Origin of the sequence: Dethiosulfovibrio faecalis, assembly GCF_021568795.1 — a bacterium.
Lineage (GTDB): Bacteria > Synergistota > Synergistia > Synergistales > Dethiosulfovibrionaceae > Dethiosulfovibrio > Dethiosulfovibrio faecalis.
Genome location: NZ_JAKGUE010000014.1, coordinates 1 through 57,671 on the forward strand (window position 1 = coordinate 1; position 57,671 = coordinate 57,671).

Here is a 57,671-nt window from a genome sequence, read left to right on the forward strand (position 1 = left end):
CCAGCCGAAGCCTTCAAATATATACCTTCGTCCCACTTGCATGTGTTAAGCACGCCGCCAGCGTTCGTCCTGAGCCAGGATCAAACTCTCCATAAAATTTTTCGAGTTACGCTAGTTCGTCTCATGCGCTGTATTCTCTTTTCAAGTTTCGTGCCGCCCTGCGGCGACCGAAGTACTATAACATCTCACTCGATATCCTGCAACCCCTCGACGAGTTTTTTCGTGTTTCCCCCTTTTCGAACGGATTTCCTATGAAGACATGAGAAGGTAGGTGTTATAATCCAATGGTATCGATAATCTCGACGAAAAAACCACTCAAGGAGTGTGATCCATGTTACGCAAAAAAACTAAAAATCGGAAGGCCCCCTCTTCTATTTGGCGAATTCTGGGGACCTTTTTCTTTTTGTCTTTGACGGTAATAGTCGCGTTAAGTGCTATCGGAACTGCTGTCATCGTGTCGAAGCTGGCCCAGGGTTTGCCCTCCGACGACGAGATACTTTCCTATAAAGCCAACGAGGCCAGCGTCGTGTACGATAGAAACGGCAAGGTGATAACGAAACTATTTCTGGAAAACAGGCGACCGGTCGAGTTGAAGGACATCTCCAGATGGATGGTGATGTCCACTTTAGCGGCGGAAGACTCCTCCTTTTATTCCCACCACGGGATAAGACCTCTGGCGATTCTGCGATCGATCTTTTCAGGCGAAGGCGGACACGGCGCAAGTACGATAACACAGCAGCTGGCCAGGAATTTATTCCTCACATTGGATCAGACGATGCAGAGAAAGGGAAGAGAGGCGATTCTATCGCTTCGCATAGAACAACTGTACAGCAAAGATAAGATACTTGAGACCTATCTAAACGCCATCTACTTCGGACACGGAGCTTGGGGAGTTGGGGCCGCAGCTCAGGCATACTTCGGAAAAACGCCGTCGAATCTTACCTTGGCTGAGGCATCTGTTCTCTCAGGTCTTATAGCGGCACCGGAGAGATATTCTCCGATAAAGAATCTAAAAAAGTCAAAAGTCCGTCAAAGATACGTCCTTCAAAGACTGACTACTTTGGGGTGGATAACGGAAGAACAGAAAGAAAGAGCCTTATCGGAAAAATTGACTTTTAACAACACCACCGTAAAAAACGTTCTTAACGTCAACAAAGCTCCTTATTTCGTGAGTCATATACTCTTCAAGAGACTTTTGCCTAAATATGGAAGAGATAGGGTCTACTCTTCAGGTCTAAAGATATATACCACCATCGACCTGGATCTACAGATAGCGGCGGAAGAGGCCATCCAAGAGCTTAAGTCCGAGGGAGCCATAGTAGCAATAGATCCTGAGACAGGAGAGATATTGGCTCTGGTCGGGGGGAAGGATTTCGAGATCAGCAAATTCAACAGGGCCACTCAGGCCTATCGCCAGCCCGGCTCGGCCTTTAAACCGATTCTCTACACCGCGGCGCTGGAAAGCGGCTATATGCCCACGGATCATATATTGGACAAACCCATCTCCTATGAAATAAAGGAGAGCGTCGACAAGATTTGGACTCCCGGCAACTACAGCAAAAAATTCGCAGGGGAAGAACCGTTGTTCGAGGCCCTTACCCATTCTCACAACACACCCGCAGTTAGGCTTACCGATCTTACCGGTGTAGACGCGGTGATGTCCATGTCCAGAAGGATGGGTATAACATCGCCACACCTATCTCCCGCTTTATCGATCGGACTAGGTACTGCCAGCGTGACCCCTCTGGAGATGGCATCGGTTTACTGCGTCTACGCAAATAACGGCAAAAGAGTCACCCCCTACTCTATAAGAGAGATACGGGATAACAACGATAAAACACTCGAAAACCACACTCCGAGACTCGAAAAGGCCATAGAGTCCTCCACCGCCATAGTGATGAGATCTATGCTGATAGACGTAGTCAAGGCCGGAACGGGACGCAGAGCGGCCCTACCGGGATACGAGGTCTTCGGAAAAACGGGAACGACGAACGAGTATAGCGATGCGTGGTTCGCTGGCGGTCTCCCCGGATTGGTCTCCGTCGTGTATGCAGGCAACGACGATCATAGACCTCTAGGAAGGGCCGCCACGGGAGGGAGAATAGCTCTCCCCGTTTGGAAAAATTTCATGGAAAAAGCCGTTACCATGAGGACCTATCCGAGCACTTTCGACGTGCCAGAAGATTCTCCGGTGGTCAAGGTCAGGATTTGCCGCAAATCCGGCTACATAGCTTCAGAGGGATGCTCTTCCGCAGAGCTGTACTTGCCGGAAGACAGAGCACCGAAGGCGATTTGCCCTTTACATGGCGGATCTCCCATGATGGCGATGGAGGATCCCAACGCTCCCAGATTACTTCTGCTTCCTCAGGATCGCTCCTTCCAGTTGGGAGAGATGACCGTTCCGTCGGAAGTCGCTCCGTCTACGATACCGCCATCCATTCCCGCTCATGTTCCTCAGGGAATTGCGCCTGCCACCGATCCATATGCCGATGAACGCGAAACTCCTGCAACGGTCGAGGATAAGTATCAGCAACTTCTCAAACAGTACGGTCTTTCAGACTGACAACTAAAAAATTGCCCCGACGGCTTAAGCCGTCGGGGCAATTTTTTAGTTCTATCCTCTAGTTTGCTTGGGTCAGCCTCATGTCCTCCAGGAGATTTTGAGAGATCTCCTCAATCGATCGATCGGTAGTATCGTAAACACGACAGCCTACCTTTATCATTATCTCTTTTGCGTAATTAAGCTCTTGGAGTATTCTCTTTTCCTGAGCATAAGCGGATATATCGGGATCCAATCCCATTATCCTCAGCCTATCCTTTCTTATTTTCATCAGCTTATCGGGACTGATCAACAATCCGACACATCTTTGAGGCATGACCTGCCAGAGAGTATCTTGAGGCGCAACCTCTGGAACCAGGGGTAAATTAGCGACTTTATATCCCTTGTTGGCCAGAAACATGGACAATGGGGTTTTCCCCGATCTAGAGACTCCCAGTACAACTATGTCCGCCGAGGGCAACAGATTTTGGCTCTTTCCATCGTCGCACTTGATGGAAAACTCAATAGCCTTTATTCTTTGAAAATACTTGTCGTCCATTCGACGAAGCAACCCCGGCTTTTGAAGTGCGTTAAACCCACTCCAAAGGGAGACGGCCCCCTGCAGAGGTCCCAAAAGATCTATCGCCATCACACCGTTTCTCTCAGCTTGGCCCATCAACTCTCTTCTGACCTCATCTGACACCAAAGTGGAGACGACCAAAGCCTCTCTTTCTTTAGCTTGCTCGATGAGAGGTTCTATTTTTTCCGGCAGATCCACGAACCTAAATCGGATGAACTCCACGTCGAGATCCTTGAACTGGGTCAATACCGCCTGAACTATATATTCAGCGGTCTCTCCGGTCGAATCGGAAACCAGGGCTATAGTTGGAGACATCTTAGACTCTCCTTATTCCGCAAGCTGTTACCTCTTAAGTCGAGAGAGATTGCCTACCTCTCGGAAAAGATCCTCACATTTTCCGAGAAGGGCCAGTCTGTTCGATCTGATCGCAGAATCTTCGTCCATAACCATAACGTCGTCGAAAAACGACGTTATGGAGGGGGAGAGCCTTGAAAGAGATTCCATCAGAAGATCCCAGTTATCCTCCTCTACCGCCCTAGAGACCGTTCGGGAACAGTCTTCAACCGCTTCGGCGAGATCCTTTTCGGCAGGCATAAGGAGTTTTGCGACCTCTACGGAACTTCCTCTCTCCTCTCCGTTCTTGGCCAGGATGTTCTGTACTCTCACGGCAGCTGTGACCAGATTGATAAACCACTGTTCTTCCTGAACGGCCTTCAACGATTCGAGGAACCTCAGCGCCTGTAGCGGGCGTCCTCCCGTGACCGAAACCGACAGCTCCGCAAGATCATGAGAGAAGTCCTTTTCCTTAAGCTGGATAAGAAGTCTTTGCCTTATGAACGAGATGAGTTCTTCCATGGGTTCTTCCTCCAGCTGGAGGGATCGGGCCGCCTCTTTTAAGAACTCGTCCAGATTTACGTCGAGGGGCAAACTCCATATTATCTCGTTTACGCAACGAACAGCCCTTCTCAGTCCGTAGGGATCCTGAGATCCCGATGGCCTAAATCCCATTTTAAAAGCCCCTACCATGTTGAAGACCCTTTCGCTCAATCCCAACACCGCTCCTATAACGTCGCTCGGCGTTTCGTCTCCTGCGCTCTTGGGAAGATACTGCTCATATACAGCCATGGCAACCCTGGGATCCTCGCCGTCTTTTAAAGCGTACTCCCTTCCCATGATTCCCTGAAGTTCCGGAAACTCATATACCATGTTGGTGACGAGATCGGATTTGGAAAGCATGGCCGCTCTCTCTATCAGTTTTATATGTTCCTCCAATCCAAGCATGGAGGTTAAACTGCGGACCAGATCAACAGTTAGCATTACTTTATCGTAAACCGATCCGAGCTTTTCCTGATATACAACGGTCTTAAGCTGATCCAGTTTAGACGCCAAAGGCTCTCGGCTGTCCTCGTTCCAGAAAAACGATGCATCCTCCAGCCTGGCCCTAAGGACCCTCTGATTCCCCTCCACTATGACGTTCATGTTAACGGCTCTGTTGTTGCTTACACCTACGAAATAAGGCATCAGTTTCCCCGAATGATCCCGGACGGGGAAATACTTCTGATGATGTTTCATAGTGGTGATAAGGACTTCTTCCGGCAACTCCAGGTATTTTTTGTCAAATTTGCCGTAAAAAGGAACAGGATATTCTACAAGAAACAGGTTTTCCTCTATCAGATCAGGATCTCTGTCTATAGTCCCGTCAATCTCTTTTTCAAGAATCGCTATAGCGGAAAGCATTTTTTCTTTCCTCTTTTTTTGATCCACTATGACGTAGTTATCGTAAAGTTTTTCCATGTAGGACGACTCCTTGGATACCGAAACGGAAGGAGCCCCCATGAATCTGTGCCCTCTCGAGATCTGGCCGGATTTTATCCCGTTTAATTCGAATGATACAACTTTATCGTCGAGGAGACAGAGGATCCACCTTATAGGCCTGGCGAACCGGACGGATGTTTTCTTCCAATACATGTTCTTCGGAAAAACAAGTCTGTTGACGATTCTACAGAGCATATCTGGCAGCAGTTCCAGGGTCTGACCGCCCCTTTGGTTCACCACGGCAAATACATAGGGGACTCCGTTGACGTCCCTTTTTTCAAGGTCCTCCACCTCTATGTTCTTGCTCTTGGCGAATCCTACGGCGGCCCTGGTGGGTGTCCCGTTCCCGTCGAACGCGCTTTTCCAGGCAGGACCTTTAAACTCTTCCGATAGATCGTCCTGACAGGAATTGAGCTTCTTTATCGAGAGCACCAGCCTCCTGGGAGTTCCGTAGGTCTCTATATTGCCACAGCTTATACGGGCCTCGGAGAACTCGGTCGAGGCTATGTCGGCCAGTTCCCTCAGGGCATGAGGCATGAAACGAGAGGGGATTTCCTCCGTACCTATCTCTAAAATCAGGTTGTTCGTCTCCATTGCGGCACCCCTCCTAAACTAACTTTCCCTTTAGCGGATAGTCCATGGCTTTACGTTGAGCGCTGTAGCTCTCGCAGCATTTTATTGCCAGAGCGCGAATTCTGGATATATACCCGGTCCTCTGAGTTACGCTTATGGCGTTTCGTGCGTCCAACATGTTGAACGTATGAGAGCATTTCAGTGTATAGTCCCACGCCGGAAGGACCAGCCCTTTATCGATTATATTGTGGGATTCTCTCTCGTACATATCGAAAAGCTTAAACAACATGTCTGTGTCGGCGATCTCGAAATTGTAGGTGGAGTGCTCTACCTCGCCTTTATGATGGACATCCCCGTAGGTCAACTCATCGTTCCAATTGAGATCATAGACATTGTCGACCTTCTGGACGAACATGGCGATTCTCTCTATTCCATAGGTCAACTCCGCCGGGACCAATGTCATGTCCACCCCGCCGACCTGCTGAAAATAGGTAAACTGAGTTATCTCCATGCCGTCCAGCCAGACTTCCCAGCCCAACCCCCATGCTCCCACAGTAGGAGATTCCCAATCGTCCTCCACGAATCGGATATCGTGTTCCGATGGGTCTATTCCTAAGGCGGCGAGGCTATCCAGATAAAGCTCCTGAACGTCGTCAGGGGCGGGCTTCAGTATCACCTGATACTGATAATAATGTTGAAGCCTGTTGGGATTTTCTCCATATCTACCGTCGGTAGGACGTCTGGAAGGCTCTACGTAGGCGACCTTCCAGGGCTCAGGCCCGATCACTCTCAGGGAGGTCGCCGGGTTCATGGTACCGGCTCCTACCTCGACATCGTAAGGCTGTTGTACGACACATCCCCGTTCCGCCCAAAAACGCTCCAGACGAAAGATTATCTCCTGAAAATTCAAATAGACCACATCCTTGCCGAAAGTTTTTTATCTAAAAGCCTTTAGGTTACTCGAAATTATACTCCTGACAGTATACAAATTCTTGCGTTTATCCTTGGATAACGCTTCCCGGGATAAATTTTTCTTATCCGTCGTAGCCCAAAAAGCGGCTGCCTCAAGAGGTATACGACCTCGCCCGCCGGGCGAACAAACAGGACACAGAAACACCCCGTCTTTCCAGGTTCCCTCGGATAGCCTTCCTCCGCAATTTCCGCAAAAGGAGAGAGAAGGGGCTGCCCCCCAGACCTTAAGGATCCGCCATAAAAATCGCAGATCCATTCCCCAGGGATCCCGCCTGTCCTCCAGAAGTTCCAAGGCCCAGAAAAAGACGGGGATTATCTCGTCGACAGGATGCTGATAGGGTAACATCTCGGACAACAATCGACACCATCCCAAGGCGAACTTAAGGGATTCCGGCATATTTCGAAGAGCCCAGAAGTCCCTCTTCACCTCTATCTCCTTCAAAAAGGAGCGATTCCTGCCTTTGTAGAATGAGAAGACTCCCCAGATCAGAGGTTCGGTACTGCCGCCCAATCTCACCCTGCCGCGGCCCCCTCCCGGCAAGGAGAGCCAATGGACGCCGTCCCCTCGAAATAGGCACATAAGACGGATATCCCCTTCAGGGCTGATCTCCCGTCTGAGAACGACCCCGGTTCGACGACGAAGTCCCTGAGTTTTTTCGATCACTCTCTATATCCGAGACGACGAAGATCCGACTCGGAGTTCCGCCAATCCTTCCTGACCTTTATCCACAGGTCCAAAAAGACTTTCCCTCCCAGGAAGCTTTCCAGGGCCTCCCGCGCCGCAGTTCCTATCTCTTTCATCTTCTCGCCGCCAGAGCCCAGTAAAATGAGCTTCTGGCCGCGGCGTTCCACGAATATAACTCCTCTTATGTAGGTATCTCTCCGTTCAGGATATTCTTCAGGCGATTTATACTCCAGGATCTCCACCGCCACGCTGTGCGGCACCTCCTGGTCGGTTCTCAAAAGCACCTGTTCCCTTATTATCTCCGCAGCCAAAAAACGGGAGGAACGGTCTATCAGCATATCCTCCATATACATAGGAGGGCCCTCCGGAATATGTTCAAGTATGAAATCCATTAGCGTCTCCAGGTTGATGTTCTCTCTGGCGGAGACGGGTAAAACATACATGGGGTTCAATTTTTTACGGTAGGTATCTATCAAGGGAAGAATCTTAGCCTTCTTGGAACCCAGGATATCCACTTTGTTTATCACCATGATAACAGGCGTGTTCGAGCTTTTGAGACGCTCGATTATATGCCTGTCCTGGCCGGTGATCCCTTCGTCCTGAGCCGAGACGACGTAGAGGATAAGGTCAGCATCGTCCAGGGCTTCCAAAGCCGAGTCGACTATGGCTTCTCCGAGACGATGCTGCGGCTTATGGATTCCCGGGGTATCTGTAAAGACGATCTGGCCGCCTTCCACATCTGCGATGCACCTTATTCTGTTTCTCGTAGTCTGAGGTTTAGGGGAGACTATCGTGGCCTTGCAGCGTAAAAGGGCGTTAACCAAGGAGGACTTGCCGACGTTAGGTCTACCGACCACGGCTACGATTCCGGATCTGTAGCCCTCGTCGAATTTGTCAGTCGTCATCCTCTACACACTCCTCTGTATCAGTTTTTCTCAACTCTACCTCCATCACTCTGTGATCCGCTAAGCTTAACACGGTAAACTCCCAAGGACCGTAAGTCACGGAGCTACCGGTGCCGGGGAAATCCCCGGACAGATCGGTTATCAATCCACCGACCGATTCCACGTCTTCCGATTCGAATGGATACCCAAGAAAATCGCTCAGATCCTCGAGGTCCATGTTTCCCTGAACCCGATAGACCCCTTCCTCTACCTCTTCTATGGCCGGAAGTTCGTGATCGTATTCATCTTGGATCTCCCCTACTATCTCCTCAAGGAGATCTTCTAGGGTTATTATCCCGGCGGTGCCACCGTACTCGTCGACCACCACCGCCATATGAATCCTTCGACTTTTCATTATGTTGAAGAGATCGGGAACCTTCATGGTCTCCGGAACAAAGAGAGCGTCCCTCTTAAGGCTGGCTACCTTCACGCCGGTTTTTCCCGAATAGAGCAACCCTATAAGGTCTTTCACGTAGAGGATCCCTATGATGTCGTCTAAGCTATCCTCGTAGATCGGTATCCTGGAATGACCGTGTTCCTCCAGATGGGGAACCAGCTCCTCGATGGTTATGTCGCTATCGACGACGTCCATATCTATGCGAGGAACCATGACCTCCGAGACCTTGGTGTCCTCGAAAGAGATTATACCGTGGATCATCCGCCTTTCCGACTCCTCTAAAGCGCCAGAAGCCTCCCCGATCGTAACTACCTGTTCTATCTCCTCTCTGGTGACGAAAGAAGCCTGCAGAGAGAGATCTACCTTGGAAATTCTGCCTATCGCGGTTACTATGCCGCCTATTACCCACACGAAGGGAGACAACACAAGGTTGGAGAATCGAATAAAATGCAGGGTCAAAAACAGGACCTTTTCGCTTCTTGCCAAAGCGAAACTCTTGGGCAGAATTTCGCCGAAGATAACTATCAACACCGTCATGGCCGTCACAGCAAGTATGACTCCATGTCTTTGAAAAACCATCACGGCAAGAGTCGTAGCCAGAGAACTAGCCGCAATGTTGACCAGATTGTTGGCGATCAGGATCGTGGTAAGGGCACTCTGGCGATCCCTCAAGAGCCAATCCAGAACCTTCCGAAAACTAACATAGCGATCTCTCAGGGCAAGCAACTTGGCTCTGCTTGTGGCGGTTATGGCCGTTTCCCCACCGCTGAAGAGTCCGGAGAGAAAGAGCAGAAAGATCACGAATATCAGGCTTTTCAAGAGGATAGTCAAAACCAGATCAACCCTCCTGCCCCAATTTTTCCATCGCTATATCTCTGTATTTTTCCTGTAGGGACCACATGGCAGCTTCTTTCTCCTGCGTATCGTGATCCCACCCTAAGAGATGAAGAACACTGTGAAAAACCATCAAGGCCATCTCTCTGTCGTAGGACTCATTTCGTTCCTCGGCGTTACGATTTACGACGGGAGCACATATGACAACATCTCCCAACGGTAGCTCGGTCCACTCCTCCGGTGGTGAGAATACTCCATCCTCCTCCCATTGAGGAAAGGAGAGTACGTCGGTAGAATCGTCGCAGTCCCGATAGGACTTGTTCAGCTGTCTCATGGTCTCCTCATCAACGGTGGCTATCGATACGGACACTGAATCCCTCATGCGCCACTGTGGCCAGACCTCGTCGAAAAGCTGAGCTATGCAGAGAGAGAGAACCTCCTCGTCAAGTATCGCAGACGGTCGAGGGTCACCCTCGTCGTTTGAGATGCCAATCTCCAGTTTCATCACATCTGTCCATCCTTTCCAGTTTCCGGTGTTTTGTCTTCCTGCAACGGTACGATGTTTCTGGTATGGTACATCGATTTTAACGTCTGAAGCATTACTTCCTTTATCTTAGCCAAATCCAACAGGGTAAATCCGGTCTCGTCAAGCTGACCATCTCTCAACTTGGATTCGGTAACCCCGTCGACTATTTCCTTCAGGTCCATGAAACTCTTTATGTTATCCCTCTCCGCTCTGACCGCCGCCTCTATCGAATCGGCCAACATGACCAATCCGGTCTCCTTCGTCTTAGGCCTGGGACCGGGATACCTGAACTGACTCTCGGAAGGGTCGAGTCCCATCTTTTTCGCCTTTTTATAGAAATATCCCAGACAGGTCGTGCCATGGTGCTCCGCGATAAAGCGTCTTATCCCCTCAGGTAATTTGTTCTCCATGGCCAAGTCCAGTCCCTCTCTCACATGAGACACTATCACGAGGGCCGACATAACGGGAGAGATATCATCGTGAGCGTTTTTAGATCCAAACTGATTTTCCACGAAAAACTGCGGACGCTTCAACTTTCCTATATCGTGAAAGAAAGCTCCGGATTTTACCAGTCTGGAGTTAAGTCCCAATGCATCGGACGACGCCTCGGCAAGTATAGCAACCATTTGAGAATGATGATAGGTTCCCGGTGCCTCTATTTGAAGCCTTTTCTGGAGAGGATGGTCGGGTTGACAAAGTTCTATTAGGCGCAGAGGCGACAGGACGTCGAACAGCCCCTCCGTCAAAGGAAGGATTATCATCGTTAAGGTTCCCCAAAGAACCGACAGAAGAAGGACCTGCAGGGGGAAGACATAGTCGAAGGGACTGTTGAATATCCATCTCGACAATAAGAGGACCGCTCCTGAGACCAGGCCGAGCTGCACCATACAGAGCCAAAGGCTCGATCTGGAATCGATCCTCCTGAATAGGATTTCTCCTACCCCGGCGACGACCGCCCCTATCAATAGGATTTCTCCTGACGATATCGGAGTGACGTCGAAAAAAAGAGACGCCAACAGAAGGGTCCCAGCCAAAACAGTGGCTCTGGCCTTTCGATGGGGCATCGTTACATAGGCTATTCCTGCCATGGGCACTATGCCGAGCCCCGTCATCCCGTAAAAGGCGGATAAAAGTCCCATTGCGAGGCACAACGCAAAGAGAAAAGCCATAAAGCCAGCTTTTCTCTCGTCCCATAGGCTGAGGACGTTTTTTTGGGTCCAGACAAAAACCAATATGACCGAAAAAAAGATTACAAAAAGGGTCTTAATAGGAAAATTCGCCTCAGGATACCCCTGCCTTCTCAACAGCTCGGTAATTTGAGGGGTGATCGTCTCCCCTTTGGAAACTATTACCTCTCCGGTCTGAATCTCTTTCGACACCGTCTCTACCGCGTCCGCAACGATATCTCTCAATCTGTCAGTGATGCCCGATTCTCCCGAGACAGCCGGTATAAGGATTCCCGACAAAACCTGCACGGCTATATTGGCCTCTCCAGGATTCAAACCGCTATTATCCAGGACACGCCATAGATAGTCTTCAGAAACACCCTGCAGAGAGTCTCTGTAGGTATCCGATTCGGAGACCTCCAAACCGGTTTTAGAGGTGACTTTAAGCAGGAGATCTCGCCTTTCGACCGGGAGAGCCCTAATAAGCTCGATGAAAGCTTGAGAAAGTCCGGCCTCCTCCAGACGACCTTCACCTATCAGAGAAAGTCTCTCCTGGGCTTCCTTTATCTGACCAGTCTTTCTCACCAACACGTCTACTATGCTGTTTTTTGAGAAATCCCTAAGCTGTTCGGTCTCTTTGTCGTCTTCATAACGCATGTTGAATAACGCAAAATAATTTCTAGTCGCAGGGAGCCCCTCTACGAAAGCCCTATCGATGTCTATGGATACCCACCTAAAGACCAAGAGCAGACAGGCAACGACAAGGAGGGCTGAAAGCGATAGGTAAGTCGCTTTCAGCCTCTCATGAGACCGGTCCTCAGCTTTGGGCTGCTGTCGAACAGTTTCCTGTCTCTTGTTTTTCTCTTTGTCTTTCTTCATGTCTTTCATAGGCAGCCACAACCCTCTGAACGATCTCATGGCGTACGACGTCGACGTTTTCCAAGCGGATAAAATCGATTCCTTTAACACCTTCGAGTATGTCCTGAACGACGAAAAGCCCGGACCTCTTGCCTGAGGGGAGGTCAACCTGGGTCAAATCCCCCGTTACGACCGCCTTGGATCCGAAACCGAGTCTCGTCAGAAACATCTTCATCTGTTCCGGAGAGGTGTTTTGAGCCTCATCCAATATTATGAAACTGTCATTCAAGGTACGCCCTCTCATATAGGCTAAAGGGGCTACCTCTATGACGTTCTTGTCGACATATCTCATAAACCGTTCCGGACTCAGGAGGTCGAAAAAAGCGTCGTAAAGAGGTCTTAGATAGGGCTCCACTTTTTCCTTCAGGTCCCCTGGAAGAAAGCCAAGGCTCTCTCCTGCCTCTACCGCCGGACGGACCAGCACGATCCTGCTGATAGCGCCGGACTTCAACATATTGACGGCCTCGCAGACCGCCAGATACGTCTTTCCAGTACCGGCCGGACCTATTCCAAAGACGACGTCGTTCTCCCTGATCGCTTTTATATAGGCTCTCTGTCCCAGGGTCTTCGGTCGAACCGGCTTCCCCCTGGCGGTCATACAGAGTAGATCGTCGTAAAGGGCCTCTAGATCGACGGACCCTCTCTTGGCGATCATGTCCATTCCATATCTTATCTCCGCCGCCCTTATAGCATGGCCCTTGGAGGCTATTCTAAGCATCTGATCTATAAGATCGGAGACCATCTCTACAGCATCTCTATCGGGGCCTTGAACGGTTATGTTCTCTCCCCTAAGGACTATACGTACCGGATACCTCTCCTCAATCAGATGGATATTCTCGTCGTCCTTGCCGGAAAACTTCGAACCCGAGCCAACCGTCCCGGACTCAAAGACGGAGGAATAACCGCCCGGCGTCTCCTCTACTGTAATTTTACTGACCAAGAGGACAACCTACCGGTGACTAGGCTCTGACAACCGAGGAGACCTCCGGAATCTCCCTCTTCAAGACCGCCTCTACCTGCATTCTGAGGGTCTCCTGAGCAAAGGGACAGGTACCGCAGGCCCCCTGAAGACGGGCAGAGATCACTCCCGATTCTTCGTCGAAGGACACCACCTCGATATCCCCACCGTGACTTTGAAGGGCGGGACGGATGCCTTTATCAACTACTTCGTTGATCCTATCTATCAAACTCATTTCAACCTCCTGGTTACACCGGATAAGCGATCTCTTCTACTACCTCGTCGAGACCGATATCTCTTAAGTTCAATTTAGAGTACTGTTTCATGAGGAAGTCCTTCGCCACGGCCGGGAAAAGGACGTAACTGAGGACGTCTTCCGGCTGGGTTATCCAGGCAGCTATATCGGCCCTGGCCCTGTCGAGTTCGGGGTCGATCTTCTCTCCCGGCCTGCAGGTTATGGGTTTCTCCCCTCCGAGGGCCTTCGCCTGAACCTCGGGGTCGACCTCTGCGGGAGGCTTCCCGTAGTAACCCATAAAGTAGTTCTTCACTTCCTTGGGGATGATCTTCCATCTCTCCCCTACGAGGACGTTCAAGGTCGCTTGGGTGCCGACTATCTGACTGGTGGGGGTCACCAGCGGAGGATACCCCATGGCCTTCCTGACCACCGGCACCTCTTTGAGAACATCGTCCAGGCGATGTTCCGCCGACTGCTCCCTAAGCTGATTCACCAGATTGGAGTACATTCCTCCCGGTATCTGATATATCAATACGTTTGTATCGGCTCCGTCGAGCTTCACGAAAAGGTCGTCATACTTGGTCCGAAGTTTCTTGAAATGATCGGCTATAGGAACCATATTCTCCAAGGAGAGTCCCGTGTCGAAGGAACCGCCGGACAAGGCTGCCACCATGGACTCCGAAGCGGGCTGACTGGTTCTCATTGAAAAGGGCGATATAGCACAGTCAACCACGTCCGCACCGGCCTCTATGGCAGCGTAATAGGCCATTGACGCCAATCCACTGGTATAGTGACTGTGAACCTGCACGGGAAGCTCGGTCTCTTTCTTTATCCCTCTTACCAGACGATCCGCATCGACCGGACTGAGGAGACCGGCCATATCCTTGATACATATCGAATCGGCTCCCATGTCCCTCATCTTCCCAGCGATATCGATGAACAGCTCGTTCGTGTGCACCGGAGATATGGTATAGGAAATACACATCTGGAGGTGGGCCCCCTCCCGCTTGACCTGTTCGGACGCGACCTCAAGGTTTCTAAGATCGTTCAAGGCATCGAAGACCCTCATTATGTCGATTCCGTTACCGACCGCCCTCTTGACGAATTCCCTCACAACGTCGTCTCCGTAATGTCTGTATCCGACCAGGTTCTGTCCACGAAGGAGCATTTGAAGCTTCGTGTTCTTGATATGTTTTCTGAGGACTCTAAGGCGTTCCCAAGGGTCCTCGTTGAGGAATCTCATGCAGGAGTCGAAGGTGGCCCCTCCCCACACCTCCAGGGAGTGATATCCAACCTGATCCATCTTCTCCAGGACCGGCAGCATATCCTCGATCCGGAGTCTAGTCGCCATGAGAGACTGGTGAGCATCCCTCAAAGCGGTCTCGGTTATCCCTATTTTCCTGAAAGAGTTTTTCGACTGACTCATAGCCCTACCTCCATATCCAGTAACTGTGGACACTATATCACATGGGATTATCGCACGCACCATCCTGCCGAGAGACCGCCTTAGCCCAATCCCAGAGAGAATCGAGTTCGTCCAGGTCGGTATCGGTCCATGACTTATTTCGATCCCGAAGGTCCTGTTCTATCCTTCCGAAACGATCGATAAATTTTTTGTTCGATCTCTCCAGCGCGAGATGGGGGTCCACCCCTAACCGACGAGCCAGGTTCACTATGGAGAAAAGGACGTCTCCTATCTCCTCCTCCACGGAAAACCTGTCCTCCAATTCCATGGCTGTTTTTACCTCGTCGATCTCCTCCTCTATCTTATCGAAAACCGGCAACTGAGACGACTGGTCCCAGTCGAAACCCACGCTGGCCGCCTTTTGCTGTATTCTGAAAGCCTTTATAAGCGGCGGCAATCCCTTGGGGACCCCCGACAGCACCGTGGCTCCGTTATCCTGACCGCCCTTTTCATTGAGCTTTATCTGTTCCCAGTTCCTCAAGACCTCATCGCTATCGGAAACGTCGACATCGCCGAAGACGTGGGGGTGCCTACGGATCAGTTTATCCGATATCGACCTCACTATGTCCGCCAGGGAGAAATCCCCGGACTCCTCCGCTATCACTCCCATGAAGACGACCTGGAGCAGAAGATCGCCTGATTCCTCGCATATCCCCGCTATATCGCCGTTGTCGACGGCATCGACCAGTTCATAGGCCTCTTCGATGATATGAGGACGAAGAGAGCCATAGGTCTGCTTTCTGTCCCAAGGACAGCCCCCGGGGGCTCTCAGTCGGTTCATGATATCCCTCAACTGGGAAAAAAGCGCCCCGCTATCGTCTTTCATGAGATCACTCCTTCATTCGACTTTCGATCAGTCAAGATATCCAGCAAAGATATAATCCCCGATCGGCCTCCGGGACCGACCATTTCGTCTTTCTTTTCGGTCCATGGAGCAGGCAGCCTTACATCCGTCTTCTCTCCCAGGGTTATCTCACATCGTTCCTCGGAGAGCATACAACGAATTATACCCCGCTTTCGGCATATGGTCCTGAGCAACGCAAGATCCAAAAGCCGATCGACCTCGGACGGGATTGGCCCGAATCTGTCCAGAAGCTCGTTTCTCAGGTTTTCACGGTCTTCCGATCCTTCGATCTCGTCTATTCTACGATATATAGCCAGCCTAAGAGCAGGTACGGAGATATAATTTTCAGGAATGGATAGCGGAATTCTTATCTCCATCTCCGTCTCCTCCGTGGTCTCTCCTCTCAGACGATCGACCTCATCCCGCAATTTTCTATAATACAGCTGAAGTCCGACCCTCTCCCTGTGGCCGTGCTGGGACATCCCCAGCAGGTCGCCTCCGCCACGAATGTGAAGGTCCTCCTTGGCCAGTTCGTAACCGGCCCCCTGAAAGGAAAGTCTGCCGATGGCGTCGAGCCTTTCGGCGGTGGAATGAGGTAAGACGCAGTCGGAGGGATAGAGAAAAAAGGCGTAAGCTGTGTCGTCTCTGCGGCCGACCCGACCCCTCAGCTGGTGCATCTGGGCGAGACCGAGCAGTCTCGAGTCGTCCACCACCAATGTATTGGCTCTTCCGACGTCCAGTCCGCTCTCGACTATGGTGGTGCAGACCAAGATATCTATCTCCCCATCGTAAAAGGCCATCATCGTTTCCTCCAGCTCGTTTTCTCTCATTCGACCGTGAGCGAAGGCAACTCGGACATCGGGAAAACGGCTTTTCACCCATCCGGCTCTTTCCTCTATGGTCCCGACCCTATTGTGAAGCATATAGACCTGACCGCCTCTCGCCATCTCTCTGACGAGGGCCTTTCGGACAAGTCCGTCGTCCCAGGCGCCTGTCACCGTTATTATGGCCGGTCTGTTGCCCGGAGGCGTCTCGATTATCGATACGTCTCTCATACCCTTCATCGCCATGGAAAAAGTTCTGGGAATCGGCGTTGCCGAAAGGGTCAGGACGTCCACTCCGGATCTCAGTTTACGGAACCTCTCTTTATGGGCGACTCCGAAACGATGTTCTTCGTCGACGACTATAAGTCCCAGGCGCCGTATATCGAGATCGTTCTGTAGAAGCCGATGGGTTCCTATTACCACGTCCACGGAGCCATCCGCCAAGCCCTCCAATATCTCGTTCTGTCTATTCTGCGAAACAAAGCGGGAAAGCAGTTCCACCTTAAGAGGGAAAGGGCCCATTCTGCTGCGGAACGTCATGTAATGTTGTTGAGCTAAAACGGTCGTAGGGACCAATACCAGTACCTGAAATCCGTCCATGGCGGCCTTGAAGACCGCTCTGAGTGCCACCTCCGTCTTTCCATATCCGACATCTCCTACGACGAGACGGTCCATAGGTCTCGGCGACTCCATATCTTTCTTCACGTCCGATATGGCCTTTAACTGGTCTACCGTCTCCTCATGGGGGAACGACCTCTCAAACTCCTCCATCGCCTCTTCGTCGGGAGAGAACGCATGCCCCTTTGCGATCTTTCTCTTGGCGTAGAGCTCCAAAAGCTCCTTGGCCTCCTCCTCTATCTGCCTCTCCGCTTTTCTCAAAGAAGTGCTCCAGCGGGACGATCCAAGACGATCCGGAACCGTCGATTCATCCACCGATCCCTTGTAGGGAGAGATCCTCGAAATCTGCCCGGTGGGCAAAAGCAATCTCTTCTTGTCCTGAAACTCCAAAACCAGGAATTCCTGTCTTCCCCAGGATCCCTCGACCGACTCAAGTCCGCCGTAACGACAAAGACCGTGATCCTCGTGAACCAACCAGTCCCCGGTCTCGAAAAGAATAGACCAATCCTTGGGCGTTCCCTGTCTTTCCGTCCTCCTGTCCGGCCTGATTCCGTACATCTCTACGTCGGACAAAAAAACCCTCTTCTCCTCGTCGTCTATAAAGCCGGAGGAAAGAGGCTCGGGCTGCCAGTCCATTCCTTCGAAATCGCTCGGCAGAGGGGACGAACTTCGGATAGCTACGGAATACCCCAGATCTCTCCAACGAGAGATCTGAACCGCCATCTCGGAAATGCGTCCTCTAAATCGGGGAACCTCCCTTAACGGCAATCTCCTCTGACGAACGCCAAGACCGGATTCGAAACGGTAGAGAAGCGGAGTATCGATTAAAAAGCGATCCCATCGTTCCTCCGGGATATCCCATTTGGCGGAGAGATCGTTCCATATGGACCTAAAACTATCGGCGTTAACCTGTGAGCGGATGGGGTCGAAAAGGAAGACCTCCCCCTTTTCTGACACAGAGGAGGCAGCGGATGGGGCCACACGATCCCCTAACTCCCAGACAGAGAAGGCCTCCACCTTGCATTTGCCCGTCTGATCTTCAGGGAAGAACAGGCGCATCTCCTCTATATCGTCGTCGAAGAAAACTACCCTCAGAGGCATTCGAGAGGAAGGATCGAACAGATCGACGATCCCTCCTCTTACGGCATATTCGCCTGGTTTCCACACCAGATCGCTTCTGGAATAGCCGGAGGAATCCAGCCAGGAGATAAGACGATCTCTGCCCGCACACTCCCCTATTTTTAGGGAGAGAAGTCCTTCGGAATTCATAAAGGGAGACATCATCCCGCCTGGAGTGGAGATCAGTATGCCCCCTTGCTCGGACCACTTTCGAAGAACGTGACCTCTTGCCACCATAGAGGCCGGGTCGTCGACGATTCCCTTTTCCAAGGGGATATCGGGCAACCTGAAGATCTTCTCGTGGGAGAGCAGAATTTTCGCGTCGGAATAGAAATCCTCTGCCTGATTCTCATCGGGAAGCAGCACGGTAAGGTGGCTCGACCGTTCTCGGCATACCCAAGCCCTGACCGAGCCTTTGAAGGGAAAGAAAAAAGATCTCGAGCCGTCGAAAAGATCCAACAAGTCTATCCTCCTCCCGATAAAGGAACCTCTAAAAACTCATGTCCGATTCTCCTTCATGAGATCATTCCTCCAGAGCTCTCGCTAGAGGACCTCTCTAAAAACTAACGTACGGGTCTCCTCGTAGAGGTCGCCCCATTCGTACTACACGACGGCAATTTCGAAAATACGGGCTCGAATGGGCCCCGTCGGAACGACCTCTACGAGGATCAGCGTTTTTAGAGATGCCCTAGAACAAGCTCCGTCGCGACGACCTCACGAAGGGGCTGCATTTTTAGAGATATCCTAAAGACATTTAAAAAAAGTGGCGGAATAAAAAATTCCGCCACCACCCATCGCGTTAATTGAACCTATTCATGACGTGTTCCAACGAGTCGGAGCATAGATCTCTACAGGCGGAACAGGATCTGTCCAGGGAGCTTAGAAGATCGGGAATCCGGTCCTCGGGAAATCGCCCCAAGACGAAGTCTGCCAAGGGTATCCTGTCCGGTTTGGGACCTACCCCTATCCTAAGTCTGGGGATTTCGCTGGAATCCAGACAGGCTATGATCGATTTCATGCCGTTGTGTCCACCGGCCGAACCTCTCGCTCTAAGACGGATTCGTCCGACGTCCAAGGCCACGTCGTCGTAAATAACCAGGGTATCCTCCAGATCCACAGGATGATATCGGAGAAAATCCCTTATGGCCTCCCCGCTGAGGTTCATGTAGGTCAAGGGTTTCATCAGAAAGACCCTCTCTCCGTCCATAAGGACGGGCCCCCAGACGTAAGACCTGAACTTCTCCTGCGGAGCTCCCAAAGCAAGCTCGTTCACCAACCTGTCCACGACCATCCAGCCGACGTTATGTCTGGTCTGGCCGTATTTTAGCCCGGGATTCCCCAGACCTACGAACAGCTTCAACCTTACGTGCCGCCGTTAGGCCATCTCCTCGGCGGACTCTTCCTCCTCGGAAACTTCCTCGGAAGAGGCGCCCTTGCCGTGGACGACCTCGACGACTATCTCAGAAGGATCTTTATCCATCTCGGCGCTCTCAGGAAGGTCGAGGTCGGCCAAGGTGACCGAGTCACCGACATTCATGGACTCTACGTTCAAAACGACGTTCTCCGGGATATCCCTGGGAAGGACGTTTATCTCTATATCGAGGACACGGTGTTCCAGAACACCTCCGGCTTTAACCCCGGCGCAGGCCTCTTTGCCTACGATCTCGATGGGAACCTTCACGGACACTTTGTGCCCTTTAACCAGCTGATAAAAATCGACGTGAAGCACATCGTCGCTGACGTAATTTCTACTCATGTCCCTTATGATACACATCTCCGAAGAACCGTCGGGCAGCACGGCGTCGAACTTGAGTGTGTTCCAATGGGTTCCTCTGATATTAGGCAGAAAATCCTCCGCCTTGACCTGTACCGACATGGCTTCCTTATAGTCGGGACCGTAAAAAACCGCGGGAATATATCCCGAACGGCGAAGACGACCGCAGACCTCTTTTCCTACGGCATCTCTCTTTTCGAGGTTAAGTCTAACAAGATCCATAAAAATCCTCCTCAGACGTTGCTTAAAGCAACAAATAGTAAAAACTCGATTATCAGTCGAAAAGACTGCTCACCGAGCTATCCACGTGAACCCTACGTATAGCTTCGGCGAACAAAGGCGCTATGGACAACTGAGTAATTTTATCCAGTTTTCTCTCATCCGGCAACTTGATACTGTCGGTCAAGATCACCCCATCCACCTCGTCCGAGGCCAAACGCTCCACAGCAGGACCGGAGAGAATTCCATGAGTGGCGCAACAGTACACCTTCGAAGCTCCTCGTTCCTTCAATGCTTTAGCGGCGTTGACGATGGTCCCCGCAGTATCGATTATATCATCTACCAAGATAGCGACCTTACCGGAGACGTCGCCTATGACGGCCATGACCTCGCAGTAGTTGGCCACCTCGTGGGAACGTCTTTTATCGACTATGGCCAGGTCGGAGTTCAACAGAACTGCGAATTTTCTGGCTCTGACGACTCCTCCGACATCGGGAGCGACGACCGTAACCTTTTTCTCCTCCAGATCTTCGGCAAGCTGTTTTTTAAAGAACGAGGCCAGGAGAGGTACCCCCATCAGATGGTCCACCGGAATATCGAAAAATCCCTGGATCTGACCGGCATGAAGGTCCGCCGAGATGACCCTGTGAGCACCGGCGGTCTCCAGGAGATTCGCAACGAGCTTCCCCGAGATGGGATCCCTAGCCTTGGTCTTTCTGTCCTGTCTGGCATATCCAAAATAGGGAATAACCAGGTTGATCCTGTAAGCAGAAGCCCTTTTCAAAGCGTCCACCATGATAAGAAGCTCCATAAGGTTTTCGTTGACAGGATAACACGTAGGCTGAACGACGAATACGTCGGCACCTCGAACGCTTTCCTCGATGGAAAGGCCTATCTCTCCGTCGGAAAACCTAAAATGACTGGCCCTGCACAGAGGGACGTCGAGCTCGGAGCATATCTTATCCGCAAAGGCTTTATGAGCCGTTCCGGAAAAGATCATGAGCTTTCGACTACTGTTCGACACGATCCCCACCCCCAGATTTTTTCTTCATTAAATTCCGTCTATCCTCGATGTTTCTCTGACGGGCTCTTCCTATAGCCAAAGCTCCGTCAGGCACGTCCTTCGTTATAACCGACCCGGCACCTGTCATGGCGTTATCCCCTATCTTTACGGGAGCCACTAACATGGTATCGCTTCCGACGAAAACATCATCTCCTATGGAGGTCTTATGTTTGTTTTTTCCGTCGTAATTGCAGGTAATCGTGCCAGCTCCTATATTAACCCTCTCTCCGAGGGTGGCATCTCCCATGTAGGATAGATGGGGGACCTTGCTGCCTTTGCCTATGAAGCTCTTTTTGACCTCCACGAACTTTCCCACGAAAGCCTCGTCGGAAACATCCGTTTCTTGCCGGATATAACAGAAAGGCCCCGCTTTAATCTCCCTGCCCAAGGAGGAATCCTCTATTCGACCGTAACCGTTGATCCTGGAGCCATCTCCCACTACGACGTCTCTCAAGACGGAGAAGCTTTCCACCGTTACGTTACGTCCTATCTCCGTTTTTCCCCACATTTGTACGTTCGGATAGATGGTAGCCTCACCCTTGAATACCACCTCAGGGCCTATCCATACAGAGGAAGGATCTATGCATTTCACGCCTTCCCTGATCATCCAACCGTTCAGATATCTGTCTCGAAGGATACGGCCGACCTCGGCCAACTCCAAGGGGTTATTGACCCCCATCACGTCGTCGCGGCTATCCACGTGTACCGCAGAGACAGGGAAGTCCATGCGATGAAAGGAGTCCAATATATCCACCAGGTAATACTCTCCTTGGGAATTGTCCCTGCCCAGTTCGTCCAATCCACTTAAAAGAGGGGGGACGTCCATCAGATAGACACCGGCATTGACCTCTGTTTCCGCTCTCTCTGCCTCGGAACAGTCCTTCTCCTCTACTATGTGTATTCTAGGCTCCTTTATTATCCTTCCGTACCCCGTGGGGTCTCCGGCGGAAAACGTGGCGAAGGAACATCCTCCTACGTGGGAGTCTGATATATATCTAACCGTATCGGTCTTCAAAAGCGGCATATCGCCGTTGACTATAAGGACCCTGTCGAAACCGGAAAGCCACTCCTTGGCCATCATTACAGCATGTCCGGTACCCAGTTGATCTCTCTGCCATAAAACGGTGGCAGCAGGCCAGTTCGAAGCCAGGTAAGACTCGACGACACCTCCACCATGACCGACTATAACGGCCACGGGTCCCAGAGGAGACACAGCCTTCATCACATGATACAGCATAGGCTCCTCGAGAACCGGCTGCATCACCTTGGGAAGGTCGCTTTTCATCCTCGTACCCTTACCAGCGGCGAGAACAACTATCGCCAAGGATCCCTCGTCTGCACTCATAAGTCATCATCACCTTCGAGAAGAGAAAAACACAAAAACAGGGGAACCTCAAGGCCCCCCTTCTGATATACTGACGAAAAGACGAACCTACCTATCGGTCCAAACTATACGACATCAGCGAACTCAACAAAAGAGCGGTACTATACTACCATGGCCTCTTTGGCTGTCAAGGTGAATAAAACTCTTCGAAAGAGATGGTTATATGATACGGCAATATTCCATAGTTTTCATGGTGGCGACGTTGGTAGCGAGCACTCTTTCCGGCATATGGGCAGCAAAGGGAGACACTTCCTGCGGCACGAGATTTTTCTGGGCATCCTCAATGTTATTCTTGTTGTCCGTCTCCATCGTCCTCTACTCCGTCGTCGCACCCTGGGCTGCTGCGATACCCGCAGTTCCATCGGCCCTATTCGCACTTATCTTTCTGCGAGTAAGGAGAGGTCGGTGATACCGTTCATTCTCGCCGGGATCATGCTTTACGGTCCCTACGCATGGTGTTTCATGCGAAAGGAACCGACGGAAGAATATGGCCTATCCTGGACTCTGGACATAAGGGGTCTGAAGGACTCCCTTCTTGCGATAGCCGTTACATTGACCCCGTTGACTCCCTTTGCGATGATGTGGCCAGACAACGACCTGCCCAGATCCCTTCCGTTGACCACCGTCCTAGTCCTCCTAACGGCTGGAGCCGTGGCCGCAGTGGTAGAGGAGGTCTTCTTCAGGGGCTGGATACAGACCCTGTTGTCTAAAAGAACTAACCGCAATATCTCGATAGTGGCGACGGCCCTTCTCTTCGCCCTAGCCCATCTGTTTCTCAAGCTTCATTGGCTGAGGTTTGCCACGTTTTTCCCCGGTTTGGTGATGGGGATCCTTCGAGAGAGACATCGATCCGTAGCGCCATCGGCTATATACCATTTCGCCGGAAATATATGGTCCATATGGTTTTTCCCAGACATACCGATTTAACCCATATCAGGAGGCGTTTGTCCATGTATAGATATCTTTTGTTTTTAACCCTGTTCTTCTCTGCCCTACAGGCGTCTGTCCCCAACGCTGAGGCGGACCTGAGGTGGGACGTGGAAATTCCGATGTCGGTGGGATCTCAGGCGTTCGTGGAGTTCCAGAACAGAAAAATACCTATAGGCAAGGTCATGAAGATCCCTAACTCCTCGAGATATCCGGCCTATACGGCCAGTGCCTGGGGAAAGCCGGGGAATGTGTGTGCGTCCGCGGTAAACGCGATACATATGCTTTTGTCCGTTGAAAAAGGAAAGGGCAGGACCATAAGCTTGATTCCCTCCGAGACAGTAGCCCCTGCGGCAACCCCCGGGACGGCCATAGTCCTGGAGGGTAAAGGGGGAACGGGGATCTTCGGAGCCTGGGCACCTCCTGTCGGTACTACCGTAACCATCAGAAGCCCTGAGGGAACGGAACGCCCTCTAACAGCCGACGACCTGCCCCGAGAGGGAGAAACTGTGAAATTGAGGGTGGAGACCTTTGCCCCTCCTCTTTTCGTGGAGATAGAAAACCACCCGGGAGGGAGGGTCTCGACCTTGTCGGAACGGGGCTATAGGACGATAGCGAAGGTCGTGAGACCTGTGGGAGGAACCGGCAGGTTCGGAGGAACCCTCTATCAATCGGTCAGTAGACTAAGGGCAAACCATACGGGAGTTATAGATATCTCGACATCTCCCTATGGAGAGATCGGAGGGTTTCAGATAGTGCCCTTAAAACACGGAGACTCTCCGGAGATGGCCTCTATGTGGCACATGACTCAATGGATGATACTGGCCCCTCTGGACGGGGTTCCTCTGGCCGGCAACCCTCCCCTGTTCGACGGATACCTGATACCGGGACCGATTCAAGTAGAGGACCAAGACAACGTAAAGTTCCTCTCTCTCTGGGCGAAATACGGGAGACGATCTCTGGCCCTCTGTCGCATCGACGGAGGACCGTGGCGCTTCCTGCCGGAGTCTATAGGACGGAACGACAACTCCCTCAAATCATTGACCCACCTAAGGATATATTTCCCTGACGACAGGGAACCGTTAAAGGACTGACACTAAGGCATCTCTTGAAATTCAATTCATCCGTGAGATGGTCCCAACGGAACCACCTCACGGATGACCTACGGCTTTAGACGAGAGGGAGAGGGATCGAGACGAATCTCGATCCCTCTCGTTTTTATTCGACCGTCACGCTTTTGGCGAGATTTCTAGGCTGGTCTATCTCCTTGCCTTTGGCCAGGGCCACATAGTAGGCGAACATCTGAAGAGGTATGACGGTCAAAAAAGGATTCAGCTCCGCCTCAGTTTTAGGAATCCACATGACGTCCTCGGCCTGTCCCGAGATGGACTTCCTTCCCTCGGTCGCAACCGCTATAACCGGAGAATTCCTGGCTTTTGTCTCCTGAACGTTGGAGACGGTCTTCTCGAAAAGGTTATCGTCGGGCATGACCACCACCACAGGAACGGCCCTGTCCAGAAGAGCTATAGGACCGTGTTTCATCTCTCCAGCCGCGTAGGCCTCGGCATGAATATAGGAAATCTCCTTTAACTTAAGGGCTCCCTCCATGGCTATCGGAAAAGAAAAGCCCCTCCCCAGAAACAAGAAGTCTCTGGCTTCACAATATTTTGACGCTGTAGCCTTTATCTCGTCGGCCCTGCCTATCAGGGATTCCGCCTTGTACGGAAGGACCTCCATCTCCCTCACAAGCCTCATCTCGTCACCGAGAGGAAGCTCTTTCCTGAGCTTCAGAAGATAGAGACCCATGAGATAGAGCACCGCCATCTGTCCCATGAAAGTCTTGGTCGCAGCGACTCCTATCTCGGGACCAGCCTTGAGCGATAATACGTCGTCAACCTCTCTGGCTACGGTAGAAAGCCCGTTATTGGTTATCGCCACGCATCGAGCGCCTTTTTCCTTGGCGAACCGCTCCGCCGCTAAGGTATCCAAGGTCTCTCCAGACTGGGTGACGAACACCGCCAGGGTATCCTCTCCTATAGGAATGTCTCTATAGCGATATTCCGACGCTATATCCACCCTTATATCCAGATCGGAAAACCTCTCTATAAGCCTCTCCGCCACCAACGCGGCGTAATATGAGGTTCCACAGGCGACCAGATGCAGCCTCTTTATCCTCTTTGCCGATTCGGAGGTCCAGGAAAGCTCTCTGGATAGATCGACCTCATCATGGAAAATTCTGTCCAACATGGACCGTCTCAGGACGGCTCCCTGCTCGTTTATCTCCTTGAGCATGAAATGGGGGTACCCCCCCTTGTCCACCATAGAGATATCCCAATCTATCTCCACAGCGTCCTTCTCTATGGATTTACCGTCGAAATCCCAAAAAGACACGTCGTCTCTGGAAAGACAGGCCATCTCGCCCTCGCCCAGGTATGCGATGTTTCTCGTATAGGGGAGAACCGCCGGTACATCGGAAGCACAGATGTTCTCTCCATCGCCGAAAGCGACTATAAGGGGAGATCCTTTTCTGACGCAGTAGAGATGCTCCATATCGTCGGCAAATATAACCGCCAGGGCAAAAGCTCCCTCTATACGTCGATACAGCTCGACCAGGGCTTTTTTGGGATCTCCGTCGTAGATCCTGGCCAAAAGCTGAGCTATGACCTCCGTATCCGTGTCGGAATAAAAAGAGACCCCCTCTTTCGCCAGTTCATCTCTTATCTCCAGGTAGTTCTCGGCTATACCGTTGTGGACCAATACCACCGATCCATCTTGATCTCTGTGGGGATGGGCGTTTTCCACCGAGACACCTCCATGAGTGGCCCACCTGGTGTGTCCCAGTCCGATGGTCCCCTCCAGAGGAGATTCTCCCATGTGTCTGGCAAGATCGGCAACCTTGCCGACCTCTCTGACTATCTGGACTCCCTTTTCTCCCACGACGGCCATGCCGGCAGAATCGTATCCCCTGTACTCGAGACGGGACAACCCGTCCAAGACAACCTGGGAGACATCCCGGTGACCTATATACCCTACTATTCCGCACATATAAAGAACACACGTCCTTCCACGATCGGGAAATACGGGAACTTTTGTCCCGCCGGTCGCCCAGCGGTTTTGTGTTCCCGATTCAGGGAGTTTTCCCGACTCCCCGGAGGCATCCGCCGATAGATCGATAACCTCCGTCCTCGTCAACTAGGTCTCCCTAGTTCAGGCGCTTTTATGGGGCGCAGTCGTGGTTTCAGATATCACCCCCTTTCCGTGCAGACGTCGTTCTATTTACCGGCTGAAGACATCGCCCTTTCGACCACTCCGGCTAGATCCTTTCGCCTACAGGCCATCCTGACAGTAGCATCCAGCCATCCCTCCAGGGTGCCACAGTCGTATCGTTCTCCCTTATACACCACGCCCCAGACCGGCTCCTCGCCTATCAAGGTTCTTATGCCATCGGTCAATTGATACTCTCCGCCAGCTCCCTTGGGCTGAGACTTAAGGAGATCGAAAATCCTTCTGGACAGAACGTATCTCCCCATCACCGCCAACCTGCTGGGGGCATCGGCAGGAGAGGGTTTTTCTATCATATCTATAATGCGGAATACTCCATCGGTCTCAGAGGGCTCGACGGCTACCATGCCATATCTGGACACGTCAGCATCCGACACCTCCTCCAAGGCCAGAACAGACCCTCCCAGAGCATCGTGGACGTCTATCAGCTGACGAAGCACAGGAGGTTCTCCCTCCATCACATCGTCTGGAAGTATCACGGAAAAAAATTCGCCGTTACACAGTGGCTCTCCGCAAAGCACGGCGTGGCCGAGCCCAAGCGGGGCGTTCTGTCTCACCGAGAGGATATCCCCCATGGAGGAGGTCTCCCTTACGGCATCCAGAAGGCGTTTTTTCCCCCTGGATTCAAGGATTCTCTCCAGCTCCCAGGAACGATCGAAATAGTCCTCCAGACAGCCCTTTGAGCGCCCGGTAACCATTATCATCTTAGGACACCCCGAATTACGGGCCTCGTCTACTCCATAATGGATGACGGGGCGGTCCAAAAGAGGGACCATTTCCTTGGGAATCTCCTTAGTGGCAGGCAGAAATCTCGTACCCAACCCCGCCACCGGGAAGATGCACTCCAAATGGGTCATCCTATCATCTCCAATATTCGTCTCTGCAGATCGGAGGAGACCTCCTCCATCAGATTTGGATCCTGACATTCAACTAGGAGCCTGACGAAAGGCTCCGTACCGGACGGCCTGAGGAAAACCCTGCCGATGTCACCTAGATCTCTCGACGCGGACTCCACCGCGGAGGCTATATCTCCGTCGTTCATAATGCGATTTTTATCCTTGACGGTGATGTTGGTAAGTTTCTGGGGAAATCGACCGAAGCGATCCACCAATGTATCGATATCCTCCTTTAGCTCGGTACATGCCCTCAGGAAGAGAAACCCCGTACATAATCCATCGCCCGTCTTGGTATAGGGGAATACTATTACGTGTCCCGATTGTTCTCCTCCGAGCCTGGCGTCCCTTTCCACCATGGTCTGAAAGACATAACGGTCTCCCACGGGACAACGATACACATCGATACCGTCGTCCTTTAGATGACGATCCAGGGCCATATTGCCCATGACTGTGGCCACCACCCCGGAGCCCAGCTCCTTCCTAGAGTGAAGCCATCTGCCTATGATCCAGAGCATGATATCCCCATCCAGGACTCGCCCCTTCCCGTCGGAAAGAAGGACCCTGTCTGCATCGCCGTCGTAGGCTATCCCCAGCGACATGCCTCTCCCTACGACTTCCCTGCATAGACCCTCTATCGCCATGACACCGCATTTTTCGTTAATGTTCAGCCCGTCCGGAAGATTGCCTATGGCGGAAGAGTTGACCATCCCCATCCTGCCGATCATGTCCGACACGATCGGGGAGAGAGCTCCGTTGGCACAATCGAAAAGAATCGAAGCCCTATCGAGACCGACGTGGCCGACCAGGTCTAGAACGTGATCCTCGTACTGTCTGTTGAAGTCGCACTCTCTACTTTCTATAGAGCCTACGGAAGCACCGGAGGGACGCCATTCATCTATCAGGTTGTCTCCGAGATAGTCCTCTATCGAAAGTTCGTCATCGTCGGACAGCTTACACCCCGCTCCATCCAGGAATTTTATGCCGTTATACTCCGCAGGGTTATGGGAAGCGCTTATCACGGCCCCTCCCTGGGCCGAAAAAAGCCTCACTCCAAAACCGACGGAAGGCGTAGGAGTGACTCCCACACATACGACATCCGCTCCGGCGGACGTCATACCGGCCGCCAAGGCGGCCTCCAACATCGGTCCGGAACGGCGAGTATCCCTCCCCACGACTATCCTGGGCCTGGGAAATCCCCTTTCGGTCAAGAAAAGAACGTACGCTCTGCCCAGGCGAAGAGCCATCTCAGGTGTCATGGACCCCCTGTTGGCCACATCTCTGACCCCATCGGTACCGAAGAAACATCGCCTCCTCTTAGTAGCCACGTCGCTCATAAGCGCTCCTCCCTCGTTTATCCTATATGACATCAATCTATTTTAGCCTTAACGGTCACTCTTTCAGGAGCCACCGATACGACCTTAAGTCCCTTTTCTCTCATCTCGATCGTTACGGGAACTCGAAGCTGTCTCGATACTATGTTGGTTACGTCCACATATACGAAAAAGGGGATTTTCGAATCCTCCAAGGATTTCATCACCTTGACAGAGCCATCCACCCTGACGTCTACGGTCTGAGGAAATACCTCCCACCCGGGATACACGCTTCTCCCTTTAGTAACTACGGGGACACCGGAGAACAATCTGCTTTCCGTTTTAGGCTTAAGCATTACCTTCACGGAAACCGAGGAATCACCCAGAAAGCTGACCTCTTCGTTCTCAACCGGCCTCAAGGGGACTATCATCGATCTGTCTTTATCGAATCCGGTAAGATCGATAGTCTCAGTCTCCACCTTGTCTATTACCTTAATAGCCTCTTTCGGTCCCTCTATCTCCATCATCGATGGAGTCACTACAAGGGTTTTTACCTCGAAGCCCTCCGCCGGGGAACCGCTCACGGAAACCTCTACCGGCAGGGCCTTTCTCGGAAGCCCCTTACGAAGTATCGCAGTCAGATCCGCCTCGGGCGGGTAAACCGTCAAGGAATCGCCGGCACCCTCCAATTGTATCAGCTTAATCGGCAAGGTCAGCTTTTCTCCTTTTTGAAGTTCATCTACGGTAGGCTGGACCTGGACCTCTTTAACCGATGCCAAATCCTCCTCCGGACCTCTGACGGTTACCTCCGTCGGGGATAGGTCCACTGCGTCCATCAAGAGCCCTACGGGAAGACCTCCCTCCACGGAAACGTGTATGGGCAGAACTTTTTCCGCATACCTGAGCAGAGACACCTCCATGTTAGGAGGTCGAACGAACCCCAGTTTCACCCCTGCTGGCAGTATCACCTTAACCGGCAGCCGGTACTTGCCCGGGGCAAGTCCCCTTACGTCTACCTCGCATAGTATGTCCATCGGGTTTAAATCGGCGACTACGTCTCTTTTCCCCTCCACACCTATATCCACTTTGCGGAGATCGGAGGTCAAGGTCAGCTCCGAGGAAAGGTTGAGAAACTGGACGTCACAGGACATCTCCTTCTCCATGTTGCCACCGATGTCTCCGTTTACGTAGAACCACAATACCAAGGCTATGAAGAGAGACACTATTCGGAGAAAAAATCTGGACCCGAAAAAGTCATCCACGTTCTTAAAAAAAGGCATCGCTCTACCCTCACGATCCTAGAGATTTTATCTCATCCCTGAGAGTATCGAGGAAGGATTGTTGTTCCGTATCCTCACCGGAAAAATAATGAACCAAAAGCTTATGCACTTGATCATCCTTTAGGTTTCTGGATAAATGCCCGTTAATGGCGAGAGAGACCTCTCCTCGCTCCTCAGAGACTATCAGAGAAATGGCATCCGAGACCTCGGTCACCCCGAGACCGGCCCGATGCCTCGTCCCTATCCACCTGGAGAGATCGCTATCCTCCGTCAAGGGCAGATAACAGCCAGCCGCTATTATCTTGGATTGATCCAGGATAACCGCACCGTCATGAAGAGGGTTATTGACCCAAAAGATGGATATCAAGAGCTCTTGGGTTATGTCCGCGTTCAACTCTACGGCGGTACGCCAAAAATCCTTCAACCCCGTTCCCCTCTGCAGTACCAGCAAAGCGCCTATCCTTTGACCTTTCATGTAAATTAGGGCTTTCGATATTTCCCCGGCGATCGTCTCCGCTCTTTTCTGCGCCTTATGTCTCTTCCATATGTTTCCCCTGCCAAGCTCCTCCAGGACTTTTCGAAGCTCGGGCTGAAAGACTATGGGAACGGCTATTACCGTTATGCTCAGGATCTGCCCCATAAACCACGAGATGGTCCCCAGGTTGAGGAGTCTGGAGGATGCCGCGAGCATACCGATAACCAGAAGTCCCTTGACCAGCTGCATCGCTCTCGTCCCGTAAAGCAGCGAAAGAAGGCGATAGACGACGTAATATATGACCAATATATCGACTACATCCTGCCATCTTATAAGCTTAAAGATTTCCGTCATGATGCATCCCCTTCTCGACCTGGCCGCTAGATTCAAGAGGCTTGGAAAAACGACCGTTCACAAGACCGAAAACGCCGAAAGAACCCCAGGCGATCCACATTCCGGAACATCCTGGCTGAAGCCCCCCAAAGGGACATTTTTTCGCAAAGAGGATATATGGGATAAGAGTATTCGACCCCCATATAAAGACCTCTCCTTATCTCCGGAGAACCGGAGATAGTATCGGGATCCAGGAGAATTACCCTCTCGACCTCGTCCTCGTTGAGGACGAAATCCGACTCCCTCACGGCTACATCGACCTCTACAACTATAGGTATGACCTTGAAACCGCTGACCAAGACGTCCTCTATCGGTGCGGCTCCGAGAAATTTAAGATATTTCCCGTCCAGGCCGATCTCCTCGCAGGTCTCTCTACAGGCCGTTTCCCATGGGGTGAGGTCCCCCTCCTCCCTGGCTCCTCCGGGAAAGGCTATCTGCCCTCCGTGATACCTCATCGAATCCGGTCTCAGTATGGAGATAACCCTTGGGCCCCTTTTCGTCTTTAATATGGGAACGGCGACAGCCCCCCATCGGACCGATTCGAAGCTATCGACGAAGGTCTCCCACGGAGAGAACGGGGAAAAACGCGACCTATGCCCCAACGTTTACCGTCCCCTCGTAGACCAGCCCCTTCCCGCTGTCTACCGTCACGATGTTTCCGGTCTTAAGGGAATCCATGCAACGGGATGCGTTGACTATACAGGGCAGTCCGAGTTCAAGGGCCATTATAGCCGAGGGAGACGTAAGCCCTCCCTCCTCCGTGATCAAAGCACCGGCTCGTTTTAAAGCAGACATATAGGAGCCATCGGTAAAGGAGGTCACCAATATATCCCCGTCCTGCATGGAACGAGCTTCCTCGGCGGAAGAAGCCCGAAACACCCGTCCGGCCAGGACCTTGGGAATCACAGGAAGGCCTCTGAGGACGATTCGCCCTATGGTATGAACCCTCACCATATTCGTAGTCCCCGGCACATCCAAGGGCATACCAGCTGTTATAACGACCATATCCCCTTCGGATAGAAACCCTCGCCCCATGGCGGCGGCTACGGCTCCCTCTATCGCCTCGTCCTCAGAACCGTCGGTGCTCTTGAAAAGGGGAACGACTCCCCAACTGAGCGAGAGCTCTTTTTGCGTTTTGACCGAGGGAGTGGTGGCAATAACAGGGCAACCCGGACGATATTTGCTGACCATCCTGGCTGTAACGCCGCTTCTGGTAAGGGAAAGCACGGCCTTGGCACCGGTCTTTTTAGCTATCTCCACCGCGGCCATACTGACCGCGTCCGGAACGCTGTTGGGAACGGAGGGGACCTCGAAAGGACGCTGCCATCTCTCGAGCTGTTCCTCCGCCTTGGAGATTATCCTGGACATGGTCTCCACGGACCTTACAGGATATTTCCCCGCCGCGGTCTCTCCCGACAACATCAGGACGTCGGCGCCGTCTAGAACCGCGTTTGCCACGTCGCTGGCCTCCGCTCTGGTAGGCCTTGGATTTCTGATCATAGAGTCCAGCATCTGAGTGGCCACTATGACCGGTTTCCCCTGGCCTCTGCATATATCTATCAATCTCTTCTGGACCAGCGGAACCTCCTCGGTCGGGATCTCGACACCCAGATCTCCCCTGGCTATCATCATCCCGTCGACGACCTCGGCTATCTCATCTATGTTCGCCACCGCCTGGCGGGTCTCGATCTTGGCGATTATCTTTATGTTTCCACCGGCATCCTCTATTACCTTTCTCACAGCCAGAACGTCCTGTCTGTCCCTCACGAAAGAGACAGCCACGAAATCGACGTCGTTTTCGACGCCCCATAGTATATCCTCCCTGTCCTTTTCGGACATGGCGGAGAAGGAGAAATTCGCTCCGGGCACGTTGACGCCCTTTCTGTTGCCGAGAGATCCTCCTACCACTACGGTACAGTCGACAGACTCCTTCGAGATGGAATCTATCCTGAGGTGAATGGTACCGTCGTCTATGAAGATGTCCTGCCCCACCGAGACCTCGTCTCCCAAGAGAGGATAGGTGACCCACACGCCGGAAGAGTCCCCGGGAGAATCGTCTTTAAGCCTCAGGGAAAATCCGGAGCCCTGAACGAGATCGGTGTTGCCGTCTTTCAGAAGCCCGGTCCTTATCTCCGGTCCCTTGGTGTCAAGCATGACCGGCACCGGGCCTCCGTACACGTCGGAGAGACCGCGGACCAACCTCAAAGTATCGAGATGTCCTTCGTGGGTTCCATGGCTGAAGTTCAGGCGAGCCACGGTCATTCCTCCCTTTATCATCTCCGCCAGTATCTCTCTGTCGGAGCTGGAAGGGCCCAATGTGCATATTATCTTGACCTTTCTCTGCATACTACATTTCACCTCCGAAAAAAAAGACTCTATATCCTCAAAGCGACTAGATCGGAGGAAATCAAACTCTCCAGTTTTTTGCGGAGATCCGAGCTAGGGGATATTCTGATATCGTCCAGGACCACGCACGCTCTTTCGTGATCGCCCTCCAACTTCAACAAGACCGAACTATCGCCTGGGTGCCCCTTCAATATACGCAGAAACTCCCTGAAAAAGGAGTCTCTGAAGGCCTCCTCCCGGAGGGATATCTCGGCGTATCGCCTGACGCCTGCAAGATCTCCCTTCAGGGGAACTACCTCGTTCACGAGGACGTTGACCCCGCCCCGATCCTGCACGGAACCTCTGACCAGATAGGGATCTCCCGGGATCAAAGAGGGCTTGATATCCAACCAGGGCCTTCCTTCCCTGGGTTTGGGGAAACACACTGCCTCTATCTCTCCGGAACAATCCTCGAAACGAAGTATCCCCATAGGGTCCCCTCTTTTGGTATATTTTTCCACCGATCCCACCAACATGCCGGCGAAGCAGGGAGACACCTTCTCGCTTCTCCAGAGCTCCAGATCGGAGATGGTACAGTTGACGTACCTGGAGGCCCTCTCCTCGTGTCTCTCGAAGGGATGCCCCGATATATACATGCCTATGGCGGACTTCTCCATCTCCAGTTTTTCCTGTATATCGTAGTCATCGACCTCGACCATATCGGGGTGAACGGCCGCCTCCTGTTCCCCGAAAAGCGAACATTGATCTCCGTCGCAACCCCGTTTCAGAGCGTAGTCCATCATGGCCGGGAAGGATTCCATGAGCTGTCTGCGATTTGGAGATATGCTGTCGAACGCCCCGGCCTTTATGAGGTTTTCCATGACCCCCTTGTTGAGACAGTGAACGTCAACTCGATCCAGAAAATCCCAGAGGTCCTTGAAAAGACCTCCCTCTTCCCTGGCCTTTATGATGGCCTCCACCGCACCCGCTCCCACCTTGCCCACGGCCTCGAGACCGAAACGGATGACGTTCTCCACCGCTGTGAAGGCCGAACGGGAATGGTTTACGTCCGGGGGCAACACTGGAATGCCAGATTTTCTGACCTCCCTGACGTAGGCTGCCATGACGTCCTTCTTCGCCCCTATCTGGCTGGTCAGATAGGCTGCCATAAACTCCCTGTCGTAATGGGCTTTGAGATAGGCCGTCTGATAGCTGATGAGAGCATAGGCAGCGCTATGGGATTTATTGAAACCGTATCCGGCGAACTTCTGTATTATGTCGAAGATCTCGTCTGCCTTGGCCTTGTCCACTCCCTGTTTCTCCGCTCCGGAGAGGAAGATGGCCCTCTGCTCGTTCATGACCTCGACCTTTTTTTTCCCCATGGCTCTGCGAAGGAGATCCGCTCCTCCCAGGGTGTAACCAGCGAGGGTGGATGCGCATTTCATAACCTGTTCCTGATAGAGAATAACGCCATGGGTCTCTTTCAGCACGTCCTCCAGCATGGGATGAAGATAATGAGCCCTGGCCCTGCCGTGCTTGCACTCCACGTACTGGTCCAACATACCGCTCTCCAGAGGACCGGGGCGATAGAGAGCCAGCACCGCTATGACGTCCTCGAAGCTGTCGGGGAGCATCTTCTTGAGCAACCGTCTCATGCCGGCCGACTCCAACTGGAACACTCCCAGAGTATCTCCCGCCTGGAGCATCTTGAAGGTGGGCTGGTCGTCCATGGGCAGTTCGTTCAGGTTCGGAGGTTCCTTACCGTTGGTCTTTATATTTTCCAACGCTTCCTCCAATATGGAGAGAGTCTGAAGACCCAGAAAGTCCATCTTGACCAACCCCAGCCTCTCTACAGGCTCCATAGAGAACTGCGTCACCACCTGATTCTCGCCTATCCTACGGACCGGAACCAGGTCGGTCAGGGGCATGGGGGTTATCACCACTCCGGCTGCGTGCTGGGAACAGTGCCTGGCCAAACCCTCTATCTTGGCGGCACTCTCCAGCAAAGTCTTCATCTTAGGGTCCTTGTCGCGGATCTCCTTGAGATCCGGGGTCAAGGAGATGGCGTCGGCGATGGACTTCACCCCGTCGGGGACGAGTTTGGCGACCCTATCCACCTCGGCGTAGGGAATCCCCATTGCCCTTCCCACGTCCTTTATGGCCGCCTTGGTCTTCATCCTCCCGAAGGTTATTATCTGGGAGACGTTTTCCACCCCGTACTTCTCCACGACGTACTTTAGAAGATCCTCCCGCCCCTTGTCGGAGACGTCCGTATCTATATCGGGCATGGTCACCCTCTCGGGGTTGAGGAATCTCTCGAATATCAGGCCGTATTTTATGGGGTCCAGCTCGGTTATCTTCATGGCGTATGCCACCAGAGACCCTGCGGCGGAACCTCTTCCGGGACCTATGGGGATGCCCCTCTCCTTACAGGCCTGTATGACGTCGGCTATAATCAGGAAATAACCTGGGAATCCCATCTGGTTGATAACCGATAACTCGTACTCGAGTCTCCGTCTGTACTCATCCGTCAAGGGCTCGCCCTTCAGCCTCTCCTTGAGTCCATCGAAGGCGCTTTTCTCCAGAAAACTCTCCAAGGTCTCACCCTCGGGGATATCGAACTGGGGAAGCTTATACTCCCTCGTACCCAGGTCGAAGGAGACGTCGCATCTCTCCGCTATTTTTAAGGTGTTTTCCAGAGCCTCCGGCACATCGTCCCCGAAGATCTGCCACATCTCCTCGGCGGAACGAAGGTAGAAGTCGTTGGTCTCGAAGGACATCCTCTTAGGATCGTCCAGGGTAGAGTTGGTCCCCACACACAGCAGAATCTCGTGCCAGTCGTAGTCCTCCTCGTTCATATAGTGCGAGTCGGTGGTGGCCACCAGGGGAAAGCCGTGCTTACGGGACATCTCTATCAGCCCCTTGTTGACCACCGCCTGCTGGGGAATATGGTTGTACTGTATCTCGAGAAAGAAGTTGTCCTCGCCGAATATATCCCTGTAGAGATTCGCCCTATCCAGGGCCTTATCGTCCTCTCCTGCTATGAGAAGCTGGGGGATCTCTCCGGCGAGACAGGCGGAACAAGCTATGATCCCCTCGCTGTGACGGGACAGAAGGTCGTGATCCACCCTGGGTTTGTAGTAGAAACCGTCGGTGTTGGCGATGGAGACCAGCTTTACCAGGTTGTGGTATCCGACGTCGTTCTCCGCCAGGAGCAGAAGGTGGTTTATCGGATTTTCCTTTCTCTTCTCCTCTATTCCCTCTGGGGCAACGTATATCTCGCACCCTATGATCGGCTTGACTCCCTCGTCCTTGCAGGCCTGGTAGAACTCCACAACACCGTACATCACGCCGTGATCCGTTATGGCTACGGCGGGCATATCCCATTCTCTGACCCTTCTGGCAAGCTCCTTGCACCGGATGGCACCGTCAAGGAGGCTGTATTCCGTATGGACGTGAAGGTGGACGAATTTCTTTTCCTTAGTCACCGTCTATCTCATCCTCCTTCTCAATCTCCTCGTCTTTGCGGAGGTAGAGGACCTCCCCAGAGGTCTGAGACCGGACCACCTGAAGGGCTCTCAATAAACCGTCGTCCCCGTCGGGGACCTCTACATTCCCTGCCTTGGAGACATCCGCCGATTTTATCTCTTTAACAGTCTCACTTTGATCCTCTCTATCTACATCCAGGGGAAGTTCCTGCGGCGAAGGAACCGATAAGGGCTCGTAGACCCTCTCTCGGTCTCCACAACGAAAGACGACTCGCCCCTCCCATCCGTCCTCGTTCAGTACGGACTGCATTACATAGGCGTTTCTGTCTCCGGAGAGAAGCTCGAAACAGAAGACTCTTTCCGGAGGTACCACGACCTCCATCTCGTCGTCGGACCTAGAGATGGCACAGAAAGCCAGGGCGGATACTATATGGGGTATATCCCCGAAGCGAGACCACAGCGGCGGTTCCTCTTCGTCGGACACTGGAACGGATAAGGACGCCGGTTTCGCCGAGGCCAACTTAGAATTTTTTACCGGCTCCTCCTTAGACGGTTCTAAGGCAGGTAGATCAACGGAGGACGGCGTTTCCGAAGGCACCATACGGGTCATCAAAATTCCGATCAGCACGTCCTGTCTCAGTCCCCTTCTGCCCTGAGGCATAAGGGACGACGTCAGTTCCATCATATCCCTGAGAAACGGTTCGTTCCATCTTCCGACGGTTCGAGTCAGGAAACGACTCTCCCAGGGAGATAGTCCCAAAGAGTCTATTCCCTTCTCTCCCCATCGAGAGGCTATCCAGAGGTTCCTGAATATGACGTAAAGGCCGTCGAGCACCCTCTCCACAGATGCACCTCGGAGAAACATCCCCTCGAGGTCCTTGAGGGAGCCCAGTTCACCTTTTTCATGAAAACCGTCAAGCCATCTACACAGCTCTCCGTGACTTCCTCCTCCCACCAGCCGTTCAACCACGGACAAATCCACCCCATCGTCCTGGACGGCCATAGCCTGTTCCAACAGCGAAAGCCCGTCCCTCAGACCACCGTCGGCCTGACGAGCGATCTCCCACAGAGAGTCGTCGTCGCATTTCACCTTTTCCAATTCGGTGACATAACGCAGTCTGGAGACCATATCCTCCAGACCGATGGAATGAAAGGGTATGTGCTGACATCTGGAACGAATAGTAACCGGGACCTTGAAGGGCTCCGTGGTAGCCAGGATGAAGAGCACCGACTCGGGGGGCTCCTCCAGTGTCTTCAACAAGGCGTTGAAGGCCCCTATGGAAAGCATGTGGACCTCGTCCACTATGTAGACCTTGTAGGGAGAGGAAAAAGACGCCAGTCCCACGTGGGTCTTGAGATCCCTTATCTCGTCCACCCTGTTGTTGGAGGCTCCGTCTATCTCTACGACGTCGAGAGAGTTTCCATCCGATATACTGCGACAGGAATCGCAGACGTTGCAGGGTTCTCCGCCCTCGCCTCGGTCGCTACAGTTGACGGCCTTGGCGAAAAGCCTGGCCACAGTGGTCTTTCCGCAACCTCTAGGTCCGGAAAAGAGATAGGCGTGTCCCACGTTATCCCTGGAGACGGCGCGGCGCACCACCTCCACGGCGGTATTCTGACCGGTTACGTCCTGAAAAGTCTGAGGTCTATAGCGACGGTACAGAGAAAGGTACATGGAAGTCCTCCTGTTCTTATAAAAATCCTCCAAGGAGGCACGACCATTATACCCGACGGGCTGTTCTGATGCAGCGCGTCGGGCTCTTTGTCAGGAAAGATAGTCTGCTGTGGGGTTCTTGTCCTTAGCCGCGGAGAGAGCTTTCAATATGCCCTTTCTGAGCTCGGACAGAGAGGATGTTCCTTTCGGAAGGGGGTCGGAAGCTATCACATGTCCGCTTATGATAAGAGATTTCCGTCCCTCGAGGGTCTCTACTATCTGTATGTCGTGTGGCGATGTCTCAAGCTCCAGGCTGTCGGATATAGCAGAAGCCACCTCGGTCAAGTACTCCCGATTCTCGGAGGGCGATGACCAGACGGGCAACCCGTCGACGGTCAGATCCAACCTATGGTTCGATTCCCTCACTTCTGTAACTAAAAGATTCAAAGCGGTTTTACGGCTGAGCTCCCAGCCGCTGTCCTCTATGAACCTCGTGATATAGTCGATTCTATCGGATAGTCTAGGATGATCCATGAAAACACCGGGGTCGACGTAAGGCCTCTTCAGCTGTTCCGCTGCCAAGCCCTCCATAACGGTAAGGGCGGCGGCGGGCGGATAACCGGCCCGGTGAATCTTATCGACAGATCCGAGATCCGCCTCCCTCTCGAGGTCCCGGCTGTATCCATTGGTTATGGCGATCTGAGCCACTCCGGCCATCATGGCAGCGGCGGCCTGCCCCTCGCTGGCGATCAAGATAGCCAAGGTAGCCAGAGATAGCTTCTGGGATCTCTCCGCCTGGATCATGACGTGATTTTTATCGGCGTGGGTCAACTCGTGGGCCAAAATAGCGGCCAATTCGCCGTCACTCCTGACAAAATTCAACATACCGGAGGTAACGTATATTCCTCCCCCGGGGATACAGAAGGCGTTGGGAAAATCCGCATCCAGGAGGTCCACCCTGTAGGGGAGCTTCCTCTCGACTAAGGGAAGTAACCTCTCGAACACCGCTCTTACCCTAGCGACCTTGACCGGATCGGATACGACCGGCCACTGTTCCTCCACCTGAGAGGCCACTTTTTTGCCTAAGGCTATCTCCCTTTCGTAGGAACCGGCCATCCCTACCGTAGGAGACAGGAAGAGACAGAAAACCAAGGATAATAAAAAAATGGCTTTCTCAGCCATTTTTTTAAGAGCATCCATCTTCATAACGATAGCCTTCAGATGCTTCCCATATAGCCTCGTACCGCCTTTTTACCGTTGGCGACACGGGACATTCGGCTTCTGAGTTCGCCCAATTTTCCGGCCATCTTCTCCTGTGCGACGTTCTCGAAATCTATGGAGGCAGAGACTAGATCCTGAATCTCCCTCACCCTGGATATAAGGCCCTCGTAACCTCTTTCTCCCACCGCAGAGGCAAGGGCCTTCCAGAAAACCGGTTCGTCTCGGCCCTCCGATATCCCGAGTTCGGAAGAGACATCTCCCCAACGCTCCATAAGAAGCTCCTGTCTGGATATTATGGACTGTTTTTCCTGAAGGATGGACATAAGGAGATCCATATCGTCACAGTCGATGGCTTCCAGCTCTGCGTCTATTCTCGACCTGAGCAGCCGATAAAGATCGAGCTCCTGTCTCAGCAATCCGGCTACCAGATCTTCCAGCTTAACCGGCAAAACTGACTCCTCCCCCGGACGGGACGGGCTCCTCCTGCTTGTTGGAGATAGCCTCTTTCTTGATCTTCTCCAAAGCCTCCTGCCAGGTGTCTCGCAGCTCTTCCAGCATGGACCTGACCATAACCACCTTTTCCTCCGATTTCTCCACGTTGGCCTCCACGAGGCTACGATGCATGAAATCGTAGAGCCCCATCAAGTTCTCCGCAACGGAACCACCGACCTGTACGTTGAGAGACACCATCAACTCTCTAACGGCGTTCTGGGCTCTCAGGAGGTTCTCGTGGCTTTCCTCGGTATCCCCCTTCGCTATGGCGGACTCGGCAGCTATACAAAATCGAATGGCTATATCGTAGGTTATCAGCAACAGCTGTTCTCTAGAGGCAGTTCTGATCCTCGTGACCTGATAGGCCAACTGAGCGTTCTGATTCTTCTGTTCCATAAGCACCCACCTCCTATCAATAGTTTCGGATGCTCCACGTCTCCGGCTTGAACCAAAATTCGACGGTCAACGAAGTTTTTCTATCTCCACCGTCGACATATAACGTTCGACGGCGTCCCTACCGCTGATTCCCTTGGCCATATGAGTAGCTTCCTCCATGGCACAGGCCATGCTGAATCGGATGGCCTCCTCAGGAGACATACCTTCTCTGTAACCGACTACCATTCCAGCCACCAGGGCATCGCTGGCCCCGAACATCGAGACCACGTCGGTCCTATCTCCTAGTTTTGCCAGATAGATACCGTCCGGGGTGAAGAACACGTCCCCGTAGACGTGATACGAGGAGACCGCCCAGTTTACCCCCAGATCGTGGAGGTCGGAGACAGCGTGAATCAGGTTATCCAGGGTCGAAAGCGGAGTCCCCGAAAGCTGAGACATGAACCTATGGTCGATCTTGGCGAAGGACGGTCCCGCCTCGATACCAGCCATAAAAGCTGGCCCGGCTGCGTCGACAAAGGTTTCCACCCCCACGTCCTTGGCCATGGATACCAGATCCCTGTAGATATCCTGCGGAACTCCAGGAGGGATGGATCCTCCTATCACCACTACCGAAGCTCTGTTCAACATTCGTCTGTAGTTGGAGAGAAAGCGGGTAAGGGCATCCTCGGGGATCTCCGGTCCAGACTCGGATATCCCCGTCTCGACCCGGCCGGTTTCGTCCACCACGTAGACGTTAGTCCTGGTCTCTCCGGTAACATGTACGAAGTTGGTGGTTATGCGAAGACGCCTCAAGACGTCTCTGATGTAATCCCCGTTGAACCCCGCCAGAAACCCCATAGCGGCCGATTCATGACCCAGCTGATTCAGGAGCAGGGAGACGTTGATCCCCTTTCCCCCCGGAGATCTATCGGACGATGCCGCCCGAAACCAACCTCCTGGATTGAAATCCCTGACTACGTAGCCTTCATCGACCGCTGGGTTTAGAGTCACAGTGACGATCATCGATCATCCTCCTCCGTTGAAGGGACATTCTACCTAAAGGAAAGGGCGGGGTGACAGCCACCCCGCCCCACCGCCTATAAGTATAAATCCTCTAGAAGTGCTCCGCAATATATTCATAGGAGGACATGGCCGCGATAGCTCCGTCGCTAGCGGCAGTGACCACCTGGCGGAGGGATTTGCTCCTAAGGTCGCCGGCGACGAAGAGTCCCTTCATCGATGAGGCCATCTTCTCGTCGGTCTTGACCCATCCGCCCTTCTCGGTCTCCAGGATATCCTTGACCAACTCGGCGTTGGGCGTGTTGCCGACGAACATGAACACGCCGGACACGGGGATCTCGGAGATCTCTTCGGTCTTGACGTTCTTGAGAACGACCTTCTCGACCATACCGTCCCCGGCGATCTCCTCGACCACGGAATCCCAGACAGGCTGGATCTTGGGATTGGCCAGGGCGCGATCCACCGCCACCTGATCGGCACGGAACTTGTCCCTTCTATGTACGATATAGACCTTGGAAGCAAACTGAGTGAGGTAGCAGGCCTCCTCGACGGCTGTGTTCCCTCCACCGATGACCGCTATCTCGAGATCCTCGAAAAAGGCCCCGTCGCAGGTAGCACAGTAACTAACGCCCTTGCCGGTGAACTCGGCCTCTCCGGGGCAACCGAGCTTCCGGAAGCTGGCTCCGGTAGCGACGATGAGGGCTTTGGCCTCTATCTCGCCCTTGTCGGTCACGACTATCTTGGAATCTCCGTTCTCCTTGATGGACTTGACCTCGGCCTCCATGAACTCTGTCTTCAGGGACTCGGCGTGATCTCTGAACATATCTCCGAGCTCGGGACCGGTAGCGTGCTTAACGCCAGGCCAATTCTCGATCTCGTCGGTCACGCAGATAGCGCCTCCAAAGACGCCCTTCTCTATCACCAAGGTGCTCAAACCGGCCCTTCTTCCGTAAATGGCCGCGGTAAGACCGGCAGGCCCGGCTCCTATGATGACAAGATCTCTCTGTTCCATGACAACTCCTCCTCAGTTCTGATATCTCTTCCATGCGACACGATCGCAGGATATAACCAACTGATTATTATACACGACGCCATCCCATAAGGCGAGGTATACAGGAAAGGTCGTTCCTAACCTCGAGGAGCGACATTCCCGATGGCGTCATCTCCTCCAGAGGTCGAACCTGGTCTGCCCCTCCGAACTCGACCCAAAGCAGTCCTCCTGGGCGGAGAACCCTCTCCGCCCAGGGCAGGAGCATCCTGTATGGATCCAGACCATCTCTGCCTCCATCGAGGGCAGAACGGGGCTCGTAACGGGAGACCTCCGGCATCAACGAAGGAACGTCCTCGGAGGGAATATAGGGTGGATTGGAGACTACCAGATCCACCGTTCCGGAAGCCAAAGGGATGGACTCGGGGGTCGAGCCGTGCCAAAGCAGACAGCGGTTCAAAACCCCCTCTTTTTGGAGATTGCCGTAGGCTACCTCTATCGCCGACGCCTCGGAGTCTACCGCGACACAGGAGGCCTCCGGTCTATCGGATAGGATCGCACAGGCGATACATCCCGAGCCGGTCCCCCAGTCGACGAACGTTCCGCCGTCGAAGTCCCTTAGGGCCGCTTCGACCAGGAACTCCGTCTCAGGCCGTGGAATCAGGCTGCCGGCCCCCACGGACAGGGACTTTCCCCAGAAGGGACAGCTGCCTAAAATATAGTGAAGGGGCTCTCTATCTCTCCGTCGAAGAACAGCCTCCTTCATTAAGTCCAACGTGACATATTCAACGGAGAATTCCCCGTGACAGTGGATCCACGACCTATCCACGCCCATAAAATGAGACAATATCAGATCGACATCCAGATCGGGACCGTCGATTCCAGCTTCGGAGAGACCAGCTATGAACAGCCGTCTCAGTTCGTCCAGAGACGTGTTCACCTATCGTCCAGATCCTTCATCCGCTCCGCCTGTTCGGCCATTCTAAGAGCCTCTACCAACTCCGTTATGGCTCCTCCCATAGCGGCTTCGAGCTTGTAAAGGGTAAGCCCTATTCTATGGTCGGTTATCCTGTTTTGAGGAAAATTGTAGGTCCTTATCCTCTCGGAACGGTCCCCCGAACCTATCTGACCCTTTCGCTCCTGGGCTTCGGCGTCCTGCCTCTTCTGCTGTTCCATGTCGTAGAGCTTGGTCCGCAGGAAAGCCATGGCCCTCGCTCTGTTCTTTATCTGCGACCTCTCGTCCTGACAGGTGACGACTATGCCGGTCGGAAGATGGGTGATCCTGACAGCCGAGTCGGTCATGTTGACGTGCTGTCCTCCGGCACCGCTGGAACGGTAGGTATCTATCTTGAGGTCTTCCTGACGAATCTCAACATCGACCTCCTCCGCCTCGGGCAGGACCGCCACCGTGGCAGCGGACGTATGTATCCTCCCCCCCGATTCGGTGGCAGGCACCCTCTGAACCCTGTGGACCCCGCTCTCGTACTTTAGATCGCTGTAGGCCCCCTGACCGTCGACCTTGAAGACGATCTCCTTGTAGCCTCCTATCTCCGTTTCGTTGGCATCCAGTATGTCCACCGACCATCGACGCTGCTCGGCGAAACGACTGTACATACGGAAAAGGTCGGAGGCGAAAAGCGCGGCCTCGTCTCCGCCGGTACCGGCTCTTATCTCTACCATCACGCTTTTATCGTCGTTCGGGTCCTTGGGAAGAAGCAACAAGGTAACCTTTTTTTCCTGCTCCTCCAGAAGAGGTTCCAGACTATGAACCTCCTCCTTGGCCAACTGGGCCATCTCGGGGTCGTCCGAGTCCAAAAGGGCCTTGGCTTCCTCCAGCTCGGATCTTATCCTCTTGTATTCTTCGTAGGCCCCCACGATCTCCGACAGCTCGGCATGCTTCTTCCCCAGAGACTGAAGCTCTCTGGGGTTGGAAGTCACCGAGGGGTCGGCCATTTTGTGCTCTATTTCCTCATGGATGGCCGCTATTTCCTGAAGTTTATCGTCTAATTTCACGGTACAGATCCCTCCCAGGTCTATCGGGCAAGAAGGAAACGTCAAGAGCGGATTCCAAGGCGGACAGGGCGACCTCCAACTGTCTGGAGGTCGGTATCCTGGTCGTAAGGTACTGCAGGCTCAAGGCCGGAGCCATTATGCTCTTGCCCAAGGAACCCCATTTCGCGGAGGAACGTATTATCTCGTAGGAAAGGCCTATCACCAGAGGCAACAGCACCACCCTGGATCCCACCCTCCACAGGATTCCTCCTCCTCCGACCAGGGAGAAGACTATAATACTCATGACCACCACCACCAGAAGAAAGGAAGTTCCGCATCTGGGATGGATTCTGGAATATCTTCCTATCCTCTTTACCGTCATAGGGGATCCGGCCTCGAAGGCGTTTATGGTCTTGTGCTCTGCTCCGTGATACATCAGGACCTCTCTGATATCCTTCCACAGTCCGATACAACCTACGTAGGAGACGAAGACGAGCCCTCTGGCGACCCCTTCCACCACGTTTTTACCCAGATGCCCCAGGCCGAACCAGCCTCCGAAAAGATCGCCTATCCAAAGGGGCAGGGCGACGAAAAGCCCTACGACCGCAACTACCGCCACCAGGACGGACATCGCTATATCGAAGGAGGTAAGCTCCTCTTCCTCGCCCAGGGCTATCTGGGCGGATCTGGACAGGGCCCTGAAGCCCTCCCTGAGCATCTCGGCCATCGTTGCCATTCCCCTGAAGACGGGTTTTTTCCATATGCCTCTCTTGTCCCATCCGGCGCAGGGCCAGCGGTCTCTCCATATATCGCCGTCGGGCTGGCGCACCGCCATCCCCCAATGGCTGGGCCCCTTCATTATTACGCCTTCTATGACCGCCTGCCCTCCCACCGGGAGGGTCTCCGGACAGGCTTTTTCCGAAACCCTATCGGAGGCCCCGGCCAAAAGGGCTATAAGCTTGATAGGCCCTAATATCATCGTTTCTCCTCCAGATTGGAACCCAGATAGGTTTCAAGCCAGGATTCTTTTTCAAGCAACAGTCTGCCCATCTCGACCAAAAGCTCCCGAATCTCCCACTGCGCCCCTTTGACGCTGACCCTCTTGCTGTATACGTCGAGAAACGACCGTAAGTTCAACGTGGTAACGAAGTTCGTCGTTATCGCGCCGGGAAGGACGAAACGGGCGTCCTCCCTAGGTATTCCGACATCCAACAGCCTATCGTAGCAGTCCTGACAGCTCTCCATGGCCTTGGAGAATATCTCCATGGCCTCCGGAGAGGCAGATACTGTAGGAGGAGTCACATGGTCGAAAATGGCTCCAAAATCGGATCTCTCCGAGACGTAGCGCTGACTCTGAACGCTCAGGCTGACCCCTATTCTGTGACGACTGTACTGGGCCAGCAAGGTCCTGGAAACCCCGGAAACGGCGAAGGTCATGGAACAATGCTCCATGACGCTCAGGTGCTTCGCCTCGATAAGGAAGTCGGCAAGCTTCAGCATCTTTTCCCTGCTGGCCGGCTCGGCGTAGAGCTCCTGAGGGGCCTTGGGACTGTGACAGGTATGGCCTGCGAGCCATACGGCCATGAGATAGTCCGGGGTAGTATAGATCAGATCGACTCTCATGATGTGCCCCTTTCTCTTCTAAAATAGTCTAGAAAAAAAAGAGGGGCAAAGCCCCTCTTTTACTCGGTGGCCTCTTTCTGGCCGTAGTTCATTCCAGCATATTTCTTGTTGAATTTCTCCAGCCTTCCGGCCTCGGAGAGGATCCTTCCCTTCTTACCGGTGTAGAAAGGATGGCAGACCGAGCAGACGCCTACCTTGATCTCGTCGACGGTCGCCTGGGTCTCGAAGGTGTTCCCACAGGCGCAGGATACCTTACAGGTCCCGTAGTTGGGGTGAATGTCCTTTTTCATATTGAAGCTCCTCCTCTAAATGAAACGTTCGATATTCCTAAGAACCGAAAATATCTCAAAACGAAAATTTATCACAGCTGCCGATTTTTATCAAGGAGAGAATCGATTTAGATATGCATGACTCCCAGGCCGAACCTCTCGTGATGGGCCACGGCATGATAGGCGGTGTCCCCCATGACGGCGACGGATATCCACCTATCGTTCCTGACGATGGCTATCTTGGCACCTATACTGGCCTCCAGGAGACCGGACGGGATGAAGGCATCCAGGGACTCGAAAGCTGCGTGCATAAGGGCGTGCATCTCCCTCTGGTCCTTTTGTATAACACCGCTGTTTAGAGCCGCCCCTACCAAAGCCCTGGTTATCTTCTGGGGAAGGTCTCCGTAAACACCGCCCACCTCGGTTGCCACGGAATACCATCCCAGATCGAGAAGCTGTCTCTTGACCGAATCCTCGTCTTCTTTCGTCAAGGTAGAGGCCAATAGTAAGGCGGCTCTGCCAACCTGACCGTCGGCGTTAAAACGGATCCTGGCTACTATCTCCACTCCGTCGTCATCGTCCGGCAGAATCTCTCTCTCAACCTCCCTCCCGTTATCGGCGATATCCAGTTCCCTTTCCTCTCCGGCGAACATCTTCGTCCACTTCATCTAAAAAAACACCGACCTCTCAAGAAATAACCTCTATACAGACCTTAAGCCATACGTCCAGAAAACGACATTCCGTCTGTCCCGAGAAAACTCCTCCCTTTCCACCTCCACGGACCTTGAGCTCGTTCGATCCGAGCAACCCCTTAGAGTCGAAAGAGAAAGCCTCCCCTACGCACAGCATAAAGGGTATGGCCCTACCGACCCCGTCGTCGATGAGAGCCAACACGATAGAGTCGGGACGGCCTTCCGCCCTCTTTCTACAGGAAGAGCTAACCAGCTCCTTGGGCAACCCTATCGAGTGAAGCACATCGAAAGTCAGTCCATCTAGATCTCTGGTCTCCCACGGAAGGGTCACGTACTGTTGAACCTTGGCGAGCTGTTTTCTCAGGCTGCCGTTCTCCTCGCCAAGACGGTCCATTATCTTTCCTACCTCGTCGTATCGACAGTTCGCCCTAGAGATCAACCTTCTCATTTCCCTGGAATACAGGACATCCCTGTCGGAGTCCAAGGAAAACACTACCTCCCACTCGGGAGAACTGCCCTTGAACGACTCGACGAACAGGGTTCCTATGTCGGACGTGTTCTCCACGTGGCTTCCCGAACAGGCTATCAGGTCGAAATCCGGTATTCGGACGACCCGTATGAATTCGTCGGAAACCCTGTCCCACCGGGCCTTGAGACCGTCCAGTCCCTTGGCTTCATCTATCGGGAGAACTAAGGTCTCCACCGGCAAGGACGACCTTACGACCTCTCTGGCCCGATCCTCCGCTTCGAAGAGAAAGTCCCAGTCCAGATCGCCGTCGTATCTCATGTAGATCCCGGTCCGTTCCTCGCCTACCGCTACCTTGTAAACCGACAGATCCGGCCGTATCTCCTCCATGACCCGGGAAAGGACATGCTCCCCCGAGTGCATTCTCGACAGGACGGAATGTCTGACGTCGTCTCTCTCTACCTCCAGGAGGTCCCCCTCCCTAAGCTCCCCGCTCTTAAGCTTGAGATCCAGGATACAGAGACCGTCTTCGTCCTTTCTGGTATTCAGGACGAGCCCATCGCAGTTATCGGAGGAGAAAACACCCGAATCTCCGGGCTGTCCGCCTCCCTCGGGGTGAAAAAAGTGATCCCCATCTATCAGAACGCTGGCTTTCTTCCCTTTTTCGTTATCCAACTTAAGTACTCGAACCGACACTCCGGAACGACCTCCTCTCTGGATCATTCGAACTCCTTTTTATACTGTTTGCCCGTTCCCATCATAACTCCCACCGTGTTCAGGGAATCGACGTTCTCGCATATTATCTTGATGATCGCCACTATGGGGACCGACAGCAACGCGCCTATGACACCCCAAAGCCAGCCCCAGAAAAACAGGGATATGAGTATCACCACCGGGCTGACGTCCAGGCTATCCCCCATGACCTTAGGGGTTATCACGTTTCCGATAAGCATCTGGATTAAAAGAAGGGACACCGCCGCGCCTATGGCGGGGAATGTATTCGGATAATACTGTACCAGAGCGAGCAGAATCGGAGGCACCGAGGCTATGATGGAACCGATGGTCGGGATGAAATTGAGGGCAAAAGCCAAAACCCCCCAGGTCATGGCGAAATCGACCCTAAGGTAGGACAGGGCCAACCAGACGCAGACCCCGGTGGAGACGCTTATCAAGGTCTGTAAGGTCAGATAGCTCCCTATCTGGGTGGAGATGGCCTTCAGAACCGAAAGAATCCTGGACCCCGAGTCGACGGAGAAGGCCTTTTTGATCTTGTACTCCACGTAGGGGCTGCCCAAAAGCATAAAGACCAGAAAGACTATGACCAACACCAAGTTCGACATAAAGGTCACCAGAGAACCGGAAAGGGAAAGCAGATATTTGCCTATCCTCTCACCCCAGTTTATGCTGTCCCAGAAATCCGGAGGGAACAGATCGCTGCTGGTGAAGCTCTTCGTGAGAGCTATGAGCTGATCGTAGTATTTGGGATAAGCCGACGCGAAGGCCACCACCCTGGTATTCATGAAAATCGCCCCTAAGGCGCACACCCCTAAAAACAGGGCTAAAACCGCCACGATGGTGAAGAATATGGGAATTTTCTTTCGAGCCATGAAACGGACGATAGGTCCAAACACATATGAAAGAAGCCAGGCTATCACGAAGGGAAGTATAACGCTCTGAGCGGCCTTGAGCACCATACCCACCGCTACCAAAGTCAGTATGAAAACGCACGCCACTATGATATTTACGTTTTTCATCGCGACCTCCCATGGAACTCGTATTTTACCCGTCGATTATACATCCTTTTCCCCGTCTAGGTTTAAGCGAGGTAAGCCAAGATAGATCCACCGTCTTTCGCCCTTTTGATCGTAAAAGGAGCCCCACCTAAAGGCGAGCCTCCTACGTCCGAGATCAAATTCAAATCAAAGAGGATACATCATCGGCCTTCCTAATTGTATTTATCAGGCTATACCGACATGAACGACCTGTCCGTTATTTTAACCATAAACCCAGACAAGAACATCCGCCAAGATAATAAATAAATGTCGTTAGCGGTCGACAGGACGACGTGAATCTCTACTTTTTAAGAATTCTTTCTAAATAAGATTTGTCCAACAGGTTCACCGTCTCAAATCTTCCTTTGTAAAAGACGCACCAGTTGTTGAAAACGCAAGGCAATTCCTTTGCTTTCTGGAGCGTATCCACCGGGATAAAAGACACGGGAACGTCGTTCCTCTCACAATGAAGCTTTATCGTCTCGATACTTTGGTAGACGTAGGGACATTGCATATCGTAGTAAATAGTCAGAGCCTTGTTTTCTATCTCTTCGTTTTTGACGTTTTTCCCAAAGGAAGAGATCGTTCCATCGAAAGAACGCGCAAGCAATTCGTAACCCCTGTCGGTGTCGTCCACGACCTCAAAACCAAACCTCTTGGCAAAGGATTGGTCCGAAAGCCAAGACTTCTGTCTCTTTGCTCCAAGCATACAGACGCCGGATCTACCCTTTTCTTTGGCCTCGGTCAGACAGTATTCCATCAACAGTTTCCCGTATCCCTTTCCCTTGTAATCGCCGGAAACCCACAGACAATATATATAATAGTAGTTATCGCCTATTATCGGAACCCAAGCTCTTTCAAGGGGAGCGTACTCGATAAAAACCGCAGCTTTTGCGTTGAGTTTCCTAAAAACGTGCCCCTCTTTAAGCCTATCCGAAAGCCATAGTCGCTTTGCTTCGATACCTTTATGGGGTTTTCTGCTGCGAATGATGCAGCATAGATGCTCGTCGGAGAGATCTTCTATCGTTAAGTTTATAAAATCATCGCTCATAGTTTGGCCATCCTCTTTCATAAGCCTAGATTTACATAGCCCTCAAATGACATTCAAAGTTTCTTACAAACCCCCTCTTGTCTTAAATATACCACAAAAAAAGGGATTCAAACCACGACGGTTTGAATCCCTTTGTTATCCCTATAAATTGGCGCGCCCGGCGGGATTCGAACCCACGACCTCTGGCTCCGGAGGCCAGCACTCTATCCAGCTGAGCTACAGGCGCATCGTTTAAAGCTAAGCAGCTTGAATACGATACATCTAAAAACCTCTAAGGTCAAGTGGGTTCCTCCGGAAAGTAAGCGCGAGCCTACTCCCTGAAGCTGACCACTGTCACCCCGTAGCCGCCTTCCCCGTTTTCGCCTAGGCGGAAGTTCGCCACATAGGGTAGACGGCGACATAGCTCGTGGACCTTTCTACGCAGAATACCTTCGCCCCTTCCGTGAATCACGGTAACCTCTCCGTAACCAGCCAGGACAGCCCTGTCCAGGTAATCCGCCACGAGAGGCATGGCCTCGTCCACCGTCATTCCCCGTACCATTATGGAGCTAGGGACCCCTACGGGGCGAGATACTGAGATTGAAGGACCGGAAACCTCCGGGCGTATCTTCTTGTCGCTCAACGTAAGTTTTTTGATATCCGTCTCTATCTTCAGACCTCCCACCAGGACGACCGCTCTCTTTCCCTTCATGGAGAGCACCTCTCCAGCCGAACCGGATCCGGAGACCTGAACCACGTCTCCAACCTCTATCTCCCTGGAGCCCCGTTCCTTTATCTCCTTGGCCTCGAATACAGCCTGACGGACCTGGGATCGTTCCTTCGATTTTTTGACCCCTTTTTTGTGTTTGTTCAACTCCCTGTCAGCTGCCGATTTAGCGGCCTCCTCAAGACCTCGGAGCATCTCCCTGGCCTGGCTCTCCGCCTCCTCCAGGACCCTCTCCGCCTCTCTATCGGCCTTCATGATGGTCCGTCTTTTTATCCTCTCAAGATCGCGACGGTCTTTTTCGATGGCTTTTTTAAGCTCCTCTATCTCAAGCCTCTCCTTGGCCAAAGAGGCGGCCTGAGAGTCGAGGTGAAGGGTCTTCTTCTGAAGCTCGCCTATCATGGTCTCTATAGAGGCCTCTCCGCTTTTAAGCACCTTCTCTGCCTCTCCCAGGACCTCCACGTGCATTCCTAGCCTCTCAGCTATGGCCAGGGCGTTGCTCTGTCCCGGAATACCCATTATCAGCCGGTAGGTCGGGGTAAGGGTGGATAGGTCGAAATCCACGCTGGCTGTCTCTACTCCGTCGGTGGTGGTAGCGAACTTTTTTATGGGATTGTGATGGGTGGTCGCCATTACCAAAGGACCTCTTCTCTTGAAGGTCTTGAGCAACGCGACCCCAAGTGCGGCTCCCTCCTGGGGATCGGTACCCGCACCCAGCTCGTCCAGAAGGATCAGGGATCGGTCATCCGACTCCTCCAATATGTCCACGACGTTCTTGAGGTGGGCACTGAAGGTCGAGAGACTTTGCTCTATGCTCTGCTCGTCGCCGATATCGGAGAAAAGAGACGACACCTCTCCGATCTGAGAGCCCTCCACCGCCGGGATCGGCAGACCGCACCAGGCCAGAAAGACCGACACTCCTACGGTCTTGAGAGCCACGGTCTTTCCTCCCGTATTGGGACCGGTGATGACCAGGACCCTGAAAGCCCCACCGCAATGGACGTCAATGGGAACCGCCGACGAACCGAGCATAGGATGACGCACCTGGAACAGTCTGAAACGGGTCCCCCCGATCATCTCCGGAAAGGTCCATCTCTCCCTATCCATCAAATCCGATATGGCATATATCATATCCATGGTTCCTACAACGTCCTGGGCCTCGAGGACGGCCCCTTTTCTGGACATTATACCGGTGGTAAGGGCCCGGAGGATTCGTCTTTCCTCGTCTCTCTCGTCCTGACGGAGCTCCACCATGCGATTGTTCAGGGAGACCACGCAGTTGGGCTCCATGTAAGCGGAGTTTCCCGATGAGGAACGATCTACCAATATCCCCGGGAACCTTCCCACGAGCTCCTGTCTAACCAGAAGGACCGATCTGCCGTTTCTTATGGAGAGGACCCTCTCCTGCAGCATATGGGAGGAACTACCGTTGATTATGCCGTTACAGTCTTTCCTTATTTTTCTCCGTAGTTCGTCTATCCTCTCCCTCAGATCCCTCAGCCTCGGAGATGCTCCGTCGTAGAGCTCACCCTTCTCGTCCAACACGGATAGCCTTTCGAGATCCTCGGAAAAATCCCGAACCCTTCTGGCCAAAGTCCACAGGGCGGGAAAATCGTCCCTGACCTCTCCTACGGAATCGCGGATACGCCCAGCCAGATGAAGGAGGACACGCACACGCAGAAGCTCCTCTCCCGACATCATGCCGGTCTCGGAGGCTCCTTCGATAAGTCCGTCAACAGAAGCCACGTCGGAGGACCAGGGCAAATTGCCCTGTATAGACAGATACCTCCTGTACCCCTCGATCAGGGCCTGTCTCTTGAGAACCTGGTCCATATCGGAAAAGGGTTCCTGCCGAGACAACATAAAAACGCCCAGTTCGCTTCGAGCCCGAGAGGCGAACTGGAACATTATCTTCTCTATTTCTAGGCTTTTATAGGCCGCTTTCGACACATACATAGCTCAGATATCCCCCGTATCGACGGGATAGGAACTCCCTTCATCGGGCAAAAGCCCGCTCTTGGCCGCATAGGGCGCGACGTGAGGCCATATGGTCGCGGCCAAAATCATTGAACGACTCTGTTTCAAAACTTCCTGGGGCACCAGAGGCTTCACCATGGAGAGCAGCACGAAGAGGACCAACAGAAGGGCCACCGACTTAACGCACCCGGCGGCCAGTCCCAGCATTCGATCCAGAAAGGTGAGGGAGGTGATGGTCAGAAAAGCCCTGCATATCCTGGTCAACAGGGCACCCAGAAGGACGACCACGACGAAGACTATCACCATGGAGATCACCTTGCCGGCAGGAAGGGACAGACCGTCGAAAGCCTCCATCAGAAAAGCAGCACCCTGGTCGGCCAGGCGAAAAGCCAAAACCAGACCTCCCACCGTGGCCACCAGGGATATGACCTCTCCCATAAGGCCTCGCAACATTCCCTTGACCGCGAAAATCACCGTGACAAACAGAAATATCAGGTCTATTGCCAGTCCTATATTCATGGAGAATTCTCCTCCGGATCGACTTCAGCCAGTAGATTCTCCAGCCTTCTGTTTTGACCGTCGACCCAGAGGACCAGGTTCAGCCACGCCATCAGAAGTCGTCGATCCGAGGGCATCTTGGAATCGATCTTGGCCATAACCTCCTCCGTGAAGGCCATGGCCCGTGACCAGGCAGCTTCGTCTACGGCGGTCTCCACGCTGTAGCGGTTCATGCCTATAACGACGGTCTCTTGGCGGCTTTTATCGGACAATCAAGCGACTCCCCTCTTATCCTCTGTTATCCGGCCCCTCCTGGGGCAACAGATTTTTAAGTTTGCCGTAGACAGCGGTCAGACGACTCTCCATCTGGGCCTTCTCCTTTTGAAGGTTCATCTTCTCCCTCTCCAGTTGCTCTATCCGTCTCTGGCTCTCCTTGTCCTGCCTTATATGTTCCATCTCTTTGTCCTTCAGCTGGGTCTTGGCTCCCTCCAGCTCGTCCTTGAAGCGGTCTCTGGATTCTTTAAGGACCTTAAGTCTCTCAGCAAGTCCATCGATAAGTTGATCCATATTTTCCAGGTTCATAATGACCCCTCCAGTATTATTTAAGATTTCGGGAATGCCCGTTATAGCTCCGCAGCTCAGCGGAGAGAATAGCCTTTTTCTTCCAGTCTGGACCTTAATTCATCGTGTACGGAGTCGATCTCCTTGTCCTTAAGGGTCCTGTCCGAACTTCTGTATGCCATGGAAAACGCAAGACTCCTCTTGCCCTCGGGGATCCCCTTTCCCTCGTATATATCGAACAGCCTGACCTTATCGAGAAGATCGTCGGCGAGGGATTCTATATCCTCCACCACCGATTCGACCGAGACGGAGGAATCGGACAGCAAGGACACGTCCCTGAAAACCGGAGGATAAGAGGAGCCCTGACCGAACCGCAAGACAGGATCCTCCAGCAGAGGAGCCAGATCGAACTCGAAACAGTAAACCGGGCCGTCCAGGTCCAACTCGCTCTCTACGGCCGGTTTCAGTCTGACCATAAAGCCTATCACCGCACTATCATACACGATATGGGCCGTTTGCCCAAGATGTCCGAAGGGCTCCTCCCCCTGGACGAAGGAAAAACGGACCTTTCTGGACAACCCAAAGGACTGGACGTCCGCCTTCACGGACAGTAGGTCGTCTACGACGGATTCGCCGTAAGGGCTGCGTGTATCCTTGCCGGGATAGACCAGACCGGAGATCCTGTCGAACTCGATCAACTCGTCCTTTTCGTCCAGTCTGAAGACCCTTCCGGACTCGAAAAGCCTGACGGGACCTCTCCAACCCGACCTCAGGGTCCGCCTCAGGGACTCAAGAAGTCCGGGCAACATGGTCGATCTCATTACGGACAGCTCCCCGCTTATCGGGTTGCTGAGAGACAGGAAACGACCTCTGGGATCGTCCTCAAGGCGCAGTATATCTCTGTATTTAGGCGAATGGAAGCTGTAAGAGACGACCTCCACGTACCCTCTGGCGATGGCAAGCGACCTCAGCTCTCTCGATGTCGCGGTCACGGCTCCCAGTTTTCCCGCACTGTAGGAGCATCCGGGAATTCGGGAAGGTATCACATCGTATCCCCTTATCCTGGCGACCTCCTCCACGAGATCCTCCTCTATGGATATATCCGGACGATAGGAAGGGACTTTGAAACTTCGCACGCAGTCGTCCTCATTGGCCTCGACCTCGACAAGTCCCAGCCTCGACAGGATGGAGGACGCCTCTTTCATATCGTCCCACTGGGCGATTCGGGCCAGTTTCCTTTTCGTGAGGGACACCACCGGGCGGTTCATATCGCCTCTGAAGGCTCTGGCCACGCCGGAGGCGACCTCCGCACATCCCCAGTCTCTCAGTAGGGAGAAAGCGTAGTCTATGGCTCTCTCCGGAAGCTCCGGATCCACCCCTCTGGCGTAGCGATAGGAGGCCTCGCTGGGAAGTCCCAGACGACGGGAGGTCGAGCCTATTCTGGCAGGATCGAATATGGCGCTCTCCAGGAGTAACCTAGTCGTGCCATCCTCTATCTCTGAGTTCAACCCTCCCATGACCCCCGCCAGGGCCACAGAGCTATCGCCACTGCATATGACGAGATCCGACGAATCGAGGGTCCTTTCCTTGTGGTCCAGCGTCACGAATCGCTCTCCCTGGAGGGCCGAACGGACCGAGATGGACCGATCGGGCAACCTGTCGGTATCGAAGGCATGAAGAGGCTGCCCCAGGGCGAGCATGGTCAGGTTGGTAACGTCGACCACGTTGTTGACCGGCCTCATTCCGCAAAGAGACAGCCGGATCCTGGCCTCAAGAGGTGACGGCGCTATCTTCAATTTCTCCGCCATACCCATGAGATAGACCGGACATCCATCGTCCTCCAGGGTTATGCCTCTGAAGTCGAAGTTCCAGTCGGGATCGCCCAGAGAGACGGGCTCGTCCTCATTTTTCATGGACGCCTCGGGAAAGAGGGCTATCACCTCTCTGGCGATCCCTCTCATGCTCAACATATCCCCTCTGTTGGGCGTTATAGAAAGCTCCAATACGAAGTCGTCCAAACCCAGGGCCTTGACTGCGTCGTCTCCTGCGGTCAGATGCTCGGGGAGCCTCAGTATACCGAACTCGTCCGCCACGTCGGGAAGTCCCAGCTCCTCGGCGGAAAGCATCATACCCGAGCTGACCACGCCGTCGAAATCCCTGTCGCCCAACACGGTTCCGTCGGCTACGGTAGCGCCACCGGGAGCGTAGGGGACCTTGTCGCCTACGGACAGGTTCTTAGCGGCGGTTACACATGTGGTGGAGCCGTTCCCCCTATCGAGCTCCACCAGCAGGAGGTTTTCGCTGCTAGGATGGGGAACTATCGAGGACACCTGGGCCACCACTATCCCGGCCAACCTCTCGCACGGGCGATGTATAGCCTCTATTTCGTTTCCGGTAACGGTGAGCCTCTCGGCCACCGTCTCCATCGAGACAGGCAGGTCCACCAGCTCGTTGAGCCAATTCCAGGAAACCAGCATCATTCATCCCTCCCGGAGAGCAGATAGGACAGATCTCCCTCGAAGAGAGGGCGAAGGTCCCTGAGATCGTACTTCAACATAGCTATTCGATCCAGCCCCATACCCCAGGCGAAGCCGTTGAACCTCTCGGGGTCGACTCCTCCGGCCCGAAGTACCTCGGGATGGACCATTCCCATACCGCCTATCTCCAGCCATCCGGTCCCCTTGCAGATCCGGCAGGAAGGATCCTTGCCGGAACAGGCGATACACTCTATGTCGACCTCCATGGACGGCTCGGTGAAGGGGAAATAGCTCGCCCTGTATCGAGCCTTGAGAGGTCTGGAGAAGATCGCCGAAACCATGGCCTCCAGACAGCCCTTGAGATCCCCGATGGAGACGTCCTCCTCCACCAATAGCCCCTCTATCTGATGGAACATAGGGGAATGGGTGGGATCGCTGTCCCTCCTGTAGACCTTCCCGGGACAGGCTATCCTCAAAGGCGCTCCGTAGGCCAACATGGACCTCACCTGCACCGGAGAGGTATGGGTTCTGAGAAGTCTGCCGTCGTCGAAATAAAAGGTGTCCTGCATATCCCTGGCGGGATGATGAGGGGGGATGTTGAGGGCCTCGAAATTATGAAAATCGTCCTCTACCTCCGGTCCAAGAGCCACGGAAAAGCCAAGTCCGGTGAGTATCTCGGAGACATCGTACATAACCTGCATAACCGGGTGGACCCCTCCGGAAAGGCGACCTCTGGCGGGCTGGGTAACGTCCACGAACTCATTGAGCTCCTTTTCCCTCAGGGCATCGTCTTCCGCTCTTTTAGACCTCTCGGTAAGGTCCGAGTCGAGAACTTGCTTAAGCTCGTTTATGACCTTTCCCGCCTCCGGACGTTCTTCCGACGACATCGCCCCCAGAGACTTCAAAAGGGCGGTCACCTTGCCCTTCTTGCCCAGATAGCGAACCCGGAGGTCCTTAAGATCGTCCAGAGACTTCGCATCCTCCAGCTCAGAAAGGAAGGAACTTCTCACCC

General features: G+C 53.1%; 50 protein-coding genes and 1 tRNA gene (1 of these 51 running past the window's edge). 3 read left to right on the forward strand and 48 right to left on the reverse strand.

The features are described 5' to 3' along the window. The first annotated feature begins 331 nt into the window (after nt 1-331). Entirely contained in the window at nt 332-2,563 is a 2,232-nt protein-coding gene (locus L2W58_RS09715) for a penicillin-binding protein 1A (protein WP_236103147.1), read from the forward strand. 58 nt (nt 2,564-2,621) lie between these two features. Here the strand turns inward: L2W58_RS09715 and L2W58_RS09720 are convergent, their stop codons facing one another. From L2W58_RS09720 to L2W58_RS09805, 18 genes are all read right to left on the reverse strand, one after another. Next, on the reverse strand, nt 2,622-3,434 hold the full coding sequence (locus L2W58_RS09720) for a pyruvate, water dikinase regulatory protein (RefSeq protein ID WP_236103148.1): 813 nt from the start codon (nt 3,432-3,434) through the stop codon (nt 2,622-2,624). Between the two features lie 27 nt (nt 3,435-3,461). Next, nucleotides 3,462-5,528, reverse strand: coding sequence for a glycine--tRNA ligase subunit beta (glyS, locus tag L2W58_RS09725; RefSeq protein ID WP_236103149.1), 2,067 nt, complete (start codon nt 5,526-5,528; stop codon nt 3,462-3,464). A 13-nt stretch (nt 5,529-5,541) separates the two neighbouring features. After that, nucleotides 5,542-6,417 (reverse strand): glycine--tRNA ligase subunit alpha, encoded by an 876-nt coding sequence (locus L2W58_RS09730; RefSeq protein ID WP_236103150.1) that lies wholly within the window; start codon nt 6,415-6,417, stop codon nt 5,542-5,544. Nucleotides 6,418-6,444: 27 nt separating this feature from the next. Beyond that, a complete protein-coding gene (gene recO / locus L2W58_RS13165; RefSeq protein ID WP_236103151.1) occupies nt 6,445-7,143 on the reverse strand; it encodes a DNA repair protein RecO in 699 nt (232 codons plus the stop codon). Next, the gene (gene era, locus L2W58_RS09740; protein ID WP_236103152.1) at nt 7,140-8,069 is read right to left on the reverse strand and encodes a GTPase Era; all 930 of its coding nucleotides are present in this window, start codon (nt 8,067-8,069) and stop codon (nt 7,140-7,142) included. Before era ends, recO begins: the two co-directional genes overlap by 4 nt. Further along, on the reverse strand, nt 8,059-9,336 hold the full coding sequence (locus L2W58_RS09745) for a hemolysin family protein (protein WP_236103153.1): 1,278 nt from the start codon (nt 9,334-9,336) through the stop codon (nt 8,059-8,061). Before L2W58_RS09745 ends, era begins: the two co-directional genes overlap by 11 nt. Before the next feature lie 7 nt (nt 9,337-9,343). Beyond that, nucleotides 9,344-9,844, reverse strand: coding sequence for an rRNA maturation RNase YbeY (ybeY, locus tag L2W58_RS09750; protein ID WP_236103154.1), 501 nt, complete (start codon nt 9,842-9,844; stop codon nt 9,344-9,346). Next, nucleotides 9,844-11,949: an HD family phosphohydrolase gene (locus tag L2W58_RS09755; protein WP_236103155.1), complete on the reverse strand. Its 2,106-nt coding sequence runs from the start codon at nt 11,947-11,949 to the stop codon at nt 9,844-9,846. Before L2W58_RS09755 ends, ybeY begins: the two co-directional genes overlap by 1 nt. After that, complete coding sequence (locus L2W58_RS09760; RefSeq protein ID WP_236103156.1) at nt 11,849-12,889, reverse strand: PhoH family protein; 1,041 nt, start codon at nt 12,887-12,889, stop codon at nt 11,849-11,851. Before L2W58_RS09760 ends, L2W58_RS09755 begins: the two co-directional genes overlap by 101 nt. Before the next feature lie 19 nt (nt 12,890-12,908). After that, nucleotides 12,909-13,142 carry a NifU family protein gene (locus L2W58_RS09765; RefSeq protein ID WP_236103157.1) on the reverse strand — a complete coding sequence of 78 codons (234 nt, stop codon included), beginning with the start codon at nt 13,140-13,142 and terminating at the stop codon, nt 12,909-12,911. A 13-nt stretch (nt 13,143-13,155) separates the two neighbouring features. Continuing rightward, the gene (locus L2W58_RS09770; protein WP_236103158.1) at nt 13,156-14,568 is read right to left on the reverse strand and encodes a pyruvate carboxylase subunit B; all 1,413 of its coding nucleotides are present in this window, start codon (nt 14,566-14,568) and stop codon (nt 13,156-13,158) included. 37 nt (nt 14,569-14,605) lie between these two features. Next, nucleotides 14,606-15,433 (reverse strand): nucleoside triphosphate pyrophosphohydrolase, encoded by an 828-nt coding sequence (gene mazG, locus L2W58_RS09775; protein WP_236103159.1) that lies wholly within the window; start codon nt 15,431-15,433, stop codon nt 14,606-14,608. Further along, the gene (locus tag L2W58_RS09780; protein ID WP_236103160.1) at nt 15,430-18,474 is read right to left on the reverse strand and encodes a DEAD/DEAH box helicase; all 3,045 of its coding nucleotides are present in this window, start codon (nt 18,472-18,474) and stop codon (nt 15,430-15,432) included. Before L2W58_RS09780 ends, mazG begins: the two co-directional genes overlap by 4 nt. A gap of 337 nt (nt 18,475-18,811) precedes the next feature. Beyond that, nucleotides 18,812-19,372, reverse strand: a complete 561-nt coding sequence (gene pth / locus L2W58_RS09785; protein WP_236103161.1) for an aminoacyl-tRNA hydrolase — start codon at nt 19,370-19,372, stop codon at nt 18,812-18,814. A gap of 15 nt (nt 19,373-19,387) precedes the next feature. After that, the gene (locus L2W58_RS09790; RefSeq protein WP_236103162.1) at nt 19,388-20,008 is read right to left on the reverse strand and encodes a 50S ribosomal protein L25; all 621 of its coding nucleotides are present in this window, start codon (nt 20,006-20,008) and stop codon (nt 19,388-19,390) included. A gap of 52 nt (nt 20,009-20,060) precedes the next feature. Further along, nucleotides 20,061-21,029, reverse strand: coding sequence for a ribose-phosphate diphosphokinase (locus tag L2W58_RS09795; protein WP_236103163.1), 969 nt, complete (start codon nt 21,027-21,029; stop codon nt 20,061-20,063). After that, nucleotides 21,016-22,413 (reverse strand): bifunctional UDP-N-acetylglucosamine diphosphorylase/glucosamine-1-phosphate N-acetyltransferase GlmU, encoded by a 1,398-nt coding sequence (gene glmU, locus L2W58_RS09800; RefSeq protein ID WP_236103164.1) that lies wholly within the window; start codon nt 22,411-22,413, stop codon nt 21,016-21,018. The genes L2W58_RS09795 and glmU overlap by 14 nt, the downstream gene beginning before the upstream one ends. A 198-nt stretch (nt 22,414-22,611) precedes the next feature. Then, nucleotides 22,612-22,761, reverse strand: a complete 150-nt coding sequence (locus L2W58_RS09805; RefSeq protein ID WP_236103165.1) for a hypothetical protein — start codon at nt 22,759-22,761, stop codon at nt 22,612-22,614. Nucleotides 22,762-22,857: 96 nt separating this feature from the next. Between L2W58_RS09805 and mrtS the strand changes: the two genes are divergently transcribed. Further along, nucleotides 22,858-23,379: a Synerg-CTERM system glutamic-type intramembrane protease MrtS gene (gene mrtS, locus L2W58_RS09810; RefSeq protein ID WP_236103166.1), complete on the forward strand. Its 522-nt coding sequence runs from the start codon at nt 22,858-22,860 to the stop codon at nt 23,377-23,379. A 23-nt stretch (nt 23,380-23,402) separates the two neighbouring features. Next, nucleotides 23,403-24,473: a hypothetical protein gene (locus tag L2W58_RS09815; RefSeq protein WP_236103167.1), complete on the forward strand. Its 1,071-nt coding sequence runs from the start codon at nt 23,403-23,405 to the stop codon at nt 24,471-24,473. Between the two features lie 124 nt (nt 24,474-24,597). Here the strand turns inward: L2W58_RS09815 and glmS are convergent, their stop codons facing one another. From glmS to pheS, 30 genes are all read right to left on the reverse strand, one after another. Further along, nucleotides 24,598-26,424, reverse strand: a complete 1,827-nt coding sequence (glmS, locus tag L2W58_RS09820) for a glutamine--fructose-6-phosphate transaminase (isomerizing) (protein ID WP_236103201.1) — start codon at nt 26,422-26,424, stop codon at nt 24,598-24,600. Between the two features lie 227 nt (nt 26,425-26,651). Beyond that, a complete protein-coding gene (locus L2W58_RS09825; RefSeq protein WP_236103168.1) occupies nt 26,652-27,518 on the reverse strand; it encodes a UTP--glucose-1-phosphate uridylyltransferase in 867 nt (288 codons plus the stop codon). Further along, on the reverse strand, nt 27,515-28,891 hold the full coding sequence (locus L2W58_RS09830) for a phosphohexomutase domain-containing protein (protein ID WP_236103169.1): 1,377 nt from the start codon (nt 28,889-28,891) through the stop codon (nt 27,515-27,517). Before L2W58_RS09830 ends, L2W58_RS09825 begins: the two co-directional genes overlap by 4 nt. Before the next feature lie 32 nt (nt 28,892-28,923). Then, nucleotides 28,924-30,147 (reverse strand): CdaR family protein, encoded by a 1,224-nt coding sequence (locus tag L2W58_RS09835; RefSeq protein ID WP_236103170.1) that lies wholly within the window; start codon nt 30,145-30,147, stop codon nt 28,924-28,926. Nucleotides 30,148-30,157: 10 nt separating this feature from the next. Continuing rightward, nucleotides 30,158-30,976, reverse strand: coding sequence for a diadenylate cyclase CdaA (cdaA, locus tag L2W58_RS09840; RefSeq protein WP_236103171.1), 819 nt, complete (start codon nt 30,974-30,976; stop codon nt 30,158-30,160). Nucleotides 30,977-31,008: 32 nt separating this feature from the next. Continuing rightward, nucleotides 31,009-31,617: an NUDIX hydrolase gene (locus L2W58_RS09845; protein WP_236103172.1), complete on the reverse strand. Its 609-nt coding sequence runs from the start codon at nt 31,615-31,617 to the stop codon at nt 31,009-31,011. Then, nucleotides 31,607-33,361: a pyruvate kinase gene (gene pyk, locus L2W58_RS09850; protein WP_236103173.1), complete on the reverse strand. Its 1,755-nt coding sequence runs from the start codon at nt 33,359-33,361 to the stop codon at nt 31,607-31,609. Before pyk ends, L2W58_RS09845 begins: the two co-directional genes overlap by 11 nt. Nucleotides 33,362-33,390: 29 nt before the next feature. Further along, on the reverse strand, nt 33,391-36,828 hold the full coding sequence (gene dnaE / locus L2W58_RS09855) for a DNA polymerase III subunit alpha (protein WP_236103174.1): 3,438 nt from the start codon (nt 36,826-36,828) through the stop codon (nt 33,391-33,393). Beyond that, nucleotides 36,821-38,503 carry a DNA polymerase III subunit gamma/tau gene (dnaX, locus tag L2W58_RS09860; protein ID WP_236103175.1) on the reverse strand — a complete coding sequence of 561 codons (1,683 nt, stop codon included), beginning with the start codon at nt 38,501-38,503 and terminating at the stop codon, nt 36,821-36,823. Before dnaX ends, dnaE begins: the two co-directional genes overlap by 8 nt. Before the next feature lie 90 nt (nt 38,504-38,593). Then, on the reverse strand, nt 38,594-39,688 hold the full coding sequence (locus tag L2W58_RS09865) for a M48 family metalloprotease (protein ID WP_236103176.1): 1,095 nt from the start codon (nt 39,686-39,688) through the stop codon (nt 38,594-38,596). 11 nt (nt 39,689-39,699) lie between these two features. Next, nucleotides 39,700-40,152 (reverse strand): hypothetical protein, encoded by a 453-nt coding sequence (locus L2W58_RS09870; RefSeq protein WP_236103177.1) that lies wholly within the window; start codon nt 40,150-40,152, stop codon nt 39,700-39,702. Then, entirely contained in the window at nt 40,142-40,591 is a 450-nt protein-coding gene (gene fliS, locus L2W58_RS09875; protein WP_236103178.1) for a flagellar export chaperone FliS, read from the reverse strand. The genes L2W58_RS09870 and fliS overlap by 11 nt, the downstream gene beginning before the upstream one ends. 66 nt (nt 40,592-40,657) lie before the next feature. Then, entirely contained in the window at nt 40,658-41,593 is a 936-nt protein-coding gene (locus L2W58_RS09880) for a 1-phosphofructokinase family hexose kinase (protein WP_236103179.1), read from the reverse strand. A gap of 91 nt (nt 41,594-41,684) precedes the next feature. Beyond that, the gene (gene trxB, locus L2W58_RS09885; RefSeq protein ID WP_338033082.1) at nt 41,685-42,602 is read right to left on the reverse strand and encodes a thioredoxin-disulfide reductase; all 918 of its coding nucleotides are present in this window, start codon (nt 42,600-42,602) and stop codon (nt 41,685-41,687) included. Nucleotides 42,603-42,669: 67 nt separating this feature from the next. Beyond that, nucleotides 42,670-43,518 carry a peptide chain release factor N(5)-glutamine methyltransferase gene (gene prmC / locus L2W58_RS09890; RefSeq protein WP_236103180.1) on the reverse strand — a complete coding sequence of 283 codons (849 nt, stop codon included), beginning with the start codon at nt 43,516-43,518 and terminating at the stop codon, nt 42,670-42,672. Then, complete coding sequence (gene prfA / locus L2W58_RS09895; RefSeq protein ID WP_236103181.1) at nt 43,515-44,591, reverse strand: peptide chain release factor 1; 1,077 nt, start codon at nt 44,589-44,591, stop codon at nt 43,515-43,517. Before prfA ends, prmC begins: the two co-directional genes overlap by 4 nt. Beyond that, nucleotides 44,575-45,549, reverse strand: coding sequence for a DUF1385 domain-containing protein (locus tag L2W58_RS09900; RefSeq protein WP_236103182.1), 975 nt, complete (start codon nt 45,547-45,549; stop codon nt 44,575-44,577). The genes prfA and L2W58_RS09900 overlap by 17 nt, the downstream gene beginning before the upstream one ends. Next, nucleotides 45,546-46,193 carry an FAD-dependent thymidylate synthase gene (thyX, locus tag L2W58_RS09905; RefSeq protein ID WP_236103183.1) on the reverse strand — a complete coding sequence of 216 codons (648 nt, stop codon included), beginning with the start codon at nt 46,191-46,193 and terminating at the stop codon, nt 45,546-45,548. The genes L2W58_RS09900 and thyX overlap by 4 nt, the downstream gene beginning before the upstream one ends. A gap of 59 nt (nt 46,194-46,252) precedes the next feature. Continuing rightward, nucleotides 46,253-46,483, reverse strand: coding sequence for a 50S ribosomal protein L31 (gene rpmE / locus L2W58_RS09910; RefSeq protein ID WP_236103184.1), 231 nt, complete (start codon nt 46,481-46,483; stop codon nt 46,253-46,255). Between the two features lie 107 nt (nt 46,484-46,590). After that, nucleotides 46,591-47,130, reverse strand: a complete 540-nt coding sequence (locus tag L2W58_RS09915; RefSeq protein WP_236103185.1) for a HutP family protein — start codon at nt 47,128-47,130, stop codon at nt 46,591-46,593. A gap of 19 nt (nt 47,131-47,149) precedes the next feature. Further along, entirely contained in the window at nt 47,150-48,316 is a 1,167-nt protein-coding gene (locus tag L2W58_RS09920) for an alanyl-tRNA editing protein (RefSeq protein ID WP_236103186.1), read from the reverse strand. A gap of 23 nt (nt 48,317-48,339) precedes the next feature. Then, nucleotides 48,340-49,374, reverse strand: coding sequence for an AI-2E family transporter (locus L2W58_RS09925; protein ID WP_236103187.1), 1,035 nt, complete (start codon nt 49,372-49,374; stop codon nt 48,340-48,342). 319 nt (nt 49,375-49,693) lie between these two features. After that, a complete protein-coding gene (locus tag L2W58_RS09930) occupies nt 49,694-50,464 on the reverse strand; it encodes a GNAT family N-acetyltransferase (RefSeq protein WP_236103188.1) in 771 nt (256 codons plus the stop codon). 128 nt (nt 50,465-50,592) lie between these two features. Then, nucleotides 50,593-50,669 (reverse strand) — tRNA-Arg (locus L2W58_RS09935). An 84-nt stretch (nt 50,670-50,753) separates the two neighbouring features. Further along, complete coding sequence (locus L2W58_RS09940; RefSeq protein ID WP_236103189.1) at nt 50,754-53,102, reverse strand: endonuclease MutS2; 2,349 nt, start codon at nt 53,100-53,102, stop codon at nt 50,754-50,756. Nucleotides 53,103-53,105: 3 nt separating this feature from the next. Continuing rightward, nucleotides 53,106-53,642: a CvpA family protein gene (locus L2W58_RS09945; protein ID WP_236103190.1), complete on the reverse strand. Its 537-nt coding sequence runs from the start codon at nt 53,640-53,642 to the stop codon at nt 53,106-53,108. Further along, nucleotides 53,639-53,893, reverse strand: coding sequence for a hypothetical protein (locus tag L2W58_RS09950; protein ID WP_236103191.1), 255 nt, complete (start codon nt 53,891-53,893; stop codon nt 53,639-53,641). The genes L2W58_RS09945 and L2W58_RS09950 overlap by 4 nt, the downstream gene beginning before the upstream one ends. Before the next feature lie 16 nt (nt 53,894-53,909). After that, nucleotides 53,910-54,203, reverse strand: a complete 294-nt coding sequence (locus tag L2W58_RS09955; protein WP_236103192.1) for a coiled-coil domain-containing protein — start codon at nt 54,201-54,203, stop codon at nt 53,910-53,912. 56 nt (nt 54,204-54,259) lie between these two features. Next, nucleotides 54,260-56,659 (reverse strand): phenylalanine--tRNA ligase subunit beta, encoded by a 2,400-nt coding sequence (pheT, locus tag L2W58_RS09960; protein ID WP_236103193.1) that lies wholly within the window; start codon nt 56,657-56,659, stop codon nt 54,260-54,262. After that, a protein-coding gene (gene pheS / locus L2W58_RS09965; protein ID WP_236103194.1) for a phenylalanine--tRNA ligase subunit alpha crosses the window boundary here: on the reverse strand, nt 56,659-57,671 show its 3' portion. 25 nt of this gene lie beyond the right edge of the window; only the last 1,013 of its 1,038 coding nucleotides appear in the window; its start codon lies beyond the right edge, outside the window — the gene reads right to left on this strand; its stop codon occupies nt 56,659-56,661. The genes pheT and pheS overlap by 1 nt, the downstream gene beginning before the upstream one ends.

What these genes read in the sequence shown, in the direction of transcription:
- thyX (WP_236103183.1), bottom strand. Translation starts at nt 46,193, where the DNA reads ATGAGAGTCGATCTGATCTATACTACCCCGGACTATCTCATGGCCGTA.
- L2W58_RS09805 (WP_236103165.1), bottom strand. Translation starts at nt 22,761, where the DNA reads ATGGAGACGGACAACAAGAATAACATTGAGGATGCCCAGAAAAATCTC.
- L2W58_RS09720 (WP_236103148.1), bottom strand. Translation starts at nt 3,434, where the DNA reads ATGTCTCCAACTATAGCCCTGGTTTCCGATTCGACCGGAGAGACCGCT.
- pheT (WP_236103193.1), bottom strand. Translation starts at nt 56,659, where the DNA reads ATGCTGGTTTCCTGGAATTGGCTCAACGAGCTGGTGGACCTGCCTGTC.
- L2W58_RS09755 (WP_236103155.1), bottom strand. Translation starts at nt 11,949, where the DNA reads ATGAGATCGTTCAGAGGGTTGTGGCTGCCTATGAAAGACATGAAGAAA.
- glmS (WP_236103201.1), bottom strand. Translation starts at nt 26,424, where the DNA reads ATGTGCGGAATAGTAGGGTATATAGGTCACCGGGATGTCTCCCAGGTT.
- L2W58_RS09825 (WP_236103168.1), bottom strand. Translation starts at nt 27,518, where the DNA reads ATGACCCATTTGGAGTGCATCTTCCCGGTGGCGGGGTTGGGTACGAGA.
- L2W58_RS09930 (WP_236103188.1), bottom strand. Translation starts at nt 50,464, where the DNA reads ATGAAAGAGGATGGCCAAACTATGAGCGATGATTTTATAAACTTAACG.
- era (WP_236103152.1), bottom strand. Translation starts at nt 8,069, where the DNA reads ATGACGACTGACAAATTCGACGAGGGCTACAGATCCGGAATCGTAGCC.
- L2W58_RS09830 (WP_236103169.1), bottom strand. Translation starts at nt 28,891, where the DNA reads ATGAGCGACGTGGCTACTAAGAGGAGGCGATGTTTCTTCGGTACCGAT.
- L2W58_RS09900 (WP_236103182.1), bottom strand. Translation starts at nt 45,549, where the DNA reads ATGATATTAGGGCCTATCAAGCTTATAGCCCTTTTGGCCGGGGCCTCC.
- glyS (WP_236103149.1), bottom strand. Translation starts at nt 5,528, where the DNA reads ATGGAGACGAACAACCTGATTTTAGAGATAGGTACGGAGGAAATCCCC.
- pyk (WP_236103173.1), bottom strand. Translation starts at nt 33,361, where the DNA reads ATGCAGAGAAAGGTCAAGATAATATGCACATTGGGCCCTTCCAGCTCC.
- L2W58_RS09770 (WP_236103158.1), bottom strand. Translation starts at nt 14,568, where the DNA reads ATGAGTCAGTCGAAAAACTCTTTCAGGAAAATAGGGATAACCGAGACC.
- L2W58_RS09915 (WP_236103185.1), bottom strand. Translation starts at nt 47,130, where the DNA reads ATGAAGTGGACGAAGATGTTCGCCGGAGAGGAAAGGGAACTGGATATC.
- trxB (WP_338033082.1), bottom strand. Translation starts at nt 42,602, where the DNA reads ATGGAACAGAGAGATCTTGTCATCATAGGAGCCGGGCCTGCCGGTCTT.
- rpmE (WP_236103184.1), bottom strand. Translation starts at nt 46,483, where the DNA reads ATGAAAAAGGACATTCACCCCAACTACGGGACCTGTAAGGTATCCTGC.
- L2W58_RS09815 (WP_236103167.1), top strand. Translation starts at nt 23,403, where the DNA reads ATGTATAGATATCTTTTGTTTTTAACCCTGTTCTTCTCTGCCCTACAG.
- dnaX (WP_236103175.1), bottom strand. Translation starts at nt 38,503, where the DNA reads ATGTACCTTTCTCTGTACCGTCGCTATAGACCTCAGACTTTTCAGGAC.
- L2W58_RS09790 (WP_236103162.1), bottom strand. Translation starts at nt 20,008, where the DNA reads ATGGATCTTGTTAGACTTAACCTCGAAAAGAGAGATGCCGTAGGAAAA.
- L2W58_RS09835 (WP_236103170.1), bottom strand. Translation starts at nt 30,147, where the DNA reads ATGCCTTTTTTTAAGAACGTGGATGACTTTTTCGGGTCCAGATTTTTT.
- cdaA (WP_236103171.1), bottom strand. Translation starts at nt 30,976, where the DNA reads ATGACGGAAATCTTTAAGCTTATAAGATGGCAGGATGTAGTCGATATA.
- L2W58_RS09715 (WP_236103147.1), top strand. Translation starts at nt 332, where the DNA reads ATGTTACGCAAAAAAACTAAAAATCGGAAGGCCCCCTCTTCTATTTGG.
- ybeY (WP_236103154.1), bottom strand. Translation starts at nt 9,844, where the DNA reads ATGAAACTGGAGATTGGCATCTCAAACGACGAGGGTGACCCTCGACCG.
- mazG (WP_236103159.1), bottom strand. Translation starts at nt 15,433, where the DNA reads ATGAAAGACGATAGCGGGGCGCTTTTTTCCCAGTTGAGGGATATCATG.
- L2W58_RS09955 (WP_236103192.1), bottom strand. Translation starts at nt 54,203, where the DNA reads ATGAACCTGGAAAATATGGATCAACTTATCGATGGACTTGCTGAGAGA.
- glmU (WP_236103164.1), bottom strand. Translation starts at nt 22,413, where the DNA reads ATGAGTGCAGACGAGGGATCCTTGGCGATAGTTGTTCTCGCCGCTGGT.
- L2W58_RS09765 (WP_236103157.1), bottom strand. Translation starts at nt 13,142, where the DNA reads ATGAGTTTGATAGATAGGATCAACGAAGTAGTTGATAAAGGCATCCGT.
- L2W58_RS09925 (WP_236103187.1), bottom strand. Translation starts at nt 49,374, where the DNA reads ATGAAAAACGTAAATATCATAGTGGCGTGCGTTTTCATACTGACTTTG.
- fliS (WP_236103178.1), bottom strand. Translation starts at nt 40,591, where the DNA reads ATGGAACAGAAGAATCAGAACGCTCAGTTGGCCTATCAGGTCACGAGG.
- L2W58_RS09945 (WP_236103190.1), bottom strand. Translation starts at nt 53,642, where the DNA reads ATGAATATAGGACTGGCAATAGACCTGATATTTCTGTTTGTCACGGTG.
- L2W58_RS09865 (WP_236103176.1), bottom strand. Translation starts at nt 39,688, where the DNA reads ATGAAGATGGATGCTCTTAAAAAAATGGCTGAGAAAGCCATTTTTTTA.
- L2W58_RS09940 (WP_236103189.1), bottom strand. Translation starts at nt 53,102, where the DNA reads ATGTATGTGTCGAAAGCGGCCTATAAAAGCCTAGAAATAGAGAAGATA.
- L2W58_RS09880 (WP_236103179.1), bottom strand. Translation starts at nt 41,593, where the DNA reads ATGATCGTCACTGTGACTCTAAACCCAGCGGTCGATGAAGGCTACGTA.